50 protein-coding genes and 3 pseudogenes (2 of these 53 cut by a window edge) are annotated in these 55,365 nt (G+C 66.4%); 16 read left to right on the plus strand and 37 right to left on the minus strand.

Annotation, left to right across the window (positions count from 1 at the left end; genetic code table 11):
• Positions 1–427: the 3' portion of a nitroreductase family protein gene (locus IB232_RS01555; RefSeq protein ID WP_192396807.1), read on the plus strand. 311 nt of this gene lie to the left of the window's left edge; 427 of the gene's 738 nt are visible here — the last part of the coding sequence; the start codon falls outside the window, past its left edge; it ends in the stop codon at positions 425–427.
• Between the two features lie 3 nt (positions 428–430).
• Here IB232_RS01555 and IB232_RS01560 read toward each other — a convergent pair whose 3' ends face one another.
• Entirely contained in the window at positions 431–1,126 is a 696-nt protein-coding gene (locus IB232_RS01560; protein WP_192396808.1) for a class I SAM-dependent methyltransferase, read from the minus strand.
• A 151-nt stretch (positions 1,127–1,277) separates the two neighbouring features.
• On the opposite strand from IB232_RS01560, the gene IB232_RS01565 reads away from it, so the two are divergent.
• Positions 1,278–1,871, plus strand: a complete 594-nt coding sequence (locus tag IB232_RS01565) for a TetR/AcrR family transcriptional regulator (RefSeq protein ID WP_225592076.1) — start codon at positions 1,278–1,280, stop codon at positions 1,869–1,871.
• Positions 1,872–1,930: 59 nt separating this feature from the next.
• A complete protein-coding gene (locus IB232_RS01570) occupies positions 1,931–3,034 on the plus strand; it encodes an NADH:flavin oxidoreductase (protein ID WP_192396809.1) in 1,104 nt (367 codons plus the stop codon).
• A gap of 64 nt (positions 3,035–3,098) precedes the next feature.
• Here IB232_RS01570 and IB232_RS01575 read toward each other — a convergent pair whose 3' ends face one another.
• A complete protein-coding gene (locus tag IB232_RS01575; RefSeq protein ID WP_192396810.1) occupies positions 3,099–4,241 on the minus strand; it encodes a glycosyltransferase family 4 protein in 1,143 nt (380 codons plus the stop codon).
• A 108-nt stretch (positions 4,242–4,349) separates the two neighbouring features.
• Here IB232_RS01575 and IB232_RS01580 point away from each other — a divergent pair, with 108 nt between their 5' ends.
• Positions 4,350–4,526: a hypothetical protein gene (locus IB232_RS01580; RefSeq protein WP_192396811.1), complete on the plus strand. Its 177-nt coding sequence runs from the start codon at positions 4,350–4,352 to the stop codon at positions 4,524–4,526.
• A 151-nt stretch (positions 4,527–4,677) separates the two neighbouring features.
• Here the strand turns inward: IB232_RS01580 and IB232_RS01585 are convergent, their stop codons facing one another.
• The 5 genes from IB232_RS01585 to IB232_RS01605 form a co-directional block, all read right to left on the minus strand.
• A complete protein-coding gene (locus IB232_RS01585) occupies positions 4,678–5,481 on the minus strand; it encodes an oxidoreductase (protein ID WP_192396812.1) in 804 nt (267 codons plus the stop codon).
• 32 nt (positions 5,482–5,513) lie between these two features.
• Positions 5,514–8,603, minus strand: coding sequence for an efflux RND transporter permease subunit (locus IB232_RS01590; RefSeq protein WP_192396813.1), 3,090 nt, complete (start codon positions 8,601–8,603; stop codon positions 5,514–5,516).
• Entirely contained in the window at positions 8,600–9,715 is a 1,116-nt protein-coding gene (locus tag IB232_RS01595) for an efflux RND transporter periplasmic adaptor subunit (RefSeq protein ID WP_192396814.1), read from the minus strand. Before IB232_RS01595 ends, IB232_RS01590 begins: the two co-directional genes overlap by 4 nt.
• 73 nt (positions 9,716–9,788) lie before the next feature.
• Positions 9,789–10,406 (minus strand): TetR/AcrR family transcriptional regulator, encoded by a 618-nt coding sequence (locus tag IB232_RS01600; RefSeq protein ID WP_192396815.1) that lies wholly within the window; start codon positions 10,404–10,406, stop codon positions 9,789–9,791.
• A 516-nt stretch (positions 10,407–10,922) separates the two neighbouring features.
• Positions 10,923–11,573: a TetR/AcrR family transcriptional regulator gene (locus tag IB232_RS01605; protein ID WP_192396816.1), complete on the minus strand. Its 651-nt coding sequence runs from the start codon at positions 11,571–11,573 to the stop codon at positions 10,923–10,925.
• Between the two features lie 111 nt (positions 11,574–11,684).
• Here IB232_RS01605 and IB232_RS01610 point away from each other — a divergent pair, with 111 nt between their 5' ends.
• The gene (locus IB232_RS01610) at positions 11,685–12,578 is read left to right on the plus strand and encodes an NAD(P)/FAD-dependent oxidoreductase (protein WP_192396817.1); all 894 of its coding nucleotides are present in this window, start codon (positions 11,685–11,687) and stop codon (positions 12,576–12,578) included.
• A 20-nt stretch (positions 12,579–12,598) separates the two neighbouring features.
• The gene (locus IB232_RS01615) at positions 12,599–13,072 is read left to right on the plus strand and encodes a methyltransferase family protein (RefSeq protein ID WP_192396818.1); all 474 of its coding nucleotides are present in this window, start codon (positions 12,599–12,601) and stop codon (positions 13,070–13,072) included.
• A gap of 162 nt (positions 13,073–13,234) precedes the next feature.
• Here IB232_RS01615 and IB232_RS01620 read toward each other — a convergent pair whose 3' ends face one another.
• The 3 genes from IB232_RS01620 to IB232_RS01630 are packed head-to-tail and all read right to left on the minus strand — an operon-like array spanning position 13,235 to position 17,360.
• Positions 13,235–13,762, minus strand: coding sequence for a hypothetical protein (locus IB232_RS01620; protein ID WP_192396819.1), 528 nt, complete (start codon positions 13,760–13,762; stop codon positions 13,235–13,237).
• Positions 13,759–15,738 (minus strand): alkyl/aryl-sulfatase, encoded by a 1,980-nt coding sequence (locus IB232_RS01625; RefSeq protein ID WP_192396820.1) that lies wholly within the window; start codon positions 15,736–15,738, stop codon positions 13,759–13,761. Before IB232_RS01625 ends, IB232_RS01620 begins: the two co-directional genes overlap by 4 nt.
• A gap of 38 nt (positions 15,739–15,776) precedes the next feature.
• Entirely contained in the window at positions 15,777–17,360 is a 1,584-nt protein-coding gene (locus tag IB232_RS01630) for a GMC family oxidoreductase (RefSeq protein WP_192396821.1), read from the minus strand.
• A gap of 95 nt (positions 17,361–17,455) precedes the next feature.
• On the opposite strand from IB232_RS01630, the gene IB232_RS01635 reads away from it, so the two are divergent.
• Complete coding sequence (locus IB232_RS01635) at positions 17,456–18,466, plus strand: AraC family transcriptional regulator (protein WP_192396822.1); 1,011 nt, start codon at positions 17,456–17,458, stop codon at positions 18,464–18,466.
• On the opposite strand, the pseudogene IB232_RS23845 reads toward IB232_RS01635, so the two are convergent.
• From IB232_RS23845 to IB232_RS01665, 7 genes and pseudogenes are all read right to left on the minus strand, one after another.
• Positions 18,463–18,651: pseudogene (locus IB232_RS23845) on the minus strand (response regulator transcription factor); the annotation flags it as partial. The gene IB232_RS01635 and the pseudogene IB232_RS23845 sit on opposite strands and share 4 nt — an antisense overlap.
• Before the next feature lie 159 nt (positions 18,652–18,810).
• A pseudogene (locus IB232_RS01640) lies at positions 18,811–21,012 on the minus strand (helix-turn-helix transcriptional regulator); the annotation flags it as partial.
• 96 nt (positions 21,013–21,108) lie between these two features.
• Positions 21,109–22,476 (minus strand): DUF1329 domain-containing protein, encoded by a 1,368-nt coding sequence (locus IB232_RS01645; RefSeq protein ID WP_192397255.1) that lies wholly within the window; start codon positions 22,474–22,476, stop codon positions 21,109–21,111.
• A gap of 32 nt (positions 22,477–22,508) precedes the next feature.
• Positions 22,509–24,413, minus strand: coding sequence for a DUF1302 domain-containing protein (locus IB232_RS01650; protein WP_192396824.1), 1,905 nt, complete (start codon positions 24,411–24,413; stop codon positions 22,509–22,511).
• Positions 24,414–24,643: 230 nt separating this feature from the next.
• Positions 24,644–24,931 carry a DUF1652 domain-containing protein gene (locus IB232_RS01655; protein WP_192396825.1) on the minus strand — a complete coding sequence of 96 codons (288 nt, stop codon included), beginning with the start codon at positions 24,929–24,931 and terminating at the stop codon, positions 24,644–24,646.
• Positions 24,932–25,156: 225 nt separating this feature from the next.
• On the minus strand, positions 25,157–25,906 hold the full coding sequence (gene cysZ, locus IB232_RS01660) for a sulfate transporter CysZ (protein WP_192396826.1): 750 nt from the start codon (positions 25,904–25,906) through the stop codon (positions 25,157–25,159).
• 33 nt (positions 25,907–25,939) lie between these two features.
• Positions 25,940–27,913: a diguanylate cyclase domain-containing protein gene (locus tag IB232_RS01665; protein WP_192396827.1), complete on the minus strand. Its 1,974-nt coding sequence runs from the start codon at positions 27,911–27,913 to the stop codon at positions 25,940–25,942.
• A gap of 214 nt (positions 27,914–28,127) precedes the next feature.
• Here IB232_RS01665 and trxB point away from each other — a divergent pair, with 214 nt between their 5' ends.
• A complete protein-coding gene (trxB, locus tag IB232_RS01670) occupies positions 28,128–29,075 on the plus strand; it encodes a thioredoxin-disulfide reductase (protein ID WP_192396828.1) in 948 nt (315 codons plus the stop codon).
• A gap of 670 nt (positions 29,076–29,745) precedes the next feature.
• Here the strand turns inward: trxB and IB232_RS23850 are convergent.
• From IB232_RS23850 to IB232_RS01730, 12 genes and pseudogenes are all read right to left on the minus strand, one after another.
• Positions 29,746–30,570 (minus strand): annotated as a pseudogene (locus tag IB232_RS23850) (DUF4034 domain-containing protein); the annotation flags it as partial.
• Positions 30,571–30,823: 253 nt separating this feature from the next.
• Positions 30,824–31,423 carry a cytochrome c3 family protein gene (locus tag IB232_RS01680; RefSeq protein WP_192396830.1) on the minus strand — a complete coding sequence of 200 codons (600 nt, stop codon included), beginning with the start codon at positions 31,421–31,423 and terminating at the stop codon, positions 30,824–30,826.
• Positions 31,424–31,432: 9 nt separating this feature from the next.
• Positions 31,433–31,921 (minus strand): nitrate reductase cytochrome c-type subunit, encoded by a 489-nt coding sequence (locus IB232_RS01685; RefSeq protein WP_192396831.1) that lies wholly within the window; start codon positions 31,919–31,921, stop codon positions 31,433–31,435.
• Between the two features lie 10 nt (positions 31,922–31,931).
• Entirely contained in the window at positions 31,932–34,436 is a 2,505-nt protein-coding gene (gene napA / locus IB232_RS01690) for a nitrate reductase catalytic subunit NapA (protein ID WP_192396832.1), read from the minus strand.
• A 24-nt stretch (positions 34,437–34,460) separates the two neighbouring features.
• Positions 34,461–34,727 carry a chaperone NapD gene (locus tag IB232_RS01695; protein WP_192396833.1) on the minus strand — a complete coding sequence of 89 codons (267 nt, stop codon included), beginning with the start codon at positions 34,725–34,727 and terminating at the stop codon, positions 34,461–34,463.
• A 39-nt stretch (positions 34,728–34,766) separates the two neighbouring features.
• The gene (napE, locus tag IB232_RS01700; RefSeq protein WP_192396834.1) at positions 34,767–34,934 is read right to left on the minus strand and encodes a periplasmic nitrate reductase, NapE protein; all 168 of its coding nucleotides are present in this window, start codon (positions 34,932–34,934) and stop codon (positions 34,767–34,769) included.
• Positions 34,935–35,050: 116 nt separating this feature from the next.
• Complete coding sequence (locus tag IB232_RS01705; RefSeq protein WP_192396835.1) at positions 35,051–35,449, minus strand: hypothetical protein; 399 nt, start codon at positions 35,447–35,449, stop codon at positions 35,051–35,053.
• A gap of 166 nt (positions 35,450–35,615) precedes the next feature.
• Complete coding sequence (locus IB232_RS01710; protein ID WP_192396836.1) at positions 35,616–36,665, minus strand: alkene reductase; 1,050 nt, start codon at positions 36,663–36,665, stop codon at positions 35,616–35,618.
• A gap of 16 nt (positions 36,666–36,681) precedes the next feature.
• The gene (locus tag IB232_RS01715) at positions 36,682–37,851 is read right to left on the minus strand and encodes an MFS transporter (protein WP_192396837.1); all 1,170 of its coding nucleotides are present in this window, start codon (positions 37,849–37,851) and stop codon (positions 36,682–36,684) included.
• 59 nt (positions 37,852–37,910) lie between these two features.
• A complete protein-coding gene (locus IB232_RS01720; protein WP_192396838.1) occupies positions 37,911–38,216 on the minus strand; it encodes an ArsR/SmtB family transcription factor in 306 nt (101 codons plus the stop codon).
• Between the two features lie 145 nt (positions 38,217–38,361).
• Entirely contained in the window at positions 38,362–38,529 is a 168-nt protein-coding gene (locus tag IB232_RS01725) for a rubredoxin (protein ID WP_192396839.1), read from the minus strand.
• Positions 38,526–39,686: an alkane 1-monooxygenase gene (locus tag IB232_RS01730; RefSeq protein ID WP_192396840.1), complete on the minus strand. Its 1,161-nt coding sequence runs from the start codon at positions 39,684–39,686 to the stop codon at positions 38,526–38,528. The genes IB232_RS01725 and IB232_RS01730 overlap by 4 nt, the downstream gene beginning before the upstream one ends.
• 125 nt (positions 39,687–39,811) lie before the next feature.
• On the opposite strand from IB232_RS01730, the gene IB232_RS01735 reads away from it, so the two are divergent.
• The gene (locus tag IB232_RS01735) at positions 39,812–40,837 is read left to right on the plus strand and encodes an AraC family transcriptional regulator (RefSeq protein ID WP_192396841.1); all 1,026 of its coding nucleotides are present in this window, start codon (positions 39,812–39,814) and stop codon (positions 40,835–40,837) included.
• Positions 40,834–41,400: an ACP phosphodiesterase gene (locus IB232_RS01740; RefSeq protein ID WP_192396842.1), complete on the plus strand. Its 567-nt coding sequence runs from the start codon at positions 40,834–40,836 to the stop codon at positions 41,398–41,400. The genes IB232_RS01735 and IB232_RS01740 overlap by 4 nt, the downstream gene beginning before the upstream one ends.
• 126 nt (positions 41,401–41,526) lie before the next feature.
• Here the strand turns inward: IB232_RS01740 and IB232_RS01745 are convergent, their stop codons facing one another.
• On the minus strand, positions 41,527–42,297 hold the full coding sequence (locus IB232_RS01745) for a lysophospholipid acyltransferase family protein (protein WP_192396843.1): 771 nt from the start codon (positions 42,295–42,297) through the stop codon (positions 41,527–41,529).
• A gap of 173 nt (positions 42,298–42,470) precedes the next feature.
• Entirely contained in the window at positions 42,471–43,214 is a 744-nt protein-coding gene (gene olsB, locus IB232_RS01750; RefSeq protein WP_192396844.1) for an L-ornithine N(alpha)-acyltransferase, read from the minus strand.
• A gap of 137 nt (positions 43,215–43,351) precedes the next feature.
• Here olsB and IB232_RS01755 point away from each other — a divergent pair, with 137 nt between their 5' ends.
• The 6 genes from IB232_RS01755 (at position 43,352) to IB232_RS01780 (ending at position 48,626) form a co-directional block, all read left to right on the plus strand.
• Positions 43,352–44,230: an acyl-CoA dehydrogenase gene (locus IB232_RS01755; RefSeq protein WP_192396845.1), complete on the plus strand. Its 879-nt coding sequence runs from the start codon at positions 43,352–43,354 to the stop codon at positions 44,228–44,230.
• 227 nt (positions 44,231–44,457) lie between these two features.
• Entirely contained in the window at positions 44,458–45,243 is a 786-nt protein-coding gene (locus tag IB232_RS01760) for an MBL fold metallo-hydrolase (protein WP_192396846.1), read from the plus strand.
• An 89-nt stretch (positions 45,244–45,332) separates the two neighbouring features.
• Positions 45,333–46,442 (plus strand): serine hydrolase domain-containing protein, encoded by a 1,110-nt coding sequence (locus tag IB232_RS01765; RefSeq protein ID WP_192396847.1) that lies wholly within the window; start codon positions 45,333–45,335, stop codon positions 46,440–46,442.
• Entirely contained in the window at positions 46,439–46,768 is a 330-nt protein-coding gene (locus IB232_RS01770) for an amidase (protein ID WP_192396848.1), read from the plus strand. Before IB232_RS01765 ends, IB232_RS01770 begins: the two co-directional genes overlap by 4 nt.
• Before the next feature lie 116 nt (positions 46,769–46,884).
• Positions 46,885–47,472, plus strand: coding sequence for a YceI family protein (locus IB232_RS01775; protein ID WP_192396849.1), 588 nt, complete (start codon positions 46,885–46,887; stop codon positions 47,470–47,472).
• Positions 47,469–48,626 (plus strand): phospholipase D-like domain-containing protein, encoded by a 1,158-nt coding sequence (locus IB232_RS01780; protein ID WP_192396850.1) that lies wholly within the window; start codon positions 47,469–47,471, stop codon positions 48,624–48,626. Before IB232_RS01775 ends, IB232_RS01780 begins: the two co-directional genes overlap by 4 nt.
• On the opposite strand, the gene pdeM is transcribed toward IB232_RS01780, so the two are convergent.
• The 6 genes from pdeM to trhA form a co-directional block, all read right to left on the minus strand.
• Positions 48,601–49,281, minus strand: coding sequence for a ligase-associated DNA damage response endonuclease PdeM (gene pdeM / locus IB232_RS01785; protein ID WP_192396851.1), 681 nt, complete (start codon positions 49,279–49,281; stop codon positions 48,601–48,603). The two genes, IB232_RS01780 and pdeM, sit on opposite strands and share 26 nt — an antisense overlap.
• A gap of 36 nt (positions 49,282–49,317) precedes the next feature.
• Positions 49,318–51,900, minus strand: a complete 2,583-nt coding sequence (locus IB232_RS01790; protein WP_192396852.1) for a ligase-associated DNA damage response DEXH box helicase — start codon at positions 51,898–51,900, stop codon at positions 49,318–49,320.
• Positions 51,897–53,621 carry an ATP-dependent DNA ligase gene (locus IB232_RS01795; protein WP_192396853.1) on the minus strand — a complete coding sequence of 575 codons (1,725 nt, stop codon included), beginning with the start codon at positions 53,619–53,621 and terminating at the stop codon, positions 51,897–51,899. The genes IB232_RS01790 and IB232_RS01795 overlap by 4 nt, the downstream gene beginning before the upstream one ends.
• Positions 53,618–54,643: a ligase-associated DNA damage response exonuclease gene (locus IB232_RS01800; RefSeq protein ID WP_192396854.1), complete on the minus strand. Its 1,026-nt coding sequence runs from the start codon at positions 54,641–54,643 to the stop codon at positions 53,618–53,620. Before IB232_RS01800 ends, IB232_RS01795 begins: the two co-directional genes overlap by 4 nt.
• A gap of 153 nt (positions 54,644–54,796) precedes the next feature.
• Positions 54,797–55,219 (minus strand): YgaP-like transmembrane domain, encoded by a 423-nt coding sequence (locus IB232_RS01805; RefSeq protein WP_192396855.1) that lies wholly within the window; start codon positions 55,217–55,219, stop codon positions 54,797–54,799.
• Positions 55,220–55,295: 76 nt separating this feature from the next.
• Positions 55,296–55,365: the final stretch of a PAQR family membrane homeostasis protein TrhA gene (gene trhA, locus IB232_RS01810; RefSeq protein ID WP_192396856.1), read on the minus strand. Its footprint extends 548 nt past the window's final position; 70 of the gene's 618 nt are visible here — the last part of the coding sequence; its start codon lies beyond the right edge, outside the window — the gene reads right to left on this strand; it ends in the stop codon at positions 55,296–55,298.

The raw sequence follows: 55,365 nt of genomic DNA on the forward strand, positions 1-55,365 counted from the left end.
CAACGTGGTCGAGTACTGGCCGGAGCTCGAGGTGCCCCAGCGCATTCGCAGCTTCTACGCCAAGACTGCGCCGTTCCAGTACAACCAGGGTCCGCTGGGCCTGCTTGGCCTGTTCAAGCGCCAGCTGGTGCGCCTGGCGGCGCTGCGCAAGCCGCTGATGCGCAAGCCCAACAGCCACGCCGACATGCGCATCTGGGCGGTGAAGTCGACCGCGCTGGCGGCGGAAAACCTGATGCTGGCCTTCCAGAGCCACGGCTACGCCAGCTGCCCGATGGAAGGCTTCGACGAGGTGCGCCTACGCAAGGTGCTGGATATCCCGCGCCAGGCCATCCCGATCATGCTGCTGGCGGTGGGGCGGCAGGGAGAGAAAGGCGTGTACAACCCGCGCCTGCGCTTTCCCCTGGAGCAGCACGTCACCTGGCTCTAAGGCTCAGGCGCGCCACGATAGCCACGCGTGGATCAGCCCGGCCTGGAAGAACGGCACTGGCAAGGCGAAGCCGCCGGCGGCGATGATCGCGGCGGTGCGCTGCGGCGACAGCACCCCGACATCCCTGGCGTAGGTCTGACGCATGCGCGCCATGGCTTCTGGCGAGACCTCGGCGGCCACCATCATGTTCATCCAGGCGGTCAGCAGCACCTCGTATTCGGCCGAGTTCACATCGGCGGCCAGGTCGGAGCTGGCCAGCAGGCCGCCCGGCCTGAGGCGCTCGGCGATCTCGGCGAAGAAGGCGGAGCGCGCCTGCGGCTTGAGAATGAACTGGGAGACCAGGAAGCAGGTGGCCGCGTCATGCGCCTCGGACTCCGGTAGCGACTCCAGATAGCCTTGGTGGAAGTTGCAACGGGAGACGAAGCCTTCCTGCTCCGCCCGTTGCCGGCAGACCGCGAGCATCGCCGCCGAAGGCTCCACCGCTGTGAAACGCCAGTTCGGATTCTGCGAGGCCAGATGGGCCATCTCCGTGCCGGTTCCTACCCCGACACAGAGGATGCGTGCATCGGCCGGCAACCCGGCGAACAGCGAGTCGAGCAGCAGATGCAGGCAGTGGCGGATCGGCGCCGTCTTCGCCCACTGGCTGTCGTAGCTGGCGGCCTGCTGCTGGAAGATTTCCGTGACCTCGTCGCGATGCATGCGCTGTTCCTCAAGTGGTTCGGGTTCTGTATCAGCCTACCTTGCGTGTCAAGAGGGGCGGCCGGCGAGGGCGCGGGCCAGCTTCTTGGTCACAATCACCGAAATCAATAGTGCTGGGCGGAGCGAGACGACCGGTCATATTCTCGCCGCCATGAACAATACAGTCCGACTCGACAAGCGTGACCTGATCCTGGCCAAGGGCTCGGAGGTGATGACGCGCCGTGGCTACCACGGTACCGGTGTGATGGAGATCGTCCAGGCCGCCGGCATCCCCAAGGGCAGCTTCTATCACTACTTCGCCAGCAAGGAAGACTTCGCCCTGCAGGCGCTGGAGTTCGTCTACGGACCACGCCTGGCGCGCTACACCGAGGCGCTGAGCAACCCGGCGCTGAGCCCGCGGGCACGCATCGTCGGCTATTACACCGAGCTGCTGGCGCATTTCAGCCGCCAGGAGCAACCCGAATACCATTGCTTCATCGGCAGCCTGAGCTTCGAGATGAGCGAAGTGCTGCCGGCCATCGGCGCCGAGGTCGAGCGCATCCAGCAGGCCTCGGTGGAGATCCTGCAGGGCTGCCTGGAGCAGGCACGCGCCGCCGGCGAGCTGGCGGCCGATGAGGATTGCGACAACCTGGCGACCTTTATCGCCAACGCCTGGCAGGGCGTGCTGGCCCGCCTCAAGGTCGGCCGCAGCCTGCAACCGCTGGAAGCCTTCATTCACCGTCTGGAGCTGCTGCTGCGGCCCTGACCGTTTTTTTGCCCATTGACGAGACGACCGGTCAGCTGGCCGGCCCCAAGGAGTACCCCATGACCGTTAAAGCCCTGTTCGAGCCCTTCCGCCTGGGAAACCTGGAACTCCCGACCCGCGTGGTGATGGCACCGATGACCCGTTCTTTCTCGCCGGGTGGCGTGCCCAATGCCAAGGTGGTCGAGTACTACCGTCGTCGCGCCGCTGGCGGCGTCGGCCTGATCGTCACCGAGGGCACCACCGTCGGCCACAAGGCCTCCAACGGCTACCCGCACGTGCCGCGCTTCTACGGTGAAGACGCCCTGGCCGGCTGGAAGCAGGTGGTGGATGCCGTGCACGCCGAAGGCGGCAAGATCGTTCCGCAGCTGTGGCACGTGGGTAACGTGCGCAAGGCCGGCACCGAGCCGGACGCCAGCGTGCCGGGCTTTGGCCCGAGCGAGAAGGTCAAGGAAGGCAATGTCGTGGTCCACGGCATGACCAAGCAGGACATCGCCGAGGTGATCGCCGCCTTCGCCCAGGCCGCCCTGGATGCCAAGACCATCGGCATGGACGGCGTGGAGATCCACGGCGCCCACGGTTATCTGATCGACCAGTTCTTCTGGGAAGGCAGCAACAAGCGCACCGACGAATACGGTGGCGACCTGGCCCAGCGTTCGCGCTTTGCCATCGAGCTGATCCAGGCTGTGCGCGCCGCCGTCGGCCCGGACTTCCCGATCATCTTCCGCTTCTCCCAGTGGAAGCAGCAGGACTACACCGCACGCCTGGTGCAGAGCGCCGAGGAGCTGGGTGCTTTCCTCAAGCCGCTGAGCGACGCCGGTGTGGACATCTTCCACTGCTCGACCCGCCGCTTCTGGGAGCCGGAGTTCGAAGGCTCCGACCTCAACCTGGCCGGCTGGACCCGCCAGCTCACCGGCAAGCCGACCATCACCGTGGGCAGCGTCGGCCTGGACGGCGAGTTCCTGCAGTTCATGGTCAACACCGACAAGGTGGCCGAGCCGGCCAGCCTGGAAAACCTGCTGGAGCGTCTGAACAAGCAGGAGTTCGACCTGGTAGCCGTAGGCCGTGCCCTGCTGGTCGACCCGGACTGGGCCGTGAAGGTACGCGACAACCGCGAACAGGACATCCTGCCGTTCAGCCGCGATGCGCTGAAACAGCTGGTCTGATCACCCGCTTTACCCCCGGTCCGCCTTGGCGGACCGCTTCCAGCCCCGGTACACCGGGGCTTTTTTATGCCTGCCTGGCCTGCAGCAGGTGTTCCTCGAACTGCTCGACGATGGCCGGCCAGCCCTGCTTGCCGGCGTGCTGGCGAGCGTTCAGGCGTACCCGGCGGAACATCTCGCCGTCCTCCAGCAGCCAGCGTGCAGTCTCGATGAAAGCCTGCTCGTCGCCCGGCGTGGCGAGGGCGCCGTTGTGCCCGTGGCGGATGTGCTGGGCGGCTGCCGCCTGGTCGAAAGCCACTACTGCCAGGCCCGAGGCCAGGGCTTCCAGCACCACGTTGCCAAAGGTCTCGGACAGGCTGGGGAAGAGGAACAGGTCGCCACTGGCATAGTGTTCGGCCAGCGCATCGCCACGCTGTACACCGCAGAACAGTGCATCCGGCAGCTGCTCCTGCAGTTGTGCACGCAGTGGGCCGTCGCCCACCAGCACCAGGCGCAGGCGCCGTTGCGGCAGGCTGCGCTGCAATGCGCGGAAGGCGCGGACCAGCAGCTGCAGGTTCTTCTCCGCGGCCAGGCGGCCAACGTGAACTACCGCGATCTCGTCCTCGCCCATGCCCCAGGTGGCGCGCAGCTCGCTCGAGCGGCGCGCCGGATGGAACAGCTGGCCGTCGACGCCGCGTGCCAACAGCTCCAGACGCTCGAAACCACGGCGCTGCAATTCCAGGCGCTGGCTGGGGCTGGGCACCAGAGTCACGCGCGAGCGATTGTGGAACCAGCGCAGGTAGCCGGTCAGCAAGCGGGTCAGCAGGCTGAAGCCGTAGAGGTCGCTGTACTGCTGGAAATTAGTGTGGAAGCCGCTGACCACCGGAATGCCCAGGCGCCGCGCGGCGCGTAAAGCGGACAATCCCAACGGACCTTCGGTGGCGATATACAGCACATCTGGACGGTTGCGCTTCCAGCGTCGCAGCAGCTTGTGCAACGAGGAGTGACCCCACTGCAGCCCGGCATAACCGGGCAACGGCCAGCCGCGGGTCAGCAGCAGTTCCTCGTCGCTACGGTTCGGCTCGTCGGCCTGGCGCGGGCGCACCAGCTGCAGCCGATGGCCGCGCTCGCGCAGGCCCTGGCACAAACGGCCGAGGGTGTTGGCCACGCCGTTGACTTCGGGCGGGAAGGTCTCGCTGACCAGGGCGATATGCAGGCTTGTGACATTCATGGCACCAGTCTGGTGGGGCCGCATGTAGCGCCAGTGACACTGCGATGACGGCTGCGTGACGGCGCCCGGTAACTATGCTGCAGGTGGACAAGGAGCGAGCAACTGCCTGTGCGCCGCGCGCTGCGGGTGCTTCTAGAGGAAGAGGGGAATTGGCTGATCGGTGAGTGCACCTACCTGCAGGCAGTCAAGGGCATGTGCGTTTCCCCGGAAGCGGCTTTACCGCTGATCCGCACCGTGCAGGTCGAGGAACTGGGCGACAAGAACGGCAAGGAGCTGCGCCTCTAGCAGTCCTTCGTTAGCGTCACCTTCCGGCCATAAGCGGCCAATCATCGCATCACCGATAGCTAACCAAGTCTTACCTCTCCTTTTGCTACGGGAGTGCATGAATACCCCGGATCCCCATAAGCAGGTACTGCCCTACGTCCATTGATGGGGGTTAGCCGATGCCGAAGGTCTTGCGCAAACCCGCATCGACCGGGCCCATCGGCATGAAGCGGCGCAGCTTTCTCAGCAAAGTGGCTTCGCCCTTGGGCGTACGCCGCATTTTCCAGGCCCCCAGAGCGGCCTCGACAATGGTCGCGGCGACCCCATCGGGCAGAGGCGCCTTCTGCACGTTCTTCTGAATGGCCTGGGAAACGATGCTGCGCTCGCTGGCGTAGGCCGCAATCCTGGCGGTCGTCTCGGGCGCATTGATGTCCAGGTTGGTCCTGGTGAAGGACGGTTCGACCAGCGTGACGCGGATGCCGAACCTGCGCACCTCGTGATCCAGTGTCTCGGATAGCCCCTCCACGGCATGCTTGGAGGCCGAATAGAGCCCCATATAGGGCGCGGGGAGAAAGCCCAGCACTGAGCTGACGTTGACGATGCGCCCGGCGCCCTGCTCGCGCATATGCGGCAGTACCGCCTGGGTGGTGCGCAGGATGCCCAGGACGTTGGTGTCGAACAGCGCCTGGGCCTCGGCGATCGAGGTTTCCTCCGTCGCGCCGAGCAGGGTCACTCCCGCGCTGTTGACCAGCACATCGATGCGTTCGGCCCGGGCGATGATCGCCTGGATTCCCTGCCTGACCGAGGCGTCGTCACGGACATCCATCTCGACCAGCTCGACACCGGGTATCGGCTGCGTCGTTGCCGGGTTGCGCACGGTGCCGAATACCCGGCAACCGCGTTTGGCAAATTGCTCTGCGGCGGCGCGACCTATGCCCGACGACACGCCGGTCACGACAACGCTGGAGTTCGACATGGCAATTCCTCTCGATGAATGGGATGGGGGTTTCATGCAGGCTGCGCCTCCATGAGTGGCTCATGACTGACGGGGCGGATGCCGAACCAGATGGCATACATGGCCGGCAGGAACACCAGGGTTAGGACGGTGCCGGCGAAGGTGCCGCCGATCAGGGTGTAGGCGAGCGTGCCCCAGAACACGGAATGAGTGAGCGGGATGAACGCCAGGATCGCCGCCAGCGCGGTGAGGATCACCGGCCGGGCGCGCTGCACGGTGGCCTCGACCACCGCGCGGAACGGATCGAGGCCGGCCTGTTCGTTGTGGCGGATCTGCCCGATCAGGATCAGCGTGTTGCGCATCAGGATGCCCGACAGCGCGATTAAGCCGACCAGCGCGTTGATGCCGAACGGCTGCTGGAACAGGATCAGCGTGGGCACCACGCCGATCAGCCCCAGCGGGCTGGTCAGGAATACCATGACCATGGCGGAGATCGAACGCACCTGCAGGATGATGATGATCAGGGTGGCGGCCAGCATGATCGGGAACAGCGGCAGCATGGCCTTGCTCGCCTTGCCCGACTCCTCGATGGAGCCCGCCTGCGCGATGCGATAGCCGCTCGGCAGCTTCGCCATGATGGGTTGCAGCTGCTGGCTGATGGCCGTCGACACGTCCGGCGGCTGCAGGCCCTCGGCGATGTCGCCGCGCACGGTGATGGTCGGCACGCGGTCGCGCCAGCGCATGATCGGTTCCTCCATGCGCACCTCCACCTCGCCGACCTGCGACAAGGGGATGCGTTGCCCGTCGGCGCCGGCCAGGGTGAAGTCCATGACCCGGGACGGATCGAAGCGGATGTCCCCGGCCGCGCGGGCCATCACCTGCACCGTGCGGATGTCCTCGCGCACGGCGGTGATGGGCACGCCGCTGAGCAGGAACTGCAGTTGCTGGGCGACGGCACTGGAAGTCAGCCCCACGGCCTGCAGGCGATCCTGCTGCAGGCTGAAGTGCAGCGTGGGCACGCGGGTACCCCAGTCCGTGTTGACCGTGCGCATCAGCGGGCTGGCGTCCATCACCTGCTGCACCTCGGCGGCGATCTCGCGCAGCCTGTCCGGGTTCGGCCCGCTGATCCGGTAGGCGACCGGGTATGGCGAGTAGGGGCCGAACACCAGCTGGGTGACCCGCACCTGCGCCTCGCTGGCCAGGCCCTCGGCGATCGCCTGGCGCAGCCGGTGCTTCAAGGCCTCGCGCTCGTCCTGGTTGTCGGTGCGCACGACTATCTTGGCGAACGAGGGATCGGGCAGTTCTGGCCCCATGGCCATGAAGAAACGCGGCGCGCCCTGGCCGATATAGGCGGTGACTATCCTGGCCTCTTCCTGCTGGGCCAGCCAGGCCTCGACCTTCTCCGCGGCGGCGCTGGTCTGGGCGATGGAAGTGCCGTAGGGCATCTGCACCTCGACCAGCACCTCGGGGCGGTCGGAGATGGGGAAAAACTGCTTCTTGACCAGGCTCATGCCGAGTATCGCCGCGACGAAAAGGCCGACCACCGAGCCGGCGACCAGCCACTTGCGGGCGATGACGCGGCCCAGCAGCTGACGAAAACGGTTGTAGCGCGGGGTGTCGTAGATCGCGTCGTGGCCGCCTTCGACCTTCTTGAGGTCAGGTAGCAGCTTGACGCCGAAGTAGGGGGTGAACACCACCGCGACCAGCCAGGAGGCGATCAACGCGATGCCGACGATCCAGAACATGTTGCTGGTGTATTCGCCGGCGGTGGAACGGGCGAAGCCATTGGGCATGAAGCCAACGGCGGTGACCAGGGTGCCGGAGAGCATCGGCGCAGCGGTGTGGCTCCAGGCATAGGCGGAGGCCTGTACGCGGCTGTAGCCTTCCTCCATCTTCACCACCATCATCTCGATGGCGATGATGGCGTCGTCCACCAGCAGCCCCAGCGCCAGGATCAGCGAGCCCAGGGTGATGCGGTCGAAGTTCTTGCCGGTCGCCGCCATCACCACGAAAACCATCGCCAGCGTCAGCGGCACGGCCACCGCGACCACCACACCCACCCGCCAGCCCATGCTGACAAAGCTCACCAGCATGACCACCAGCAGCGCGACGAAGAACTTGACCATGAACTCGTCGACCGAAGCGCTGATGTTGACGGCCTGATCGGTAACCTTGGTCAGGCTCATGCCCAGCGGCAGCTCGGCGTTGATCGCACCCACCTCGTCGCCCAGAGCCTTGCCCAGGTCGAGGCCGTTCCAGCCCTCGCGCATGACGATGCCCAGCAGCAGGGCCGGCTCGCCACCGTTGCGGATCAGGAAGGTCGCCGGGTCTTCGTAGCCGCGGGTTACCCTGGCGACATCCGACAGCTTCAGCGTGCGGCCCTGCGCCACCACCGGGGTGTCGCGGATCTTCTGCAACTCATCGAAGGCGCCGTCCAGGCGCAGGAATACCTGCGGCCCCCGGGTTTCCACGGAACCGGCCGGGGTCAGGGCGTTCTGCCCGTTGAGCGCGGCGAACACCTCCTGCGGGCCGATGCCCAGGGTGGCCAGGCGCTCGTGGGAGAACTCGACGAAGATGCGCTCGGCCTGCTCGCCGATGATGTTGACCTTCTTCACCCCCGGCACGTGCAGCAGCCGTTGGCGCAGCGTCTCGGCGTCGCGCACCAGCAGGCGCTGCGGCTCGCCCTTGGCCTTGAGCGCGAACAGGGCGAAGGTGACGTCGGAGTATTCGTCGTTGAGCAGCGGGCCGATCACGCCTGCAGGAAGCGTCTTCGCCTCGTCGCCGATCTTCTTGCGCGCCTGGTAGAACTGCTCCGGTACTTCAGCAGGCGGCGTGGTGTCGAGCAGGCTCAAGGTTGTGAAGGCCAGGCCGGGCCTGGTGTAGGTCTCGCTGCGGTCGTACCAGCGCAGTTCCTGCAGGCGCTTGTCGAGCTTCTCGGCTACCTGGTCCTGCATCTCCTGGGCCGTGGCCCCGGGCCAGGCGGTCACTATGGTCATCACCTTGACGGTGAAGGCCGGGTCTTCCGCCCGCCCCAGCTTGAAGAAGGCGATAAGCCCGGCCAGCGTGATCAGGCAGACCAGGAACAGGGTGATCGAGCGCTCGCGTACGGCGAGTGCCGACAGGTTGAAACGACCTTCGCTCATCGCCGGCCTTCCTCGACTGCCGCGACGGCAGGCTGGTCGGCCACCCGCACTTGCTGACCTTCGCGCAGCAGGTGTGCGCCCAGCGCGACGACCGGCTCGCCTGGCTGGAGCGGGCCGGTGATGCGTGCGTGTTCGTCATCCAGGTGCTGCACCACGACCGGCAGCCAGGATACCTGCGCCGGTTCGCCCCGAATGATCCACACTCCCGGGCCCTTGCCAGCGTCGTACAGCGCACCGATTGGCACCTGCAGGTCGCCCGACCCATGCGCCTGGCCATTGGCGATCTGCAAGGTGATGGTGGTGCCCAGCGGCGCGTTGGCCAGTTCGCCATCCAGTACGTAGCGCGCCTCGAAGGTACGGGTCAGGCGGTCGGCGACGTCCGAGAGCTGGCGCAGGTGGGTCGCAACGCTGATGTCGTCCTTGCCGAAGAGCGTGGCCTGGGCGCTGGAGCCGACGGCGGGGCGCAGGGTTTCCGGCAGCTGCACAACGGCTTCCCGGGGGCCGGCATGCGCCAGCCGCACCACGGGCTGGCCGGCACCGACCACCTGGCCGGGTTCGGCCAGCGTTTCCATGACGATGCCGTCGGCATCGGCCAGCAGCTCGGCATAGCGCGTCGCATTGCGCGCGACCTCGGCCTGGGCCTCGGCCGCACTGAGCTGCGCCCGGGCCGTATCCGCCGCCGCCTTGTACTGATCGTAGGCAGACGCCGATACCGCGCCGGTGCCGCGCAAGGCTCGGTAGCGCGCCTCGTCGTCGATGGCCTGCTGCGCCCGCGCTCGCGCGGCGGCGACCGCTTCGCGCTGCGCATGGGCGGCGAGCTTCAGGTCGACGGGGTCGAGGCGCAGCAGCACCTGGCCGCGCCTGACCGACTGGCCGGTATCCACCAGCCGCTCCAGGACCTTGCCGGATACACGAAAGCCCAGGTCGCTCTGGACCTTGGCCGCGACTATGCCAGTGAATGAACGTGGTGCGGGGGCCGCCGACCGGGTAATGGCGACCCGCACCAGCGGCGCCTCAGTGCGTGGATCGGATGGCGCTTGATCGCCGCAGGCGACCAGCGCAAACGGCACCATGCCGATGAGAGTGGACAGAAGGAGGCTGCGGCGAGACATGAGGAACCCATCGCGAAGTCATAGGGAGCCTCATTTTGTATCCAGTGACTAATTTAGTCAATCGTCACAATTGTCATGGCGACAGGCTGCGCAGTATCAGGCTGGACAGCAGAAGCGGTGCCTCGTCGGTGTAATCGAGGCCGTGCTGCAGGAGCAATGGGTTGAGATAGGGGCGCATGACCAGGTGGATTGCCATGGCCGCCTCATCCAGCGGGGTCTTGCGCTCGAAGTCGCCGCTCTGCCGGCCTTGCTGCAGGATGTCCAGGATTAGCTCCCGAATGCGCCCTTCATAGTCGCGCGCCGCCTGCCAGCGTTCGGTGGCCGCCGAGGCGGCAATTTCGTAGAGCTTGCGATCCTGAAAGAACAGTCGCAGGCTCGATTCCACCAGCGCCTTGAAGATGCGTCGCAGCTTCTCCGGCGGGTGCTCGACCGCAGCGACGGCGGCCCTGACCTCGGCCTCGATCTGGCTCAGGCAATTGGCGCAGATGGCCTCGCCGATGGCCTGCTTGGACTCGAAGAACTTGTAGATATAGGCCTTGGAAAACCCGATGGCCTTGGCCAGATCGGAGACCGTGGTCTTTTCGTAGCCATAGCGGCTGAAGTGCTCGGTAGCCGCGACCACGATCTGATCACGTACCTCGTGATCCACCGGGCCGCGAGCTGTCACTTTGGGGGAGGGGGTCTTGTTCATGGGGCATAGCCTACAGAGCGGTTGAGATATGAACAATAAGTGACCAATATGGATTTTAGTCACGATTCATCCTATCCCCAGCCTTCTCGGAAGAATATGCCCGGCCCCTCATCGTACTGATCGGCGCCAGTCCCGTGGCAAGCTGCTCGGCCAGCCCCCCCCAATACCCGTCCCGATCTTGCCGTGAGCTGGGCTGCAGCGTTCGCTCAGGACCGTTACGACGGCAAGATATCTGCGGAAGTGGGATATGTGATTCGCCTCTAACGGGTGAGGAAGATAGCGACAGCATTGAGTTGTTATCGATCGATGTTCGATAGCAAACAGCGGTTGCTTCTGGCCGATTCTGGCCAGAGATAGCAGCTTGAAGGAGTCTACGAATCTATGGTCGCTTCAGGCTACGATGCTGAGCACTTGCGCCGGTACTGCGACAGTTAATCGGACGCAGCCTGTGATTCCGCTGAGGACCCTGAAGCGCAAACCCAAGCCTGGCCAAGCTGCCCCGGAGCAATTAAATGCTCATCCACCCGCGTGGTCGCTGCGACCGTGCGCGGCGACGAACATGGCTACGGCTGACCGGCAATAGGATTCGATTTCGTTTTCGTCCTCTGCTCTCGCCTGATCGAAGCGGGCGATCATCAGTAGATCGGACCCTTTGAAGAGCGCGGCAAACAAGCGGGCGGCTTGGAGGGGATCGGGCACGTTGAGAAGCGCCTTCGCGTGAAGTTGGCGCAACAGGGCCTCGATGCCCGCGATGACATGGACGGCGCCGGCTTCGTAGTGGAGCTTGCTCAGGGAGTTTTGACTCGCTTTATCGGCCATGACCATGGCTTCGATACTGCTGACGTCTGGTCTCAACAGCGTGCGCAGAAGTGACGTGCCCACCGCCATAAGTTGGTCTTCGACCGAACCTTCGGCACCTTCAAGCAGGGCCTGTGGTGCAAACGACTGCTGGCAGCCGGCCGCGATGGCTGCACTGAACAGCGCCTCCTTGTTCTCGAAGCGCCTATAGATGCTGAGCTTGGATATCTTCGCCCGCTGGGCGACCTTGTCCAACGTCGTCGCTTGAAAACCCAATTCCACAAAAAGCTCGCTCGCGGCGTCGAGTATCGTTTGGGCAAGCGCCTCGTTGGTGGGCCGGCCGCGCCGACCCTGTATGGCTTCGGTCATGATATTGGTACTTTACAGTATCTTAATTTAAGATATACGATACCATTCAGTATCTTAAATTTGCAATCCAAAGGCTAGGTTACAACCTGCCCTCCAGCGGAGACCATCACCATGAATGACGTCATCATCATCGGCGGAAGTTTTGCTGGTCTCGCCGCCGCTTTGCAGCTCGGCCGTGCCCGCCGCAAAGTCATCGTTCTCGATACCAGCCGGCCGCGTAACCGCTTTGCCGGCCATTCGCATGGTCTGCTCGGTCACGATCACACGCCGCCGCTGGACATCCTGGCCGCGGCGCGGCAGCAGTTGGCGCGCTATCCAACGGTCAGGCTGGTAAATGCCCGGGCGGAGAAAATTTCTGGCGTAATCGACGATTTCAGCGTTGTCACTGACGATCACGACAGCCTAAGGGCCCGCCGCGTGATCCTGAGCTATGGTGTCGCCGACCAGATGCCTGATGTTCCAGGCTTTGCCGAGAGCTGGGGCACGTCCATCGTCCCCTGCCCCTATTGCGACGGCTTTGAATCCGCCGGCCTGCATTGGGGCCTCGTGTGGTCCGGCCCGCAATCGCACAACCAGGTCAGGCTGTTCCTCGATTGGACCGACAGGTTGACTGTCTTTGCCGATGGTCACGACATTGCGCCTGATATCGAGGCCGATCTGGCGCACCGCAACATACCTGTCGTCGACGGGCGGATCGTCGAGATCGCCCATCACCAGGGGCATATCGCTACCGTCAATCTCGACACTGGCTCCACCGTCGCGGTCGACATCCTGTTTGCTCACCCGCGCAACAAGCCGTCCGCAAACCTGCATGAATCGCTGGGCCTTGCCACGATGGATACGCCCACCGGCGTCCTCCTCAAGGTCGACGAACGCCGCCAAACCAGCACACCCGGCATCTACGCCGCCGGCGATCTCACCACGCCCATATTGCCTTCGGTCACCCAGGCATCAGCGCAGGGCGCGATGGCAGGTATTTTCGCCCAGCAGTCGATGCTGGCTTGAGCGCATAGATAGGAGATGACATGGCCGTCGAACCGGACAGCGCTGGGGTGCGCTTCCCTCCGCCCTTCATCTATCTGGGAGCGCTGCTGTTGGGGCTGGCGGCGGATTGGTTCCTCGCCCTGAGCAACTTCGGCATCGACCGGTGGTTGCTGGTCGCGACGGGTGCGCTGCTGTTCGCTGCCGGCGCGGCGACGATGCCTGCGGCGGTGGGGCTGTTCCGGCGCCTGGGCACCCACGTTCCGCCGTCGCGACCAACGACCCTCATCGCAACGACCGGCCCTTATCGGTGGACCCGCAATCCCATGTATCTCGGCATGGCGCTTGTCTATGCCGGCATTGCGGTTGGCTTCGACGGACCGATAGCCCTCGCTTTGCTTCCGTTGGTGCTGATGGTGATCCAGAGGCAGGTGATCGCTCGCGAGGAGCGCTATCTCGAAGCGAAGTTCGGCGACGACTACCGCCGCTACAAGGCCGAGGTTCGCCGCTGGCTCTGACTATATCCGCAGCTTCCGCCTGCGGGATCTTCTGATAACCAACACCGACTTTCTTGCCGCGGCTACTGAATGGGCTCTGATTTCGTAGATAACCAAGGGCCGCTTCTGGCCGGAAACAGACCTTCACCTACTTCCCCACTAGCGGACAGTCGGCAGGGCAGGTCAGGGATAAGCTGCCTGCCAGCGTGCTGTCAGGCTCTCAGCCTGCACAGGCGTTGCATCCATACGAATCAGTCCCAGCTGCAGCGCCTGCTCGGTGCTCAGGCGGCCCTTCTGCAGGGCCAGCAGCGTGCCTTCGCCGGTGATCAGTACCGCGTCGCCAAGCGCAGGGCCTGGCAGGTGCGGGGTGAGTTTCAGCTGCTCGCCGTCTGCCGTGAAACGCGCCCATAGGCCGGACTCCACCAGTAGCAGGCTGAAGCTGTCGGCCCGTGCTTGGGCGGCGAGGGTATTGCGCAGCTTGCCGAGCATGTTCAGGGCGCGGCGCATGCCGAAGCCGCCGGGCAGCGGCCCGGGTCTGGCCAGCGCCTTGTCCTGGTAGGCCTGGTGCAGGGCCAGGGCCACGTCCAGCGAACCGGGGTGGGCCTGGGTCAGGTCCATGGCCATGCCGTCGTAGCCGCAGGCGCGGCTCGCCGGGCTGGTGCCGGCGAGCAGCAGTGCCAGCGTCCCGGCGACTATCGACGAGGCTCTCATGGGGTGGCGATGTTGAACCAGAAGTCGAACTTGTCGAGCAGGCCCATGAACTCGCCGAAGGCCTGCGGGCGGCCGTCGAACTTAAGTTCGCCGGAGGCGACCTTCTGCTCCAGTGTGGCGTTGCCCAGCTGGATGTCTTCCAGGGTGGTCTTGTTCATGGTCAGGCCGACGTCGGCGTTGGCGTTCAGCTTCGGCTCGTAGGTCAGCACGCCATTTTCCACGGTCAACGCGTAGTCCTTGCCGAGGTCGCTGAAGCGGTAGTTGAGCACCAGCTTCTTGCCCGCGGCGCGCTCGCCGTTGAGGCGCACGGCCAAGTAGTCGAAGAGCATCTCCGGGGTCATGGCGCGGATCACGTCCGGGCTGGCGGTAACGGTGCCGCCACCCTGCGGCAGGCCATTGCGCAGCTCGAAGGCACCCTGCAGATACATCGAGCGCCAAGGGCCGGATTCGGCCTGGTAGCCCAACTGCTCGAAGGTATCGGCCAGCAGGTTTTTCGCCGCCGCGTTGTCCGGCTCGGCGAACACCACGTGCTTGGTCGCCTCGGCCACCCAGCGGTACTCGCCCTTGGCGAAGTCGGCCTTGGCCTTCTCCAGCACGGCAGCGGAGCCGCCCATGTATTCGACGTATTTCTTCGCCGCCGCTTGCGGTGGAAGCTTGTCGAGGTTGGCCGGGTTGGCGTCGTACCAGCCCAGGTAGCGCTGGTAGATGGCCTTGGCGTTGAACTTGAGGGTGCCGTACACGCCGCGCCCCGGCCAGAAGGATTCCAGCTCCGGTGGCAGCTTGATGGTCTCGGCGATTTCCTCGGCGTTGAGGCCCTGGTTCATCAGGCGCACGGACTGGTCGTGGATGTACTTGTAGATGGCGCGCTGCTTCTTCAGGTAGTCGACGATCTGCGGCTGGCCCCACAGCGGCCAGTGGTGGCTCTGGAACTTGACCACGCTCTTGTCGCCGTACAGGGCGATGGCCTCGCCGATGTACTTGGACCACTGCAGCGCATCGCGCACCTGCGCGCCGCGCGGGGTGAGCACGTTGTGCATGTTGTTGGTGGTGTTCTCGGCCATCCACAGGGCCTTGGTGGCCGGGAAGTAGGTGTGCATCTCCACCGGCGCCTCGGTGCCCGGGGTCATCTGGAACACCATCTGCACGCCATCGACGGTCAGCTCCTGGCCGGTCTTCTCGACCTCCTCGGTGGGCTGGATCAGGGTGGCGGTGCCGGTGGACACGGTCATGCCCATGCCGGCGTTGACGCCGCCCTGGGCATTGCGCGGCAGCATGGCGCCGAACTGGTACACGGCGCGACGGGCCATGGCATTGCCGGCGATCACGTTCTCGCTCACCGCATGGTCGGTAAAGCCCTTGGGCGCGATGATGCGCACCTTGCCGGCCTTGACGTCGGCCTCGTCGACTATGCCGCGCACGCCACCGAAGTGGTCGAGGTGCGAGTGGCTGTAGATCACCGCAACCACTGGCTTCTGGCCCAGGTTGGCGCTGACCAGCTCATAGGCGGCCTTGGCGGTTTCCGCGCTGATCAGCGGGTCGAATACGATCCAGCCGGTCTTGCCTTCGACGAAGGTGATGTTGGAAACGTCGTAGCCGCGCACCTGGTAGATGCCTTCGGTGACGCGGAACAGGCCGTATTCCATGCTCAGCTGGGCGTGGCGCCACAGGCTGGGGTTGACGCTGACCGGCGCCGGTTTGTCTGCGGCGATGTACTGCTTGTAGCTTTCCAGGTCCCACACCACCTTGCCGGTGGCATCCTTGATGGTCAGGGTCTCCGGCTTGGCGATGAAACCGCGCTGGGCGTTCTCGAAGTCCTGCTTGTCGGCGAACGGCAACTGGTTCAGCACGGCCTGGTTGGCCGCTGTGGTCGCGGCGCTGGCGGGCTGGGTCGGGACAGGGCTGGCCTGGGCGGTGGCGCTGGCGAGCAGCGCGCTGGTCAGGCCGGCGGCGCAGAGCCGCTGTAGGGAACGACGCATTGGATGAGTCCTCTTGTTGTTGTCGGGTGGGGAGTGGATCAGCCCTGGGCGATCCACTCGGCGGCGCGCTCGGCGACCATGATCGAGGGGGCGTTGGTGTTGCCGCCGACCAGCGTCGGCATCACCGAGGCGTCGACCACGCGCAGGCCGGCGATGCCGTGTACGCGCAGCTGGCTGTCCACCACCGCGGCTTCGTCAGTGCCCATCTTGCAGGTGCCGATCGGGTGGTAGATGGAGTCGGTGCGGCGGCGTAGCAGCTCGATCAGTTGCTCGTCGCTGTCGAGGCCGGCGCTGAACACATCACGCAGGCCGAAACGCGCCATGGGCGCCTGGGCGACGATCTCGCGGGCCATGCGATAGCCCTTGAGCAGGGTCTGCACATCGTCGTCGTGACCGAGGAAGTTCGGGTCGATGCGCGGCGCGGCGGCCGGGTCGGCCGACTGCAGGCCGACGCTGCCGATGCTCTTGGGGCGCAGCACGCAGACGTGGCAGCTGAATCCATGCCCCCAGTGTAGTTTGCGGTTGTGGTCGTCGAGCAGGCTGACCACCGAATGCAGCTGCACGTCCGGGCGCGTCAGGGCCGCGTCGGTCTTGAGGAAGCCGCCGGCCTCGGCGAAGTTGCTCGCCAGCGGGCCGCGTTTGCGCGCCATGTACTGGGCCAGCGCGGAACCCATCTTCAGGCTGCCGCCCAGCGAGTAGCCGAGCAGCGAGTTGTCGCTGCTCTTGTAGCCGAGAATCACGTCCGGATGGTCCTGCAGGTTCTGCCCGACGCCCGGTAGCTCGTGCTGCACGGCGATGCCGTGGGGCTTGAGGTCGGCCTCGGCACCGATGCCGGAGAGCATCAGCAGTTGCGGGCTGCCGAAGGCGCCGGCGCTGAGCAGCACTTCCTTGCGTGCCTTCAGCGCGGTCGAGCGGCCCTTGTGGCGCACTTGCACGCCGGTGGCCTGCTTGCCCTGCAGCAGGATGCGCTCGGCATGCGCACCGGTGAGCACGGTGAGGTTCTTGCGCTGCTCACGAATCGGCTTGAGGAAGGCGGTGGCGGTGCTCCAGCGGCGGCCGTCGCGGATGGTCACGTCGTACTGGCCGACACCTTCCTGCTCGGCGCCGTTGAAGTCGGCGTTGTAGCGGTGGCCGGCTTTTTGTCCGGCTTCTACGAAGGCATGGCTGGCGGCGTGGGCCTCGATCTGGCCGACGTACAGCTCGCCTTCGCCGCCATGGAATTCGCTGGCGCCCAGGTGGTGCATCTGGCTCTTACGGAAGTACGGCAGCACATCCTTGAACGACCAGCCATCGTTGCCCAGGTTGGCCCAGTCGTCGTAGTCGCTGTGGTGGCCGCGGATGTAGATCATGCCGTTGATCGAGCTGCTGCCGCCGAGTGCTTTGCCGCGTGGCTGGTAGCCGATGCGGCCGCCCAGGCCGGGCTGCGGCACGGTGTTGAAGGCCCAGTTGACGTGGCGGGTCGGCAGGATGGCGGCCACCCCGGCTGGTGCATGGATCAGCGGCGACCAGTCCTGCGGGCCGGCTTCGAGCAGGCACACGGAAACGGCGGGGTCGGCACTCAGGCGGTTGGCCAGGACGCAGCCGGCCGAACCGGCACCAATGATGATGTAGTCGAATTCCATGAGGGGCTCCGAAGCGATGGAGTGGTGTTCGGATTCTTGGTGGAACCGACGAGCTAAGATTGATCTTTGACGACTGATATTTGATTCTTGGCGACATGGAACCCTTTATCAGAACCACCTCCTTCGGCGGCTTTCGCGAGCTGGTCAGCCAGTTGGGCCACGACCCGCTGCCTTTTCTGGAACGCTTTCGCGTGCGCCCGGAACTGCTCGACGACGAGGATGCGCGGGTGCCGTTCCGCTCGCTGGTGGGGCTGCTGGAGACGGTGGCCGACGAGCTGCACTGCCCGGACTTCGGCCTGCGCATGGCCGAGTACCAGCACCTCAGCGTGCTCGGCCCGATTGCGCTGATCGCCTGCAACTCGGCCAGCGTCGGCCAGGCCCTGGCGGAGATCGTGCGCTTCATCGGCTACCACAGCTCCGGCATCCAGCTCGATCTCGACCTCAGCGAGCCGCGGGCGCCGTGCCTGGTCATCGAGCTGCGCCTGCCGGGGCCGCAGAGGCAGATGGCGGAACTGGCCATGGGCGTGGCGCATAACACCATGAAGCTGCTCTGCGGCCCGACCTTCAGCGCCCAGGTGGTGCTGCTGTCCGGCGGCAGCCCACTGCCCCAGGCGCGCTACCGGCGCTATTTCGCCAGCGAGGTGTACCTGGGCCAGGCGCGCAACGCGCTGGTGATCAGCGAGCGCCAGCTGGGTCAACGCATCGAGCGGCAGGACCCGGCCCTGCACCGCACCTTGGTGCAGTACCTCAGCCATATCCACTTGCAGGGCTCTTCCGATCTGCTGGAGCAGGTGCGCCGTCTGGTGCTGCGCCTGTTGCCGACCCAGCAGTGCCGCCTGCCGCTGATCGCCGAGCAGCTCGGCCTGCACGAGCGCAGCCTGCAGCGCCAGCTGGCCGAGCTGGGGCACCGGTTCGACGAATTGGTCGAGGGAATTCGCCGCGAGCGCGCCGATTTCTACCTGGCCGAGCGCGACATCCCCATGTCGCAGATCGCCGGCATGCTCGGCTACAGCGAGCAGAGCGTGTTTAATCGCGGTTGCCGGCGCTGGTTCGGCATGACGCCGGGCGAGCGCCGCCGCCTGCTGCTGGAGCAGCGCCGCGGCTAGCCAGCCAGGCCCAGCTCCTTGGCCCGCGCCACCGCCTGGGTGCGACGCTCAACGCCGAGCTTGAAGTTGATGCGCTGGGCGTGGGTCTTCACCGTGTGCAGGGAGATGAACAGGCTCTCGGCGATCTGTTGGTTGGAGTAGCCCTGGGCGATCAGCTTGAGCACGTCCAGCTCGCGGCGGCTGAGCAGGGCGCTCGGCGCGCCGTCGTCGGTGCCGGCGCTTTCGGCGATCCAGCGCATCATCGCCGGGTTGCGCTGGGCGAAGGCGCGCTCGACGCTGGCCAGGCCCATCTGCCGGGCCAGCGCCAGCGCATCGAGCAGGGCCTGTCGAGCCTGGTTCTGCTTGTTGCTGGCGTGCAGGCCCTCGGCCAGGCTGAAACCTATCTCGCAGGCCAGCGGCCGGCGGCCCTCGGTCAGGGCCTGTTTGAGCAGGGCTTGCAGGCTTTCCAGGGCTTCGCCCAGTTGCTCGCCGGCCAGTTGCGCATGGGCCAGCGCCAGCTGAAGGCGCAGGTTGAGTTCCGGCGCGCCGAATGGCGGCAGCTTGGGCGCCTCGGCCAACAGGCTACGCAGGGCCTTTTCGGCTTGGGCGTGGCGCCCCTGGCCGAGCCACAGGCGCGCCTTGATCAGCACCAGCAGGCCCTGGTACAGGTGCGTGCTGATGTGGCTGTACTGCATCAGCCGTTCGGCATCGGCGATGCGGGCGAAGGCGTCGGCGATGTCGCCGTGCAGGGCGCTGAGTTCGGCCAGGCCCAGGTGGCCCCAGACGGCGGCCGGATCAGAGCACACCTGGCATTCCTGCAGGCCAGAGGTGAAGGCGGTTTCGGCCTCCTGGTAGCGCCCGCGTTGCAGCAGCAGGCTGGCGCGCAACAGCTGGGTGCGGCCGCGCATCGGGCTGGCTTCGCTGCCCCAGGCGCCGGTGAGTTCGGTGTACAGGCGGCTGAGCAGGGTTTCCGCACGCAGCAGCTCGCCGCGGATATCCAGCAGCTTGGCGTGTTCCAGGGCCAGCAGGCTCTCGAAGGCCAGGCTGCCATGCTCGCGGGCCTCCTTGATGGCCACCCGGTTGAGCTCCTGGGCCTGGTCGAAATGGCCCTCGGCCAGCGCCTGCTCGACCTGCAGCAGGTAGCACAGCAGGCGCTGGCTCCAGGAGCGCTCGGGCAACTCGACGATGGCCTCGGCCACCAGCGGCCGTGCCCCCTCGGCGTCGCCGCGGTGGAACGCCAGCTTGCCGGCCACGGCCTTCCACTGGGCGATCAGCTCTTGCTGGCGCAGCGCATTGGTCTGCGGCAGGAAGCGTCCCAGCGCAGCCAGGTATTCCTCGCCTTCTTCCAGCCGGCCGCTGAGCAGCAGGGCCCAGGCGTTGAGCAGCGCTAGGCGCGGAGTGCTGCTGAGCAGGGTCGCCGGCAGTTCGCGGCGCCACTCCAGCAGCAGGGCCAGGTCGCGCCCCTGTAGCAGGCGATCCTGGGTGTAGCGTTGCATCAGGCTGGCCGCCACCTCCGGCTGGCCGGCCTTGAGCGCGTATTCCAGCGCCGGGGTGATCTGCTCGCGGCTGACGTACCACTGGCAGGCCTTGCGGAACAGGGCCTTGGCCATGCTGCTCGGCAGCTGGCCGGCCAGGGTCGGCGCCAGCGCCGGCTGTATGCGCAGCAGGCGGCCGTCCTGGTCCACCGCCTCGATGAACAGGCCGCACTCGCACAGCTGTTTCAGCAGCTGTGCGCCTTCGCCGACGCCGAGCAGCTGTTCGCACAGCTCGTGATCGAAGGAGGGGAACTGGGCCAGGGTGTAGAGGGCCAGCTGCCAGTCGCCGGGCAGCTCGTCCAGCACTTCGCGCTTGAGGTAGTCCAGCAGCAGGCCGCCACCGTCGGTCGGCAGCGCCTGGCCGGGCTTGCTGCCGAGCAGGCGCAGGCGCAGGCCGGCGCACCAGCCCTGGGTCTGCTCCAGCAGTTCCAGTACGGCGGGGCGCAGCCAGTGGTGGCCGGCACGCTGCAGCAGCTCGGTCAGCTCGTTCTCGGCGAACGCCAGCTCGCGGCTGCCCAGCTCGAACAGGTCGCCGTCCAGCAGCAGGCGCGCCAGTTGCAGCTGCGGCCGGCGTCGGCTGGCGATCCACCAGCAGACCTGGGGTGGGGTGGCGAGCAGCAGGCTGTTGAGGGTTTGGTCCAGCGTTGCGTCGGGGCTGCGCGGGTAATCGTCGAGCAGCAGCCACAGCGGTTGCTGTAGCTGGTACAGGTGTTCTTCGATGGCCTCCAGGCTGGCCTCGACCAGGCCGAGTGCGCTGCTCAGGCGACGCAGCAGATCGGTGGCGCCGAGAGGGCGGCCGCGCAGATCGAGGTGAATGAACTGGATGTCGCTCGGTCGCTGGCGCATGCATTCGCCGAGCAGCACGCTCTTGCCGCTGCCGGCCGGGGCGCAGAGCAGGCGCAGGCGGCAGTCGGCCTGCAGCAGCGCGTCACGCAGGCGCGGGCGCGGCAAGTGGCCGGGGGGCAGGCGGGGCAGGTCGGCCTGGGACAACGTGGCCATGGGTTCGCTCGAATACGGGTTGGCGTAATTCATCCTTGCAGAGCCTGACGTGAGTGCGCAAATGCGCGGGCATAAAAAAAGCGGCCCGGATGGGCCGCCAAATCACGGAGTTGCGTGGTGTTGCCGTGGTCAGCGCACGCCGGCCTGGCGCAGGGCTGCCGGGGTGTAGCTGGAGGCGGTGGCCTTGGCGCCGAACTCGATGCCCTGTTTCTCCTCGTTCTTCAGGCCGAGTACCGAGTAGCGGCCGGAGATCAGGTCATACAGGGTCTCGGCGGTATAGCCGGGCACCTGCTTGTGGTAGTACTGCTGGATATGGCCCTCGCCGACGCGCCACAGCTGGCCGCGACCGTCGTAGTGATCGACCAGCGCCAGCTGCCAGCTGTCCTCGTCGAAGTACATGTGGCGGGTGGCGTAGATGTGGCGCTCGCCCGGCTTGACCTTGGCCACCACTTCCCACACGCGGTGCAGCTCGTAGCGGGTCAGGTCCTGGTTGATATGGCCGGCCTTGAGGATGTCCTTATACTTCAGGCTCGGCGAATCCAGCTTGTAGCTGTTGTAGGGGATGTACATCTCCTTCTTGCCGACCAGCTCCCAGGTGTAGCGGTCCGGGGCGCCGTTGAACATGTCGTAGTTGTCCGAGGTGGCCAGGCCGTCGGCGGCGGTGGCCGGGCCGTCGTAGGCTACCTGCGGAGCGCGGCGCACGCGGCGCTGACCGGCGTTGTAGAGCCAGGCCATGCGCGGTTCCTTGACCTGGTCGATGGTCTCGTGGACCAGCAGCACGTTGCCGGCCAGGCGCGCCGGGGCGGTCACGTTCTGGATGAAGTAGAACAGGATGTTGTCGGCCTTGCCCTTGTCCAGGTCCGGCAGGTCGCTGGGGTAGGACACTTCGTCGGAGAACTGGACCATGGTGAAGGCGCCGTTGGCCTGGGGCTGTACGCGGGTCATGTAGCGCTTGACGTTGCCGCCGCGGTAACGGGTGCTGTGGTTCCACACCACTTCCACGCCGCTTTTGGGCAGCGGGAAAGCGTAGTAGCGGCTGTCGCCGAAGCCGGAAAGGCCGTTGCCGCCGTCGATGCCGTCGGTATTCAGCGCACTGGTCTTGGCCGCGGCGTAGATGTTGTCCGGCAGGGCGGCGCTGCGGTGGCTCGGGTACACCGGGATCTTGTAGGTCTCGGGGTAGCGCTTGAACATCGCCAGCTGGCCGGCGGACAGCTTGTCCTTGTATTGCTCGGCGTTGGCCGAGGTGATGGTGAACAGCGGCTGCTCGCTGGCGAACGGGTCGGCGAGGAAGCCCTTGGCGTCCACTGCGGCGGCATTGGTGGGCAGGCCACCGGTCCACTCGGGGATGCTGCCATCGGCGTTGCCGGCCTTCTCGGCGCCGACCGGGGTCAGGCTGGTGCCCAGCTTGGCGGCTTCGTCCGGGGAGACCTTGGCCATCACGCTGGTGGCCAGCAGCGACAGCGCCAGGGCGCCGGTGTGTAGAAGGGTACGTTTCATCATGTGTTTACCTTTCTTGTTCTGTAGGGGGCTCAGAAGCTCATGCCGACGCTGAAGGCCAGGAAGTCGCGGTCGATCGAGGTGTTGTAGTCACCGCCGAAGAAGTCGGTGTAGGAGAGGCTGGCGGTGTAGGTGTTCTGGTACTCGGCATCCAGGCCCAGGCTGACCGCCTTGCTGCCTTCGGTGAACAGGCCGTTGGGGCCGTAACCGTCGACGTCATGGGACCAGGCGATGCTCGGTTTCAGGTTGATACCGGCGATCACGTCGTTGTAGTCCCAGATGGCGCGCATGCGGTAACCCCAGGAAGTGCTGGTACCGAAGCCGTCGTCTTCGCAGTACTTGCTGACGTTTTCCGGCGAGGCACCGGCCGCCGCACCATTGTTCAGGGTGCCCTTGTTGAGGGCCTCGCAGGCGGAGGACATGCCGGCGCCGAACAGCGGGCCTGCGGTGTTGGGACGATCGCCCGACAGCTCGCCCGGGCCGAAGATCGGATCGCGGCCGTAGCGCGCCTCGGAAGTCTTCTCCAGGCCGCCGACATGAGCCACACCGATTTCGCCCACCAGGGTGAAGCGCTCGGCGCCCATGACCTGATCGAAGAAGTGGGTGAAGGTGGTCTGGAACTGGGTGATCTCCTTGCGGCGATAACCGGTGGTGTCCTGACCCGGCACGCCCTGCAGCACGGAGACGTTGCTGAAGCCGGCCAGGGGCGTCAGTCCGGAGTAGAGGATGTCGGTGGTGTTCAGCTGCACCGGTGCGTTGGGCCGGTAGCTGACCTCACCCTGCCAGGCGGTGCCGGTGGGCAGGGTGGTGGAGAAGCTCAGGCCGTACAGGCGGATGTCTTCCGGGTATTCCAGGAAGTAGCTGGCGCTGGCGGCTGCGGCGACGGCGCGCAGGCCGGGGACCGGCACGGCGCCCACGGCGTCGTAGGTGGCCTGGTCGGCGGCGGCGATGCTGAAGAACGGCGCGCGGCTGTGGTAGTTCATGAAGTAGGCGCCGAACTCGGTATCCAGCGGCTCGAAGAAGTAGCGCAGCGCTGCGCCCCACTGACCGTCGTCGCGGGCGTCGCGATCACCGGCGCGGCGTACCAGCACGCCTTCCTCGTTGGCATCGACGTTGAACGCGGAGAGCAGCGGCAGGCCGGCGGCGATCACCGAATTCGGTGCCAGCACGCGCAGGTTCTCGTCGCAACCGTCGGCGATGATGTCCACCTGGGCGAAGTAGGTGCCGCAGTTGTCCACCACGGTCTGATCCCACTCCAGCTGGTAGAAGGCCTCGGCCGAGAGGTTCTCGGTCAGGCTCTGCGAGACGTAGAACATGTTGACCGGGATCAGGCCTTCCTTGAGCTCGGCACCGGGGCGGCGGAAGGCGGAGACGTCGACCGGGTTGATCGAGTTGATGCTGTTCTGGATGAAGGTGCTCTCGCCCCAGCTCACCACCTGCTTGCCCAAGCGCACCGAGCCCGGTTCATCGGCGATGCTGTAGTTGTGGTAGACGAAGGCGTCGAGCAGCTGGGCGCCGGAGGATTGCGCGCCTTCCTTGCGGTTGGAGTCGTCGATGTCCTTGAACAGGCGCTGCTCGTCCTTCAGCTCGAAGTCGTACCAGTACTTGCCGCGTACGAAGACGCCGGTGTCGCCGTACTTGAGTTCGAGGTCGTGGATGCCCTTGAAGATCTTCGAGAAGGTCTCGCCCTTCTTGAAGTTCTGCCGGCTGTCGTCGGTGGTCTGTGCCAGACCGTCGCCGCCGTTGTTGGCGCCGATCAGGTCGCGGTCGGCACCGCGCATGGACCAGCTGGCCCCGACGGACAGGGAGGAGTCGAGCTGACCCTCGATCTCGCCGATGTTGAAGCTCACGGCCTGCGCGCCGCCCGAGAGACCCAGTGCGATTGCAGCCGCCAGTGTGTGCGGCCGGAAGCTCGCGCGCCTTGTTGTTGTAGTCATGCGCTACCCCTGTGTGGTGGTTGATCGGCGGCCAAGCTAATCAATCGGCGCGGGGCGGGTAACGGATGAAGGAGTGATCTTCCGACTCACTCTTAGTAGTGAGAGCACACGTGGCAGGCGCTGGCGGCGGCGTGAGGCACAAACGAAAAGGCCGGTGCGGAAGGGCCGCACCGGCCGGTAACACTTTCGTCAGGGGCTGAGCGGGCGCGTAGCGTGCCCGGCTCGGCGGATCAGCGGTGCAGCAGGTCGGGGCGGTATGCGGTCGGGCTGGCGTCGCTGCCGTCTGCGGCCAGCTCGTAGTCGAAGCAGACATCGCTAACCAACTGGCTGATCCGCTCGGCATCACCCAGGTTGCCGATATCGATACCGACCACCGTGAGCTCCACGTTGTCCGAACCTTCGGCCAGGATCTGGATCGTCATAAAGCGGCCATCCGGGATGCTGCACACACAGCGAAGCGGGAGGAAGGCGTTCTCGACATTCCTGCAAAGCTCTACATTGGTCAGCGACTGTCCCATCTATTGGCCTCCTGGCGTTGGTGCAGCGTGGTGTACAGAGCCTGACCATAGCAGTTGGGTATCTGCGGTGCTGCCCCTTTCATCGGTAAAATATCGAGATAGAGCGGTCCGGCACAATTTTGCGTACTGGCGAGTGGCCATTGGCTCGCGCACGATGCCCGTCCAGCAAGGGAGGTGAGCAACGCCAGGGGCGAGCGGCTGGCCAGAAAACTTGCCAGCCCTGCTTTAACGGACTGCCGGTACCGCCTCGCCGCGTTCGCGTACCCAGAACAGCGTGGCTCCGGCGACGGCAGAGGGCATCACCAGGATGTTGACGAAGGGGATCAGCAGCGCCAGGTACACCGTGCCGCCGAAGCCCAGGCTCTGCCAGCGCTTCTCGCGCAGCCAGGCGAGCATGTCGTCCCAGCTGACCTTGTTGTTGTCGCAGGGGTAGTCGATGTACTGCACCGCCATCATCCAGATGCCGAACAGTATCCACAGCGGCGCGGCCACCAGGTTGAGCACCGGCACGAAGGTGAGGATCAGCAGCGGGATGGCGCGCGGCAGGAAGTACGCCAGCTTGCGCATTTCGCGGCCGATGGTGCGCGGCATCATGGCCATCAGCTCGGCCCAGCTGAAGGGTGGGAAGTCGTCGCGGCCGCGCAGCACCACTTCCACCTTCTCGGCGAGGAAGCCGTTGAAGGGCGCGGCGATGATGTTGGCCAGCAGGGTGAAGGTGAAGAACATGATCACCAGCACCAGCACAAAGAACAGCGGGGTGAGCACGTAGGTGAGGAAGCTCAGCCAGTCCGGCAGGTTGGGCATCAGGCTGTCCATCCAGACGCCGAACTGCTGCATGGCCAGCACGATCAGGCCGATGAACAGCAGGGTATTGACGGCCAGCGGCAACAGCACGAACAGACGCAGGCCGGGGCTGAGGACCAGTTTCAGGCCTTCGCCCAAGTATTGCGGGCCGGAGAGGGCGGGATTGGGCATGGCGAGCTCCGCGAGAATGGAATCGCGCCGACCTTAACCACTTTGCCGGGAGGAGGAAAGCAGCCGCGGGTGATACAGACAGGCGCGGTTGCGTTCGCGCTTGGCCTCGTACATGGCACTGTCGGCGGCCTTGACCAGGCCTTCCGGGTCGCCGGCGTGATCCGGATAGAGGGCGATGCCGATACTCGGCGTAACAAAATCGATCAGTTGCCCGTCGAGGCGGGCCGGGCTCTGCAAGACCTCGAGGATGCGCCCGGCCAGCTTGTAAGCGGCCTCGACATTGCCGCCGGGCATCAGCAGGGTGAACTCGTCGCCGCCCAGGCGGTAGATCCGGTCCGGCTGGCGCATGGTGCCGCGCATGCGCTCGGCGATGCTCACCAGCAACGCATCGCCGATATCGTGGCCGAAGCGGTCGTTGACCTCCTTGAAGCGGTCCAGGTCCAGATACAGCAGGGCCAGGCGGCTGTCGCTGCGCTGGGCCTGCTCCAGGGCCTGCTTGAGGTGTTCGGTGAAGGCCTTGCGATTGCCCAGGCCGGTCAGCGGGTCGCGGTAGGCCATGTCCAGCAGCTGGTTCTGGTAGGCCACCTGGTCGCTGATGTCGCGCAGGATGCCGCGATAACCCGCGAGATTTCCCTGGCTGTCGCTGATCAGGGAGAAGCGCGTCTCGTAGTAGCCCTGGCTGCCGTCGTGGCGGCGCAGCGGCGCGGCGAAGCGGATGTTCTCGCCACTCGCCAGGGCGCGACTGAACAGCTGGCGGGCGCGCTCGACGTCCTCGTTCTCCAGTACCGTCTCGAATGATTTTTCCAGCAGCGCCTCCTCGGGGTAGCCGAGCATGCTGCACAGGGCGCGGTTGACCGCAACTATCCGGCCCTTGGGATTCAGCTCGAAGTAGCCGTCCTGGATGGCGTCGAGTATCTCGCGGTCGCGGGCTTCGCTCTGCTCCAGGCGTTCGAGCATGCGATTGACCTCCTGGGCCAGTTGACCCAGCTCGTCGCCGCCGCGATCCCCGATGCGCTGATGGGCCGATTCCGGGCCGATGGCGGCGATCTCCCGATTCATCCGCAGCACCCGGCGCAGGATGCCGAAGTCCAGGCCCAGGTAGATCAGCAGCCAGGCCACCAGGCCGACGGCGGTGGCCTGGGCGAGGAAGATGGCGATGGCCTTGTGCCCCTCCTGATAGAGGCGGCGCTCGCGGGTCAGCTCCATGCGCAGCTGTGGCTCGCCCAGGCTGTTGCGGAACAGCAGGTCCAGCTGCTGGCGGTCCTCGTCGAGCACCCGACGCGGGCTGATCTCGATCTGGTTGAGGTTGGTGTTGCCCAACATGGGCAGCACGCGCCAGCCATCGTTATGCCCCATGGGCGGCAGCAGGCGAAGGGAGCCGTTGACCTGGGTCTGCAGCAGCTCGGCGCGCTCACCGTCGATGAAGTGCCCGGCTACCAGGGTGCCCAGGCTCGGCAGCGTGTCCTGGTTGTTGCTGATGCCGCCCATGGCCAGCACCAGCGGTACGCCCTGGATCACCACGATCTGCCCGCGCAGGTCCTCGCGGTTGTCCGGATGGCGCAGGCGCTTGATCTGCTCGAGGATCGCATTGCGTAGCGCCCCATGGCTGCGCGGCCGCTCCTCGCCCAGGGTGAGCATGTCCGGCAGGTCCGGCGGTAGCCACTGCTCGGCGTAGACCTTGTCCTCCAGGTCGAGCAGCAGCATGAAGTCGAAATTGATCTGGCGCAGCGCTTCCGGGTCCATGTTGCGGCGCGTGAAGTCCGGGCGTTGACCGAGCATGAATTCGTAGGTGTCGTCCCACTTGGCGTAGCTGAGCACCAGGTCCAGGTTGCGCTTGAGGTTGTTGTCGAGCAGCGCCTGCAGGCGCTTGGCCTCGGCATCGAGCAGGGCTGCGTCCTGGCGGTCGAAGCGGCTGAGGATCAGGCTCTGCGACAGCAGATAGGCGAAGCCCAGCGCGAGTAGCAGCAGCGGGGCGAACAGCCAGAACAGACGTTTGCGCAGAGTCATGCCGGGCAGCCTGGATGAGGGTGAACCGAGTATAGCCAAGGGGGCGGTTGCCTCTGGCGCATAGCCTCGGCCTATTGACCGCATTGAGAATGGGCATTTTCCCCGATGGCGCCGCCTGGGTAGCCTTGCCAGCAATCGCCCTTACCGGGGCCGTGCCCATCTCAAGCCTTCCCCAAGTGCTGCGGGCCGGTCCCTTTTTCTTCAGGAGTTGGCCATGTCCGCTACCCGCCACGCCCGTGTGATCATTCTCGGTTCAGGCCCCGCCGGCTACAGCGCCGCGGTGTACGCCGCGCGCGCCAACCTCAAGCCGCTGCTGATCACCGGCATCCAGGCTGGTGGCCAACTGACCACCACCACTGAAGTCGACAACTGGCCCGGCGACCCTCACGGTCTCACCGGTCCGGCGCTGATGCAGCGCATGCAGGAGCACGCCGAGCGCTTCGAGACCGAGATCGTCTTCGACCACATCAATGCCGTGGACCTGGCCGGCAAGCCCTTCACCCTGATCGGCGACAGCGCCACCTACACCGCCGACGCGCTGATCATCGCCACCGGCGCCAGCGCTCGCTACCTGGGCCTGCCGTCGGAGGAGGCGTTCATGGGCCGCGGCGTATCCGCCTGCGCCACCTGCGACGGCTTTTTCTACCGCAACCGCGAAGTGGCGGTGGTCGGCGGCGGCAACACCGCCGTGGAAGAGGCGCTGTACCTGGCCAATATCGCCAGCAAGGTGACCCTGGTGCACCGCCGCGAGACCTTCCGCGCCGAGAAGATCCTGCAGGACAAGCTGCGCGCGCGCATCGCCGAGGGCAAGATCGAGCTGCGCCTGAACGCCGCGGTGGATGAGGTACTGGGCGACGCCAGCGGTGTAACCAGCGTGCGCCTGCGGCACAACGACGGCGCGAGCAGCGAGCTGCGTGTCGATGGCCTGTTCGTCGCCATCGGCCACACGCCGAACACTGGACTGTTCGACGGTCAGCTAGCGCTGAAGGACGGCTACCTGGTGGTCAACGGCGGGCGCGACGGCAATGCCACCGCGACCAGCATCCCCGGCGTGTTCGCCGCCGGCGACGTGGCCGACTCGGTGTACCGCCAAGCCATCACCTCGGCCGGCGCCGGCTGCATGGCGGCACTGGATGTGGAGCGCTATCTCGACTCGATCTGAGTCGTGTCTGGCCATGAAAAAGCCCCGCCATGCGGGGCTTTTTCATGTGTGCTGGGTACAGGAGTCAGCCGCTGCGGCTTTCCTCTGCAGACCATTGGCGGCAGCGCTCGAACAGTCCTTCCTCCTGCCACACATTGGCCAATGGAGCATCTTGAATACGTGAGATAAGGCTTCTGGTCTTATTCACGTCGCCCGCCAGGCAGGAAAAATAGGCGAAGTTGTTGATGTTCCACTGATCGGGGTACTGAGCCAAGACATCGTTGATGGCGTCGCTCATCTTTCCCCAGGTTACCGCCGACTCGGTAAACAGCCGGCTGCCATAGTAACGCTGCGATGCGTACCAATAGACCCTCGCATACATGCCGCGGCCATCCTTTTCCGCGGTGTAGGTAATCGCCCTGTTGGCAAAGTCCTCGATCTGCTTATCACCACCGCGCCAGCGAGGCGAGTGATAGTCGAATGCCACGAAGTACATCTGGTAGTAGTACGGGAATTTGCTAAATCCTTCTTTCTCCAGTGCCAGGAACTTCTCTTCTTCCCAGTTGTGCGCTGTGGCGACCAGGAACATGGCCTCGTACCAACGAGGGTCGCTCGAGGCGAAGCTCTTGCTTTCCTCTAGCACCTTCTGGGCACGTTCGATGTAGTGGTTGAAGAGCCAGTTTTTCAGGAAGTCTGCTTTGGAGTTGTCGGAGCGATATTGCCAGGCGTGCTGGATAAGAAATTTGGCGTAGGTGACCTGGGCTGCTGCAGAGTCCGGTCGAGCCTCGATCCAGGCCTTGGCTTTCTCTTCAAGGCCATCCCAGGATTGGTCCTCGTAGGCTCGGCGGTTTGCGAAACCCATGATGCCGGTGTCGAACAGCGTCAAATACCAGAGGCCGCTAGACGTACGGCGAGCATTCTCCAGGTAGTCCTTGGCGTCCTTGTCCAGTGCGTCAAATTCATCATATTCGAACAACATGGCCGATTTGGATTCCAGGGACTCACGCAGCTCCAGTTCTGAGAGTTCGCTGGGGCTAGTTTCAGTCCAAGAGCCAAACAAGTCGTCGCGGGAGTGGGTGTAGATGGTGCCACCGTCATTGGTGCCCAGAGTGATTACGGCCCAGTACTTGTTTTGCTTGTCTCTAGGCGCATCCAGCGCGCTACTGAGCGGTTTGTCGATGCGCAGGCTTTCATTAGGCGCCAGGATCTTGTTGACCATGACTGGAGTGCCTGTTTTGACAATGTCCCAAGCACCATCGGGTTTGCGATAGGCAAAGTCGAGCCTTATGTAGTCGACCCACTTCTTGGTTTGATGCTTGGGATTGTTCTTGATGGTGAGGCTGGTGGTGCGGATTTCCAGTCGCTCATCGCTTTGCGAAGCTTGCCCCGCCGCGTCCAGTTGGAAGGCCCACTGCTCTGGGGACTGCTCGAAGGAGAACTCAAGTTGCTCGGCATGCAGGTACGAGTTGCTCAAGGCGAGAAGAAAAGCGGCGGCTGAGGCCAAGATTCCTTTCATGACTACTGAATTCCTAGGGTAGTTTGCCGCGTTATCCTACCTGTTCTCTAGAGATAGCCAAACCGCTTGATCAGCTTTCAGGTATTCGGCAGCTGCGATCGGAATTTGCATCCTGCGGGAGCCAGCGGTAAGCGTCTTTATCAGGGTGCCGCTGCATGGCGGCGCTGGATGTGGAGCGTTATCTCGACTCGATCTGAGCACGCTCAGTCCATGAAAAAGCCCCGCGATGCGGGGCTTTTTCGTTCCTGCCGGCTCACTCCCAGCCTTTCACCCCGCTCATGTCCGGCAGGTGGTGGGCGATGCCCTTGTGGCAGTCGATGCAGGTGGCGTCGCCGGAAGCGAGCGCGGTGGAGTGCATCTGCCGTGCCCGTTGGCCCTGGCGGGTGAAGTCCATGAACTCGAAGTTGTGGCAGTTGCGGCATTCCAGCGAGTCGTTGGCCTTGAGCCGGGCCCATTCGTGCTCGGCCAGCTCGCGCCTGTGTTCGAGGAACTTGTCGCGGGTGTTGATGGTGCCGAAGATCTTGCCCCATACCTCCTTGGAGGCCTGCATCTTGCGCGCGATCTTGTCGGTCCACTGGTGTGGCACGTGGCAGTCCGGGCAGGTGGCGCGCACGCCGGAGCGGTTGGTGTAGTGGATGGTGTCCTTCAGCTCCACGTACACGTTGTCGCGCATCTCGTGGCAGGAAATGCAGAAGGCCTCGGTGTTGGTGGCTTCCAGGGCGGTGTTGAAGCCGCCCCAGAAGACGATGCCGGCGATGAAGCCGGACAGGGTCAGGAAGCCCAGGCTGTAGTGCACGCTGGGTTTGCGCAGGACATGCCAGTAGCCCAGCAGCCAGGCGATCAATGCTTTCATATCGCCTCCTCAGGGCTTGTCGGCGGTGCCCGCGGCTTTGCGCTGGAGCAACTGGTCGATATTCTCGAAGTCGTTTCCGACCAGGGGTTGCACCTCCTTCTGCGCCACGTGGCACTGGGTGCAGAAGTAGCGGCGTGGCGCCACGGCCGCCAGGGGCTGGCCGTCGCGGTCCATGTAGTGGGTGATGCTGATCATCGGCGCCTGGGTGCGCTCGCTGCTGGCCCGGCTGTGACAGGTCAGGCACTTGTTGCTGTTGGTGTCGATCAGATAGCCGCGAATGCTGTGCGGAATGGTCGGCGGCTGCTCGGGATAGTTGCGCTCGCGGCGCAGGTCCTTGTTCTCGTCGTTGGGCAGTACCGGGGTTGGCAGCTCCTCGGCGATGGTGCCGCCGGGGCGACGACCGTCCGGCGCCGGGGCGTTGAGCGGGTAGGCGAGGTCCTCGGCCAGCAGCGGCAGGCTGCACAACACGGCCAGGAGCGCGATGGTCATGCGTTTCATGGCTGTCTCCTCAGGCCAGGCTGATCAGTTCGATGCGCACCGCGCACTTCTTGTAGTCGGTCTGCTTGGAAATCGGGTCGGTGGCGTCCAGGGTGACCTTGTTGATCAGCTTGTTGGCATCGAAGAAGGGTACGAACACCAGGCCCTGCGGCGGCTTGTTGCGCCCGCGGGTCTCGACCCTGGCACGCATCTCGCCGCGCCGGCTGATCACCTTCACCTCGCTGCCGCGGCGCAGCTTGAGCTGCTGGGCGTCGTCGGGGTGCATGTAGACCAGGGCGTCGGGCACCGCCTTGTACAGCTCGGGCACCCGCGCGGTCATGCTGCCGGTGTGCCAGTGTTCGAGCACTCGGCCGGTGCTCAGCCAGAACGGGAAGTCCTTGTCCGGCGCCTCGGCTGGCGGCTCGTAGGGCAGGGCGAAGATGATCGCCTTCTTGTCGGGGTAGCCGTAGAACTGCACGCCGCTGCCCTTGGCCACGTAGGGGTCGTGGCCCTCGCGGTAGCGCCAGCGGGTTTCCTGGCCTTCCACCACCGGCCAACGCAGGCCGCGAGCCTCGTGGTAGGCGTCGAACGGCGCCAGGTCATGTCCGTGGCCACGGCCGAAGGCGGCGTACTCCTCGAACAGGCCCTTCTGGATATAGAAGCCGAAGGCCTCGGCCTCGGCGTTGGCGTAGCCCTTGGCTATCTCGTCATTGGCGTAGGCGTCGACCTGGCCGTTCTTGTACAGCACCTCGAACAGGGTCTTGCCCTTCAGTTCAGGGGCCTTGGCCAGCAGTTCGGCCGGCCACACCTCGTCGGTGGTGAAGCGCTTGGAGAACTCCACCAGCTGCCACAGGTCGGAGCGCGCCTGGCCCGGCGCCTTGACCAACTGATGCCAGAACTGGGTACGCCGCTCGGCGTTGCCGTAGGCGCCTTCCTTCTCCACCCACATGGCGCTGGGCAGGATCAGGTCGGCGGCCTGGGCCGAGACGGTGGGGTAGACGTCCGAGACGATCACGAAGTTGTCCGGGTTGCGCCAGCCCGGCAACACCTCGCCCATGATGTTGGGCCCGGCCTGCATGTTGTTGCTGACCTGGGTCCAGTACACGTTGAGCACGCCGTCCTTGAGCATGCGGCTCTGCTGCACGGCGTGGAAACCGGGCTTCTCCTGGATGGTGCCGGCCGGCAGCTTCCAGATCTTCTCGGCGGTAGCGCGGTGTTTCGGGTTGGCCACCAGCATGTCGGCAGGCAGGCGATGGGAGAAGGTGCCGACCTCGCGGGCGGTGCCGCAGGCCGAAGGCTGGCCGGTGAGGGAGAAGGGGCTGTTGCCCGGCTCGCTGATCTTCCCGGTGAGCAGGTGGATGTTGTAGATCAGGTTGTTGGCCCACACCCCGCGGGTGTGCTGGTTGAAACCCATGGTCCAGAACGACATGACCTTGCGCTTGGGGTCGGCGTACATCTCGGCCAGCTTCTGCAGGCGTTCGGCGCTGACCCCGGACTCCTCGGCCGCGCGCTCCAGGCTGTAGGGTTTGACGTACTCGGCGAACTGCTCGAAGGAGATGTCGGTCCAGGTGTTGGCCTTGTCGGCGTTCTTCGCCTTCTGCTCCAGCGGGTCGGTGGGGCGCAGGCCGTAGCCGATGTCCTCGGCGCCGTGGGCGAACTTCACGTGCTTGCCGATGAAGTCCTTGTTCACCGCGCCGCTCTGGATGATGTGGTTGGCGATGTAGTTGAGGATGATCAGGTCGGTCTGTGGCTTGAACACCATGGGGATGTCGGCCAGGTCGAAGCTGCGGTGCTCGAAGGTGGACAGTACGGCGACCTTGACCTGCGGCGCGCTGAGCCGGCGGTCGGTAACGCGCGACCACAGTACCGGGTGCATCTCGGCCATGTTCGAGCCCCACAGCACGAAGGTGTCGGTGGCCTCGATGTCGTCGTAGCAGCCCATCGGCTCGTCCATGCCGAAGGTGCGCATGAAGCCCATCACCGCCGAGGCCATGCAGTGGCGTGCGTTGGGGTCGATGTTGTTGGAGCGGAAGCCGGCCTTCATCAGCTTGTTGGCCGCGTAGCCTTCCCACACCGTCCACTGGCCGGAGCCGAACATACCGACCGATTCCGGGCCTTTGGCCTTGATCGAGGCCTTGAACTTCTCGGCCATGATGTCGAAGGCCTGGTCCCAGGTGATGGCCTGGAATTCGCCCTGCTTGTCGTACTTGCCGTCCTTCATGCGCAGCAGCGGCTCGGTCAGGCGGTCGCTGCCGTACATGATCTTCGACAGGAAGTAGCCCTTCACGCAGTTGATGCCGCGGTTGACCTCGGCCTTGATGTCGCCATGGGTAGCGACCACCTTGCCGTCACGGGTGGCGACCATCACGCTGCAGCCGGTGCCGCAGAAGCGGCAGGGCGCCTTGTTCCAGTCCAGGCGGGTCATGTCCGCCTCGGTGACCAGGTTGCTGGCGCTGCTGAAGATCGGCAGGCCGACGGCGGCCGCGGCGATGGCGGCGGCGTTGGCCTTGGCGAATTCACGTCTGCTCAGTTTCATCAGGCATCTCCGATGCTGTGCCCTTCACGGATGGGCGGGCGAGTCCTGTTCTTCGAGGACTTCGTGGTAGACCAATACTGCGTTGAGCACGCCTGGCAGGTTCTGGATGGCGTCGAGGATGGCGAGAATCTGTGCCTCGTCCTCCGCTTCGAGCACGACGACCAACTTGCCCTGGGGACTTTCCTGATGCAGTTCGAGGCCGGGCAGCTGGCGCAGGTTGGCCTTCACCGCCGCCAACAGGGCGGGTTGGGTATGTACGATCAGGCTGGCGATCTGAATGCTGTCTGGCACTGCCTGGACTCCGGGGCGCGTTGATCTCTGGGGGGAGCGCTACACGGGAGGGCCGGGCGGGCCGGCGAACAGCTGGTACATCCAGACGAGGAAGCCGTAGCCGCCAACGACGGCCACGGAGAGGAGGGGGAACAGGCAAACCACAAGGAACAGGAACAACCGGGTTTCCTTGCCTTTGCTGTCGTCAGACTTGATTTCGGCGGTCATGGCGACGCATCTCCTTCTACGACAGCATCAGCCTAGACCAAGAAGCTGAAATGGCACTACTCAATGTGCGGCTATTGCGCTGCGACTTATCGTCCCGGCCGGGGTGCGCGCAAGGGCTAGCTGCCCAGCAGGTCGTGGGAGTCGAGCAGGCGGTAGGCGATTTCCGGTTGGCGTTCCAGGCCGCGGCGGATGGCGGCGGGAATCGCCTGGCGGGTCTTGCGGCACAGGCCCGGCAGCGGACCGATGGTGATGGCGATTCCGCGCATGCTGCGTACTTCATTGAGGCCCGGCACCACTTCCACACGAATGCCGAGCTGTTCGTACATGCGCTGCTGCATGTGCCGCAGGTCGTCCAGGCTCTTGAGGTTCTCCAGGCGCTCCAGCAGGCGCTGCTCCTCGTTGCGGGTCAGCAGCAGGATGCGCACGTCGCTGCCGGGGCTGTCCAGCAGCCGCTCGCGCTCGCAGTCGCAGGCGCCGGGTGGGCAGGGTTGGCGGAGCTGGGGTGGGGATGACATGGGTGTCGATCATAGCCAGCCGGCTTCATGCTTGCCCAGCGGGCATGCCAACCTCCCGTCGGCCTCCGCGACCGATCCTCAGGTGGCACGGCGCCACCGCGCGGTTTCAATCCGCCCATGAAAAAGCCCCGTCTGAGCGGGGCTTGGTGCATCCGTGACGATGCGCTTACAGGCGTGGGTAGTCGATATAGCCGACCGGGCCCTGGGCATAGAACAGCTCCGGGCGTGCCTCGTTGAGCGGGGCATCCTTGGCCAGGCGCTCGACCAGATCCGGGTTGGCGATATAGGGCACGCCGAAGGCCACGGCGTCGGCCTTGCCATCTGCCAGCCAGGCGTTGGCCTGATCCTTGGTGAAGCGCTCGTTGGCGATGACCAGGCCGCCGAACTGCTCCTTGATGAAGGGCGTCAGGCTGTCCTCGTCCTCACGCTCGCGGGTGCAGATAAAGGCCACGCCACGCTTGCCCAGCTCGCGAGCCACATAGCCGAAGGTCTCGCGCGGACTGTCGTCGCCCATGTCATGCAGGTCGCGGCGCGGCGACAGGTGCACGCCGACGCGATCGGCGCCCCACACCGAGATCGCGGCGTCGGTGACTTCCAGCAGCAGGCGCGCGCGGTTTTCGATGGAGCCGCCGTACTGGTCGCTGCGCTGGTTGGTGCTGCTCTGCAGGAACTGGTCGAGCAGGTAGCCGTTGGCGCCGTGGATCTCCACGCCGTCGAAGCCGGCGGCCTTAGCGTTCTCGGCGCCGTGGCGGTAGGACTCGACGATGTCGGCGATTTCCTCGGTTTCCAGGGCGCGCGGGGTCTCGAAGCCCTTCATTGGGCGCACCAGGCTGACGTGGCCGGCCGGCGCTATGGCGCTAGGGGCGACCGGCAGTTCGCCGTTCAGGTAGATGGGGTCGGAAATGCGGCCGACGTGCCACAGCTGCAGGAAGATGCGCCCGCCGTTGGCGTGCACGGCGCGGGTGATGTTGTGCCAGCCGCGTACCTGATCCTCCGACCAGATGCCGGGGGTGTCCGGGTAGCCCACGCCCATCGGCGTCACCGAGGTGGCCTCGCTGAGGATCAGGCCGGCCGAGGCGCGCTGCACGTAGTACTCGGCCATCAGCGCGTTGGGCACGCGGCCTTCGTCGGCGCGGCAGCGGGTCAGCGGGGCCATGATGATGCGGTTGGGCAGCTCCAGGCTGCCGAGCTTGATGGGGTCGAACAGGGTAGTCATGGTGCAGCCTCCAGGCTTAGTCGAGCAGAGCTTCGGCCTGGCTTGCGCCAGTTCCGAAGGAGAAAGTGAGCAGGGCGGCGACCAGCGCCAGCGCGGCCAGCACGGCGGCGGCCAGCGGTACGCTGGTCAGCCCCAGGCCCTGGCTGATGACCAGGCCGCCGACCCAGGCGCCGAGGGCGTTGCCCAGGTTGAAGGCGCCGATGTTGAGGGTGGCCACCAGGTTGGGTGCGGCCTTGCCGAAGTTCATCACGTTGACTTGTAGGGCCGGCACAGCAGCGAAGGCGGCCATGGCCCAGAGCAGCAGATTGATCTCCAGCGGGATCAGCAGCGGGCTGGTCCAGCGCACCAGGGTGGAGAACAGGGCCAGGGTCAGCAGGATGGCGGCCAGCGCCTTGGCCAGGTTCCAGTCGGCCAGACGCCCACCGATCAGGTTGCCGAGGGTCAGGCCCACGCCGATCAGCAGCAGGGTCCAGGTGATGCCACGCGGCGACACGCCGGTGACTTCGCCGAGCAGCGGGGCGATGTAGGTGAACAGGGCGAACACGGCGGCGGCGAACAGCACGGTGGTGCTCAGCGCCAGCCACAGCCCGGCACCGCGCATGGCTTTCAGCTCGCCACGCAGGTCAGCCGGCTGCTGTTCGCGATTGCTCGGCAGTACGCGCCACAGGCCGATGAAGGCGATCACCCCAATCAGGGTCACCGCCCAGAAGGTCGAGCGCCAGCCAGCGTATTGGCCGAGCGCGGTGCCCAGCGGCACGCCGAGCACGTTGGCCAGGGTCAGGCCGGTGAACATCAGGGCCACGGCCGAGGCCTTGCGGTTCTCCGGTACCAGGCTGGCGGCGACCACCGAGCCGATGCCGAAGAAGGCGCCGTGGCAGAGCGCGGTGACCACCCGGGCGACCATCAGCAGTTCGTAGTCGGCGGCGGTGGCGCAGAGCAGGTTGCCCAGCACGAAGATGCCCATCAGTGCCAACAGGGCCAGCTTGCGTGGCCAGTTGGCGGTGACCAGGGCCATGAACGGCGCACCCAGCGCCACGCCCAGGGCATAGCCGGTGACCAGCCAGCCGGCGCCGGGGATGGACACGCCGAGGTCGGCTGCCACCTCGGGCAGCAGGCCCATGATGACGAATTCCGTGGTGCCGATGGCAAACGCGGACAGAGCGAGGACGAGAAGCGGTAACGGCATGGGGCCGGCTCCTGGAAGATCGGTTGGGAAGAGGTGGCCTGCTGCGGGCAGGCATCCGCTCAGAGCTGGGCGTCGAGGTTCTTGAGGAAGGCCTGGATGGCCTCCTCGTTACGCTTGAAGAAACTCCACTGGCCGACCTTGCGACAGGTCACCAGACCGGCACGCTGCAGGGTCGCCAGGTGCACCGACACGCTCGACTGGGACAGGCCGCAACGCTCGAACTTGCCGGCGCAGACGCCGAGCTCCAGCGGGTGGTCCTGGTCGGCGAAATGCTTCTCCGGCTCCTTGAGCCATTGCAGGATCTCGCGGCGGACCGGATGGGCCAGGGCCTTGATGATTTCGTCGATGTCGATGGATTCGGTCATGCTGCTACGGTCGCGTATCGGGTTGAGACGAACTATATATCGGGTTGATCCGATATGTAGATCGTTTGTGCCGATACTGACTATCAGTGCAGCTGATGGGATGAGGTGGAGCCATCAATGGATGGCTCCTTTTCGGTGACGAGCGTCAGTCCTCCAGCGCCTCGAACTCGTCCTTCATCCGGATGGCGCAGTCCGGGCAGGCGAAGTCGTCTGGCAGTTCTTCCCAGGGTGTGCCCGGCGGGTAGCCATGGTGCGGCTCGCCCCTGGCCTCGTCGTAGCAGTAGCCGCACTCGGGGCAGCGGTGGCGGCTCATGCGCTTTGCTCGTGGAGGCCGTAGCGGCGCATCAGGCGCTCGCGCTGGCCGGGCTGGAAGTTGATCCGCGCCGCATCGCCGTGCACGGCAGTGATCAGCCGTGGATTCATCACCTGGAACCACAGCGGCGGCACGTAGGCCACCAGGTACATGCCGAAGTAGCCGCTGGGCAGGCGCGGCAGGTCGGGGAAGTTGCGCAGCGACTGGTAGCGCCGCGTCGGGTGGGCGTGGTGATCGGAATGTCGTTGTAGGTGGAACAGCGCCCAGTTGGAGAACAGGTGGTTGCTGTTCCACGAATGATGCGGCTGGCAGATCTCGTAGCGGCCGCTGTCCAGCTTGCGGCGCAGCAGGCCGTAGTGCTCCAGGTAGTTGGCCGAGGTCAGCTGGAAGGCGCCCCACACGGCGGTCAGCAGCAGGTACGGCAGGATCGCCAGGCCGAACGCCAGGGTCAGTCCGCCGTACAGTGCCAGGCTGGCCAGCGCCGGCTGCAGCACCTCGTTGTCCAGGCTCCAGGTGCGCTTGCCGCAGCGCGCCAGGCGCTCCTTCTCCAGCTGCCAGGCGCGACGGAAGCCGCCGGGCATCTCGCGCAGGACGAAGCGGTAGATCGACTCGCCCATGCGCGACGAGGCCGGGTCCACCGGGGTGGCCACGTCGCGGTGGTGGCCACGGTTGTGCTCGATGTAGAAGTGCCCGTAGCAGGCCACGGCTAGCGCCAGCTTGCCCAGCCAGCGTTCCAGCGCGCTCTTCTTGTGGCCCATCTCATGGCCGAGGTTGATGGCGAAGCCGAGACCGCCACCGGTGCTGATGATCATCGCCAGCACGCCGTACCAGGCCAGCGGCTGGGTGGCGACGAAGGCGGTGGTGGCGATGAAGGCCGCCCACATCACCGGCACCAGCAGGTAGGTGATCCAGCGGTAGTAGGGGTCGGCCTCCAGCGCCGGCACTTCGGACTCTGGCGGATTGCTCGGGTCTTCGCCGATCAGCGCATCGAGCAGCGGCACGCCGAAGTAGAAGAACACCGGCGGCAGCCAGAGCCAGGCGTCGTGCGGCGCTACCAGCAGATACAGCGCGGGACCGATCAGGCCCAGGCAGGGGACGAGCAGCGACAGCAGCCACAACGGGCGTTTACTGTCACGGTAGGGCAGGGTGGTTTGCATTTTTATTCTCTCCACGGTTCTTCGACCTGGGTCCAGCATGCGCTGGCGCGGCCAGTGGCATAACCGTTGAGCTGGGCAGAAAATCGTCATATGGTGACAGTCCACTCCGCGCGCGGACCGCCGCCATGGACCCGAATCTCGCCCCGCTGCAACCCTGCCTGCACCCCATCTACGCCCGCCTGCTGTGCGCGGCGTTGCGCCAGCGTGGCTTCGGCGAAGCCGAGATCCTGCACGGCACCGGGCTGGACTGGGCGCACCTGCACCGCGACAACCGCCCACTCAACTTCGCCCAGGTGCAGCGCCTGATCCGTCGCGGCATCCAGCTCACCGACTGCCCGTGGCTGGGCCTGGAAGTCGGCTGCGCCATGCCGGTGTCGGCCCACGGCCCGGTGGGCTACGCGGCCGCCCTGTGCCCGGACCTGCGCGGCGTGCTGGCGGTGCTGGAGCGCTTCAGCGTGCTACGCCTGTCCAGCCTGCGTCTCGGTGGCGAGATCGAAGGCGAGCGTTACCGCATCTGCGTCGAGGAGCTGTTCGATCTGGGTAACGTGCGCGAGCACATCTTCACCAGCCTGGCCGGCGTCTGCCTGCGCCTGCTGGAGGCAGTATGCGGCGTGTTGCCGGACGACTGCCTGGCATTCAGCTTCCCCTTTGCCGAGCCGCCCTGGTCGGCGCGCTATCGCGAGCTACTCGGCCCCGGCGTCAGCTTCGGCGCCGAGCGCTTCAGTGTCAGCCTGCCGCTGGAGTGGCTGGACCGCCCCAGCCTGAGCGCCGATCCCCAGGCCGCGCGCATCGCGCTGCGTGATTGCGAGCACCAGCTGCAGGGCGCCAGCCCCGGCGGCGACTGGACCAGCCGGGTGCAGCTGCGCCTGGTGGCCTGCGATGGCAGCTACCCGACGCTGGAGCAACTGGCGGACGAATTTCACCTGTCCGAACGCACGCTGATCCGCCGCCTGCGCGACGAGGGCGTGCACTACCAGCAACTGCTCGACGAGGTGCGCCAGGAGCTGGCCTGCTGGCTGCTGGAGAGCACGCCGCTAAGCGTGGAGGCGGTGGCCGAGCGCCTGGGCTATCGCGACACCAGCAACTTCAGTCGCACCTTCCGCCGCTGGCTGGGCATGACGCCCAACGCCTGGCGCAAGGGGGCGGCGTGAACTATCTGGCCCACCTGCACCTAGGCGGCGACGCCCCGCAGCAGCTGCTCGGCAGCCTGTACGGCGACTTCGTCAAAGGGCCGCTGGCAGGGCGTTTTCCGGCCGGCATCGAGGCCGGTATTCAGCTGCACCGACGCATCGATGCCTTCACCGATCGCCACCCACTGGTCGAGCAGGCCCGAGCGCGCTTTCCCACCGAGCGGCGGCGCACCTCGGGGATTCTGCTCGACCTGTTCTTCGACCATTGCCTGGCTCGCGACTGGGCCGAGTTCGCCAGCGAGCCGCTGGCGCAGTTCACCGGCCGCGTTTACCGGGTGCTGGCCGCGCAGCCCGAGTTGCCGGAGCGCCTGGCCTATATCGCCCCGCGCATGGCCGCTCAGGACTGGCTGGGCAGCTACAGGGATTTCGCCGTGCTGGAGCAGGTGCTGCTGGGCATGAGTCGCCGCCTGTCACGGCCGCAGATGCTGGATGGTGCCATGGGCGAACTGGAGCGGCTGTACGAGCCGCTCAGCGACGACTTTCGCGAGTTCTATCCGCAGTTGCAGGTGTTCGCCAGATCCTAGGGTGGATGGCGCTCTGTTCATCCACCATCACACCGCCCGGTGGATCGGTGAAGCGTGATCCACCCTACCTGACAGGTTGGTGCGGGACGTTAGGGTGTACTCGCTGCAGGCATACAGCGCATGCCATCAGGCCGCCTGCGACTGCTCCTGCGGTTCGCCAAACAACGCCACCTGCACCGCCCGTTGCGCCTGGCGCGCCAGCACGTTGCGTTCCTGGCCGGCGCTGGCAATGGGCGCGAGCAGCTGGATCTGCACTTTGGCGCGATCTGCCGCGAACAGGCGCAGCAGGTGCGAGGGCAGGTCGTCGTCGCCGATAAAGGGAGCGACCAAGTCGGTCTCGCCGTCGCGCAGGTAACGGATCGCCACCGGTTGCAGCGGTGTGCCGGTGTCGATGGCGCTAGTCAGCAGGCGGCCGTGGAAGGTGCGTATCTGCTGGCCGTCGGTGGTGGTGCCTTCGGGGAAGATCAGCAACTGGCGCCCGGCGCTCAGGTGGCGATGCAACTGGCGGGCGAGCAGGGCGCTGTCCCCAGAACCACGACGGATAAACAGGGTGCCGGCCTTGTGCGCCAGCCAGCCGGCCAGCGGCCAGGTGCGCACCTCGGCCTTGGACAGGAACGACAGCGGCAGCAGCTGACCGAGCAGCGGGATATCGGTCCACGACACATGGTTGCTCAGCCACAGATGCGGACCCTGCGGCAGTTCGCCCTGCACCTCGACCTCGAATGGCAGGGCGTGGCTCAGGCGGCGCATGAACCAGGCGGTGAGGCGCTGGCGCAGGCCCATCAGATCGCCGCGGCGTACACGCTCGGCCAGGGCAACACCGCTGGCCAGCAGCATGCCGAGCAGCAACACGGCGGCCAGACGGATGAGACGCAGGTAGAGGCGGAGTTTGATCATCGTGGCACTCGGACGCTGACGGAAGGACTGCCAGAACCTGTTTCGGGTCTTTTGAGCTAGAGCTAGGCAAGGCGAAATTGGGCGAGGACGCGGAGTTTACGAAGTGTAAATGAGCAGTCCGAGCCCGATTTCAACGCAGCATGGCCGACGATCAAGAGATCCGGGACAGGTTCTCAGACGGCAGCTTTGAAGTGACGTGCATAGCGCGGGCACAGCTCGTCGCGCTTGAGCAGGATGAACACGTCGGCGACCTGGAAGTCCTGGTCCCAGCACGGCTCGCCGCACACCTTGGCGCCCAGGCGCATGTAGGCCTTGAGCAGCGGCGGCATCTCGGCGATGACGTTGCCCGGCAGGTCCATGGCCGGCAGCGGGTTGCGAGGCTCGGCGCGCAGGTGTTCGGTGCACAGGTGGCGTTCGCGCAGGCGCTGCATGATCGCCTGGGCCTGGATGCCGCCGTCCTGCATGGGGATGCTGGCGCAACCCATCAGGTAGCGATAGCCGCCTTCGTTGAGCACTTCGGCCAGCTCGCTCCACAGCACGGCGATGGTGCCGCCGTTGCGGTAGGCCGGGTCGACGCAGGTGCGGCCGATCTCCAGCACCGGGCCTTGGAGGTGGGCCAGGCCGTGCAGGCTGAACTCTTCTTCGCTGTAGTAACGCCCCAGGCTGGCGGCGGCCTGGTGGTCGAGCAGGCGAGTGGTGGCCACAAGCTTGCCGCTGTTCAGGTCGCGCACGCCGATGTGGCTGCAGTGCGGGTCGTAGTCATCCATGTCGAGGCCCAGCTCGGCGCCCTTCAGCTTGGCATCGAACTCGCGGCTGAACACGGCGTAGCGCAGGGTCTGGGCTTCGCGCAGCGCATCCGGGCCGATCAAACGTTCGGCTTGCAGGCGGCGTTCGGCAGTTCGGGCGATCTGGGTCATCGATTAGCCTCCGTGAGCCAGCCTGCGATGGGTTGCGGCCGGTCGATGTTGTTGGGCAAGCTCAGGCTAGGAAGACCCGGTGTCACCTCCATGAAGATTCGGTGATGCTTGTGTGACAGACGACGAGGACTTATGTGATGCCCTGGCAACCCCTGCTGGAAACCCGTGACCGCCTGAGCGCGAGCAACCTGGAGGACTGGTACGCCGCGCTGCTGGAGCGTGTCGGCGATGGCGCTCCGTTCGCCCTGGCCGTGCTCGGCGGGCGCCTGGCGGCTACCCCTGGCCTGGCGTTTCTCGCCGGCTACCAGGGCGCACTGCGCGCCTTGTGGCCGGCGGCGCCGCTGAGCCTTGGTGCGCTGTGCGTGACCGAGAACCGCAGCACCCGTCCGGCGGACCTGCAGACGCGTCTGAGCGGCCTGCACCTGACCGGGCGCAAGGACTTCGTCACCGCCGCCGATGCCGCCGACTGGCTGCTGGTGGCGGCGCGGGTGGAAGAAGAGGGCGCACCGCGCCTGGCCGTGGGCGTGGTGCGCAGCGGCGCGCCGGGTGCGCGGATCGAGCCGCTGCCGGCGCTGCCGCTGATGCCGGACATCGGCCACGCTCGCCTGCATCTGGACAACACCCTCTGCGAACTGCTGCCGGGCGATGGCTGGGACAGCTACGTGAAACCCTTCCGCAGCATCGAGGACCTGCACGTGCTGGCCGCTCTGAGCGCCTGGCTATATGGCGTCGGTCGCGACAGCCAGTGGCCGCAGGACCTGCCCCTGCGTCTGCTGGCGCTGCTCGGCGGCTGCGCCGAAGTGGCGCGGCACAACCCCAGCGATCCGGTCACCCACGTGCTGCTGGCCGGGCTGTTCGCCCAGTTCAAGGCGCTGCGCCCGGAGTTGGACGCCGCCATCGCCGCCGGCCCGCATGAGTGGGCGGCGCTGTGGGCGCGCGACTGCAACCTGCTCGAAGTGGCGCGCACGGCCCGCGAGAAGCGTTTGGAAAAAGCCCTGACAGCACTGCAGTTGTAGGGTGGATCGCGCCTCACCGATCCACCGCGCGGGGTCATGGTGGATGAGCAGAGCGTCGTCCACCCTACGTGGCTGGTGTAGAACGCCACCTCTCTCCCCTCGGGAGAGGGGCCGGGGGTGAGGGTGCTACCGGCAACGGGGCTATTCCCCCTCCCGCTTGATCCAGATCAGTACGCCCCGCCGGCCCCGCGCCTAAGCTCGCCTCGCTCTGTTTTCCCGAGGTTTACATGCGTCGCGAGCCCATCGTGCTGTTCGATAACGGCACCCATCAATGCCTGATGTTCGATGACCTGGTCAGCGGCGAAGGTGTGCAGTCCAACCAGTTCCTCATCACCGACAGCGAGCAGTACCTGCTGCTCGATCCGGGCGGCGATCTGACCTACACCCCGCTTTCTCTGGAGCTGTCCAAGCACATCCCGGTGCAGGCGCTGACCTATATCTTCGCCTCGCACCAGGACCCGGACATCATCGCCTCCCTGGACAAATGGCTGCTGCACACCCGCGCGCGGGTGATCTGCTCCAAGCTGTGGGCGCGCTTCCTGCCGCACCTCACCGCCAACTACCTGGCCCTGAGCCACGGCATCTGCACCTACGACCGCATCATCGCCCTGCCGGACCGTGGCCAGGCGATTCCGCTGGGCCAGTGCAACCTCAAGGCGGTGCCCGCGCACTTCCTGCATTCGGTGGGCAACTTCCAGCTGTACGACCCGGTAAGCCGAATTCTCTTCTCCGGCGACATGGGCGCCTCGATGGTCGACGACGCCAGCCCGGTGCGCGACTTCGCCGCGCACATCCCCCACATGGCCGGCTTCCACCGCCGCTACATGGCCAGCAACAAGGCCTGCCGTTTTTGGGCGCAGATGGTGCGCGAGATGGACGTGGCGATGATCGTGCCGCAGCACGGCCGGCCCTTTGTCGGTGCGCAGATGATCAATGCCTTCCTCGACTGGATCGAACAGCTGGAATGCGGTCTTGACCTGATGACGCAGCAGGACTATCGACTGCCGGACTGATTCGTCTCGCGCTCTGGCGCGATAGGCGCTGTTTTCCTTCACCGTCGCCGTGCTAGCGTCGGCTCCTCCCAAATTTGCGAGCGAGCCCGATGCCCCTTGCCCTGTTGCGTCGCACCGCCCTGGCCGGCTGCCTGCTGGCCGCCGGCCCCCTGGCCGCGGAAACCTGGCCGGCCGAGGACTGGAGCAGCCAGCCGGCTGCCGCCAGCCCGGCCATCCAGGCCCTGGACGACTATGCCTTCCCCAACCGCGATGAAGCGGCCCGCACTGGCGTGCGCAGCGACGCACTGCTGGTGATCAAGGACGGCGTGATCGTCTACGAACGCTACGCCGCGCCGACTACCCAGCAGACCCCGCACCTGACCTGGTCGATCAGCAAGAGCCTGTTCGCCAGCGTGCTCGGCACCGCCTACGGCGAGGGCCGCTTCAAGCTCGACGATGCGGTGGCCAAGCACTACCCGCCGTTCAGCGCGCATCCCGACGTGAAGATGGGCCACCTGCTCAACTGGGCCTCCGGCCTGGCCTGGCAGGAGGACTACGAATACGCGCCGCTGAAGTCGTCGGTGGTGGCCATGCTCTACACCCGTGGCCGCGGCGACATGGCCGCGTTCACCGCCGAACACGGCCTGGACGCGGTGCCGGGCACGCGCTTCCGCTACTCCAGCGGCGACAGCAATGTGCTGGGTGCCAGCCTCAAGTCGATGGTCGGCGAGCAGGCCTACGCCGACTACCCCTGGACCGCGCTGTTCGAGCCGCTGGGCATCCGCTCGGCCGTGTGGGAGCGCGATGCCAGCGGTACCTTCGTCGCCTCGTCCTACGCCTACATGACCGCCCGCGATCTGGGCCGCGTCGGCCTGCTGATGCAGCGCGACGGCCGCTGGGGCGAGCGCCAGCTGCTGCCGCAGAGCTGGGTGGCGTTCAGCCGCACGCCGTTCGCCAACTACCGGCCCAACCCGGACAAGCCGCACGACGCGGTGCCCGGTGGCCAGTGGTGGCTGAACGTGGCGCTGGAGGGCAAGGCCAAGCCCTGGCCGGATGTGCCGGAAGCCACCTTCGCCGCCCTCGGCCATTGGGGTCAGGGGCTCTATGTGCTGCCGGCACAGAAGCTGGTGGTGGTGCGCTACGCCGACGACCGCGACGGCAGCTACAGCCATAACGAACTGCTCAAGCGGGTGCAGGCCGCCTTCGGAGAACAGCCATGATCCGCCGTCGTCCCTTCCTCTCCGCATTCTTCCTGCTGCTGGTCGGCCTGGCCCTGCTGGCCTGGGTCAACCGCGTGCACCTGGCTTCCTTCCCCGGCATCGTCGGCGCCTACTCGGCCAAGGAGTACTGCTCCTGCCGCTACGTCAGCGGCAACCCGGCCGATTACTGCGTCAGCTACGTCAAGCTGTACATGCCCCTGAGCGAGCTGCGCGACGACGTCGAGCGCAAGCGGGTGACCGCCCGCGGCCTGGGCAGTACGCAGACCGCCGCCTGGCTGGACCAGCGCCAGGGCTGCCGGCTGCAGGTCGAGGCCGATCCGCTCTGAGTACACCGGCCGCTGCCGGCTGCTCGGTGCTCTGCCACAGCTTGCAACGGCCCGGCGTTTGGCAAGGCCGCGTCGTCCCGCTATCGTTGCGCTCAAACCGCAACACAAGTGAGCCCATGGCCAAGCCCCTTCGCATCCTGACCGGCGCTTTTCTCGCCACTTGCCTGGCCCTGCCGGCGCAGGCCGCCTGGTACCTGGACAACGAGTCCTCGCGCCTGTCCTTCATCTCCACCAAGGCCGGCAACCTCTCCGAGGTGCATCGCTTCCTCACCCTGCACGGCAAGATCGACGACAAGGGCGCCGTGCGCCTGCGCGTCGAGATGGAGTCGGTGAGCACCGGCATCCCGGTCCGCGACGAACGCCTGCGCAACCTGCTGTTCGCCACCGAGGAATTTCCCGACGCGCACATCATGGCCCAGCTCAACCTGGCGCCGATCACCGACCTGGCTCCCGGTGCTCAGCTGGAGCTGAGCCTGCCGGTGCAGGTGGAGATTCGCGGACGCAAGCACGCCTACATGGCCGAGCTGCTGGCCACCCGCCTGGACGACCAACGCTTCCAGGTGGTGACCCTGGCGCCGCTGGTGCTGCATGCCGAGCACTTCGGCCTGGAGGAGGGCGTCGAGGCCCTGGCAAAGGTGGCCAGGCTATCCAATATCAGCCTGTCGGTACCGGTCGGCGCGGTGATGATTTTCACCTCGCGATGACAGGCGCCATCTTCCCCTGGAAATCCGGCAACCGCTTCGAACTGATGATCGACGGCCCGGCCTTCATGCCGGCCATGCTCGCCGACATCGCCTCGGCCCAGCAGCTGGTGCTGCTGGAGCTCTATCTGGTGGAAGACGGCCACTGCAGCGCAGCGTTGGTGGAGGCGCTGTGCGCCGCCGCCGGGCGCGGCGTGCGGGTGTACTGCCTGTTCGACGGCTTCGGCTGCCTGCGCTTCGGCCAGGCTTCGCGGGAGCGCCTCACCAGCTCTGGCATCCAGCTGCGCCAGTACAATCCGCTGCGCTGGCGGCGCGGCCTGCGCAACCTGTACCGCGATCACCGCAAGATGCTGGTGGTGGACGAGCGCTGCGTGTACGTCGGCGGCACCGGGGCCACCGACGAGTTCTGGAGCACCCAGGCCCAGGACGACTACTGGCACGAGGTCATGGTGCGTATCGAGGGGCCGCTGGTGGCGCACTGGCGCTCGTTATTCGAATACCAGTGGCTGGCCTGCGAGGGCCGCAGCCCGTGGCGTCCGGGCCAGGCGCCGGGGCTGGCCCATCTGCCGCCCTGCCCACCGGCCGGTCGCGGCATGGGGCGCGTGGCCTACGCCGACTCCAGCCAGCACCTGGACATCGTCCAGTCGCTGTTGCGCAGCATTGGCCACGCCAAGGGGCGGGTGTGGCTGGCCACGCCGTACTTCCTGCCCAGTCGCAAGGTGCGCCGCTTCCTGATCCGCGCTGCCGCTCGCGGCGTGGATGTGCGCCTGCTGCTGACCAGTCGCAACACCGACCATCCGCCGGTGCGCTTCGCCGGCCAGCGCTACTATCCGCGGCTGCTCAAGGCCGGGGTGCGCATCTTCGAATACCAGCCGCGCTTCCTGCACCTGAAGCTGGTGCTGGTGGACGACTGGGTCAGCGTCGGCTCGTGCAACTTCGATCACTGGAACCTGCGCTTCAACCTTGAAGCCAACCTGGAGGCTCTCGATCCGCAGCTGACCGCTGCCGCCGAGGACAGCTTCCTCGCCGACTTCGCGCTGAGCCGCGAAATCACCCTGGAAGACTGGCATCGCCGGCCGCTGTTCAAGCGCATCCAGCAGCGCCTATGGGGCTGGCTGGATCGCCTGGCGGTCAACCTGCTGGACCGTCGCCGCTAGCCAGCGGCCATACCCCGCCATCACCGACCGCATACAACCGCCGTCCCGGCTGCGGGGCGACCTGCATGCCGCCGGTGAAGGCGCCGAAGGCCGGCAGCAGGCAAACTCCGTCGTCCAGGCTGAAGCAGGGCAGGCGCAAGCGCTGCCGGCCGCGCCCGCGCAGCATGCATACCGGGTGCACGTGGCCGGCCAGTACATGGTGGCTCGGATGCGGGGCGGGCTCGTGCTGCAGGGCGAACGGGCCGAGCAGGTGCGGCTCGGCGACCACGCGGATATTCAGCGTCGCAGGCGGGTCGCCGGCGCTGCGGTCGTGGTTGCCGCGGATCAGCAGGATCGCCAGCTCGGCATTGCGCTCACGCCAGGCGTGCAGCGCCGCCAGGGTGGCCGGCGCATGGGATCCGCGCGCATGTAGGAAGTCGCCGAGGAAGATCAGCTGCTGGCACGGGTACTGCGCCAGCAGCGCATCCAGGCGCTGCAGGTTGTTGCTCGTGGTGCCCTGCGGCACCGGCTGGCCGAGGGCGCGGTAGGCCGCCGCCTTGCCGAAGTGGATATCGGCGATCAGCAACGCTTCGCCGCCCGGCCAGTACAGCGCCTTGTCGGCCAGCAGCCAGACTTCCTCGCCGGCGAGCTGCACGGCGAGAGCGGGCGTGGGCACGTGGGTAGGGTCGATGACGCGGCTCCTCCTGTTCGTTTAGCCGGTACGTTTCTTTACTCGCGGCAGCCCATTCTTGCTCTGCCGCGGTGTGCGCGCCCGCGGTCGTTCGCGCTCCACTTCGGGCGCGTTCTCGGCCTGGTAGGCGCCAGGCCCGGCGGCCTTCTCCAGGTCGGCGAGCAGGCGGGCGATGCGGTCGGCCAGCTTCTCCGAGCTGAGACTCTCGCGAAAGCGTTCCACCAGCAAGGGAAAGGCCAGCGGTGGCGGGCGTTTCACCTCGCGCAGGTCCAGGCGCAATTCCCGCAGGCGCTGTAGGGTGCGCTGCAGGTGCTGCACATCCAGCTCCTGGCGCAGCACTTCTTCCTGGGCCTGGGTCAGTAGCAGGTTGCCGGGGTCGTACTGCTGGAACACATCGAAGAACAGTCCGCTGGAGGCCTGCAGCTGTCGCGCGCTTTTTGCCGCGCCGGGGTAGCCGCCGAACACCAGCCCGGCGATACGGGCGATCTCGCGAAAGCGCCGCCGCGCCAGCTCGCCGGCGTTGAGGCTGGCGAGCACGTCGTGCAGCAGATCGTCGCCGCGCAGCAACTGGTTGTTCAGCCTGCGCGGCCAATCCACCGGGCTGGCGCAGAGCAGCTCCAGGCCGTAGTCGTTGACGGCGATGGAGAAGGTCGCCGGCTGCAACTGGCCGAGGCGCCAGGCCAGCAGGCTGGCCAGCCCCAGGTGCACGCTGCGCCCGGCGAAGGGGTAGAGGAACAGGTGCCAGCCCTCGCGCGAATGCAGGGTTTCCGCCAGCAGCGACTCGGAGGTAGGCAGCGCCGACCAGGCCTGCTGCACGTCCAGCAGCGGCCGCAGCAGCTGCATTTCCGGGCCGCGAAAGCGGCCCTGCGCCGCTTCGCCGAAGCGCGCCACCACGGCGTCGGCCAGTTCGCTGGAGAGCGGCATGCGCCCGCCATTCCAGCGTGGTACCGCGGCCTTGCGCGACGTGGCGCGATTGACGTAGGCGGTCATGTTCTCCACCCGCACCAATTCCAGCAGGCGCCCGGCGAAGAGGAAACAGTCGCCGGGGCGCAGGCGCGCGATGAAACCTTCCTCGACGCTGCCCAGCGAGCGGCCGCTGCCGCCCTTGGCCCAGAACTTCACGGCGATGCTGGCATCGCTGACGATGGTGCCCACGCTGATGCGGTGGCGCCTGGCCAGCGCCGCATTGGGCACGCGCCAGATGCCCTGTTCGTCGGGCTCGACACGCTGGTAGTCGGGGTAGGCGGTTAGCGAGTTGCCGCCGTGGCGGACGAAGGCCAGCGCCCACTGCCATTCCTCGTCGGTAAGCGTGCGATAGGCCCAGGCGCTGCGCACTTCCTCGCGCAGTTCGTCCGGTCGAAAGCCGCCGCCGAGGGCCATGCTGACCAGGTGCTGGACCAACACATCGAGGGGTTTGTCCGGCGATTGCCGGGCCTCGACGCGCCCGGCGGCGACCGCGTCCTGCACGGCGGCGGCTTCGATCAGCTCCAGCGCGTGGGTCGGCACCAGGCTGATGCGCGAGGGCAGCCCCGGTGCGTGGCCGGAGCGCCCGGCCCGTTGCAGCAGGCGCGCCACGCCCTTGGCCGAACCGATCTGCAGCACCCGTTCCACCGGCAGGAAGTCCACGCCCAGATCGAGGCTAGAGGTGCACACCACGGCTTTCAGCCGGCCTTCCTTGAGGCCCAGTTCGACCCAGTCGCGCACCTCGCGCGACAGCGAGCCGTGGTGCAGGGCGATCAACCCGGCCCAGTCCGGCCGTGCGTCGAGCAGCGCCTGGTACCAGATCTCCGCCTGCGAGCGGGTGTTGGTGAACAGCAGGCTGGTGCCGCTGGCTTCGACCTCCTCGACCACCTGCGGCAGCATGCGCAGGCCCAGGTGGCCGGCCCAGGGAAAGCGCTCGATGCCCGGCGGCAGCAAGGTGTCGATGCGCAGGCTCTTGTCCTGCTTGCCCTGCACCAGACGCCCCGGCGTGTCGCCGAGCAGCACCTGCAGCGCGTGCTGCTGATTGCCCAGGGTCGCCGACAGGCCCCAGACGATCAGCCCTGGGTTCCACCGGCGCAGCCGCGCCAGCGCCAGTTGCAGCTGCACGCCGCGCTTGTTGCCGAGCAGCTCGTGCCACTCGTCCACTACCAACATGCGCAGGCCGGCGAACTGCGCCTCGGCATCGCTGCGGGTGAGCAGCAGGGTCAGGCTTTCCGGAGTGGTGATCAGCGCACTGGGCAGCTTGCGGCCCTGGCGTGCACGTTCGCTGCTGCCCGTGTCGCCGGTGCGCAGGCCGACGCTCCAGGCGATGTTGAGGTCGTCCAGCGGTGCCTGCAGGGCGCGCTGGGTGTCGGCAGCCAGGGCGCGCATCGGGGTGATCCACAGCACGCCGAGCGGCGCGGCGGCGGGCTGGCGCTTGCGCGGCTGGCCGCTGGCGGTAGTGGCCGGCGTGGCCTTGGCGAAGCGCTCGAGCGCGGCCAGCCACACCGCGTAGGTCTTGCCCGAGCCGGTGGTGGCATGCAGCACGCCGGACTCGCCCTTGGCCACGGCCTGCCAGACTTCCTTCTGGAACGCGAAGGCCTTCCACCCGCGCTGGACGAACCAGGCGCCGGCCAGGCTCATTGCAACAGGTCCTGGAGGATGGCCAGTGTGTCGGCGTCCTCCACGCGCTTGTCCTGGCGCCAGCGCAGCATGCGCGGGAAGCGTACGGCGATGCCGCTCTTGTGGCGCTTGGACAGGGCGATGCCCTCGAAGCCCAGCTCGAAGACCAGGGTCGGGGTGACGCTGCGCACCGGGCCGAACTTCTCCACGGTGGTCTTGCGCACGATGGCGTCGACCTTGCGCATCTCCTCGTCGGTCAGCCCGGAATAGGCCTTGGCGAACGGCACCAGGCTGCGCTCGCTGGCATCCGGCGGGCCGTCCCACACGGCGAAGGTGTAGTCGCTGTAGAGACTGGCGCGCCGGCCGTGGCCGCGCTGGGCGTAGATCAGCACGGCGTCGACGCTAAATGGGTCGACCTTCCACTTCCACCACACGCCCATGTCCTTGGTCCGGCCCACGCCGTACAGGGCGTCGCGGGCCTTGAGCATCATCCCCTCGACGCCGAGGCGGCGCGACGCTTCGCGCTGCTCGGCCAGCGCCTGCCAGCTGTCGCCGTGCAGCAGCGGCGAGGGCATCAGCCGGGGGCTGGCGCAGGCGGCGATCACCTGTTCCAGCTGCGCGCGCCGCTCATGCTGCGGGCGGCTGCGCCAGTCGTGGCCCTGCCACTCCAGCAGGTCGTAGCCGAGCACGGCCACCGGCACCTCCTCAAGGATCTTCTTGCCCAGGGTCTTGCGCCCGATGCGCTGCTGCAGCAATGCGAAGGGCTGGATGCCGTAGCGTTCGACTGCATCTTCCACGTCCGCCTCCAGCTTTGCGCTGCCGACGTTCATCAGGCTGACCTGCTTGGCGTCGGGCGGCGGATGGCGCCAGACCACCAGCTCGCCGTCGATCACCGTGCCATCCGGCAGGCGCGCTGCCAGCTCGTCCAGCTCGGGGAAGCGTTCGCTGATCAGCTCCTCGCCGCGCGACCACAGCCACAGGCGGCCGTCGCGCTTGACCAGCTGGGCGCGGATGCCGTCCCACTTCCACTCCACCTGCCATGCCTCCACCGGGCCGAGGCTTTCCTCGAATTTCTCCACCGGCAGTTGCAGAGCGTGGGCGAGGAAGAACGGGTAGGGCTGGCCGCCGCGCTGGGCGTGCTCGTCGTCCGATTCGGCGGCGATCAGGCGGCGGTAGCTTTCGGCGCTGGGCCGGTGCGACAGGTCGGTGTAGCCGACCAGGCGCTGGGCCACGCGCTTGGCGTCGAGGTCGGCGAGGCTGGCCAGTGCGCGGGTCACCAGCAGCTTGGACACGCCGACGCGGAAGGCGCCGGTGATCAGCTTGATGCACACCATCAGCGCCTGGCGGTCGAGCTGGGCCCAGAATGCCGGCAGGCGCGCGGCCAGTTCTTCCGGCGGCAGGCCGCGCAGGGGCAGGAGTTTGTCCTCGACCCATACGGCCAGGCCTTCATCCGATTCATGGCTGGATTCGGGCAGCAGCAGGGCGATGGTCTCGGCCAGGTCGCCGACCGCCGAGTAGCTTTCCTCGAACAGCCACTCCGGCAGGTTGGCCGCCTGCATCGCCAGCTCGCGCAACTGTTTGGCCGGTACCAGCTGGCGCGGGCGTCCGCCGGCGAGGAAGTACACCGCCCAGGCGGCATCCTCGGCGCTGGCCGTGCGGAAGTAATCCTGCAACGCGGCGAGCTTGGCGTTGCTCGAGGTGGTGGCGTCGAGGCGCCCGTAGAGTTCGGCGAAGGCCTTCATGGGCTCGGCTCCGCTTCTGCGGCGGGCGCCGCTTCGTCTTCATCGCCGTATTCGGTGTCAAAGCCCTGGGCGTCCAGGCCCTGTTCGCGCAGGTAGCGCACCAGCACGCTGACCGAGCCGTGGGTGACGAACACCCGCTCGGCGCCGGTCTGCTCGATGGCCCACAGCAGGCCCGGCCAGTCGGCATGGTCGGAGAGCACGAAGCCGCGGTCCACACCGCGCCGTCGGCGCGTGCCGCGCAGCATCATCCAGCCGCTGGCGAAGGCGTCGCTGTAGTCGCCGAAGCGGCGCATCCAAGTGCTGCCGCCGGCCGAGGGCGGGGCGAGAATTAGCGCCTGGCGCAGCAGCGGGTCGCTCTTCTTGAAATCGCCAGCGTACAGGGTCGGCGGCAGGTGCACGCCGGCGTCGCGGTAGACCTGGTTGAGCGGCTCCATCGAGCCGTGGCCGAGGATCGGCCCGATGCTCGCATCGATGCCGTGGAGGATGCGCTGCGCCTTGCCGAAGGCGTAGCAGAACAGCACGCTGGCGCGGCCCGCGGCCTGATTCTGCCGCCACCAGTCATCGATGCCGGCGAAGATCTGCGCCTGCGGCTGCCAGCGGTAGATCGGCAGGCCGAAGGTCGATTCGGTGATGAAGGTATGGCAGCGCACCGGCTCGAATGGCGCGCAGGTGCCGTCCGGTTCGACCTTGTAGTCGCCGGACGCGACCCAGATCTCGCCGCGATGTTCCAGGCGCACCTGGGCCGAGCCGAGCACGTGGCCGGCGGGGTGCAGGCTCAGTGTCACGCCGTGGTGATCGAGGCGCTCACCGTAGTCGAGGGTCTGCAGGTTGATGTCGCCGCCCAGGCGCGTGCGCAGGATGCCGGCACCGGGCGCGGCGGCCAGGTAGTGGCGACTGCCGCCGCGGGCATGGTCGCCGTGGCCGTGGGTGATCACGGCGCGCTCGACCGGGCGCCAGGGGTCGATATAGAAATCGCCGGGCGGGCAGTAGAGGCCTTCGGGGCGGGCGATGACCAGGTCCATGAATGTCGATAGTCCTGCTGCGGGCGCGAGGCGCGTTGTCGGTTAAGACCGATGTGCAGGACAAAAGGTTAGGGTGGAATGCGCCGCTGCGCAGGGCGTGAACAGCGCCGTGCCCTCCATGGCCTGTGTGGCCAGGGAGGGCTCAGGTCGCTATCAGAAGTGGCCGCTCATGCGGTTGGCAGACGCGGGATCGACGGCGTAGCTGCCGCCGGGAATCTGCTGGGCATCGAACGCCTCGGCGGCGCGCGTGGGGCTGCGCAGGCTGGTGCCGTTGTGCTCGGCGGAGGCGTGGGCGAGCGTTGCGCTGAGCTGGCGTATGCGTGCGCGCAGGTGACGAATCTCGGCTTGCGGGTCGTTCAACAGACCCTTGAGATTGCAGTGCCCGGTGCCGCCGCGGGCCAGCAGCAGGCCGCCGAGGGTGAGCCCGGCCAGGCCGAGGATGCCGCCGCGATGCAGGCCGGCGCCGGTGAGGATGATGCCGGCGGCGGTGGACAAGGCCCGCTCGTGGTTGGAAATGTTCTGCCGCTGATAGGCGTGGTGTGCCGCGTGGCGCGACTGGGGATCGAATGCAACCATGGCGTTTCTCCAGGGAGAGTGTTCAGTAACCGACTGGGTGCACGCGGTGGTGTTCAGTTGCGACGATGAGTGGCGCTCAGACCACGTAGCGCAGGATGGCGATGAAGTGCAGCAGGCTGCCGGCCATGACGAACAGGTGCCAGATG

Source organism: Pseudomonas sp. PDM15 (assembly GCF_014851565.1).
In the GTDB taxonomy this organism is placed as follows: domain Bacteria; phylum Pseudomonadota; class Gammaproteobacteria; order Pseudomonadales; family Pseudomonadaceae; genus Aquipseudomonas.

Bases quoted from the DNA above. Each gene is read 5' to 3' on its own strand.
- IB232_RS01560 (WP_192396808.1), bottom strand. From the start codon at position 1,126: ATGCATCGCGACGAGGTCACGGAAATCTTCCAGCAGCAGGCCGCCAGC.
- IB232_RS01565 (WP_225592076.1), top strand. From the start codon at position 1,278: ATGAACAATACAGTCCGACTCGACAAGCGTGACCTGATCCTGGCCAAG.
- IB232_RS01570 (WP_192396809.1), top strand. From the start codon at position 1,931: ATGACCGTTAAAGCCCTGTTCGAGCCCTTCCGCCTGGGAAACCTGGAA.
- IB232_RS01575 (WP_192396810.1), bottom strand. From the start codon at position 4,241: ATGAATGTCACAAGCCTGCATATCGCCCTGGTCAGCGAGACCTTCCCG.
- IB232_RS01585 (WP_192396812.1), bottom strand. From the start codon at position 5,481: ATGTCGAACTCCAGCGTTGTCGTGACCGGCGTGTCGTCGGGCATAGGT.
- IB232_RS01590 (WP_192396813.1), bottom strand. From the start codon at position 8,603: ATGAGCGAAGGTCGTTTCAACCTGTCGGCACTCGCCGTACGCGAGCGC.
- IB232_RS01595 (WP_192396814.1), bottom strand. From the start codon at position 9,715: ATGTCTCGCCGCAGCCTCCTTCTGTCCACTCTCATCGGCATGGTGCCG.
- IB232_RS01600 (WP_192396815.1), bottom strand. From the start codon at position 10,406: ATGAACAAGACCCCCTCCCCCAAAGTGACAGCTCGCGGCCCGGTGGAT.
- IB232_RS01605 (WP_192396816.1), bottom strand. From the start codon at position 11,573: ATGACCGAAGCCATACAGGGTCGGCGCGGCCGGCCCACCAACGAGGCG.
- IB232_RS01610 (WP_192396817.1), top strand. From the start codon at position 11,685: ATGAATGACGTCATCATCATCGGCGGAAGTTTTGCTGGTCTCGCCGCC.
- IB232_RS01615 (WP_192396818.1), top strand. From the start codon at position 12,599: ATGGCCGTCGAACCGGACAGCGCTGGGGTGCGCTTCCCTCCGCCCTTC.
- IB232_RS01620 (WP_192396819.1), bottom strand. From the start codon at position 13,762: ATGAGAGCCTCGTCGATAGTCGCCGGGACGCTGGCACTGCTGCTCGCC.
- IB232_RS01625 (WP_192396820.1), bottom strand. From the start codon at position 15,738: ATGCGTCGTTCCCTACAGCGGCTCTGCGCCGCCGGCCTGACCAGCGCG.
- IB232_RS01630 (WP_192396821.1), bottom strand. From the start codon at position 17,360: ATGGAATTCGACTACATCATCATTGGTGCCGGTTCGGCCGGCTGCGTC.
- IB232_RS01635 (WP_192396822.1), top strand. From the start codon at position 17,456: ATGGAACCCTTTATCAGAACCACCTCCTTCGGCGGCTTTCGCGAGCTG.
- IB232_RS01645 (WP_192397255.1), bottom strand. From the start codon at position 22,476: ATGAAACGTACCCTTCTACACACCGGCGCCCTGGCGCTGTCGCTGCTG.
- IB232_RS01650 (WP_192396824.1), bottom strand. From the start codon at position 24,413: ATGACTACAACAACAAGGCGCGCGAGCTTCCGGCCGCACACACTGGCG.
- IB232_RS01655 (WP_192396825.1), bottom strand. From the start codon at position 24,931: ATGGGACAGTCGCTGACCAATGTAGAGCTTTGCAGGAATGTCGAGAAC.
- cysZ (WP_192396826.1), bottom strand. From the start codon at position 25,906: ATGCCCAATCCCGCCCTCTCCGGCCCGCAATACTTGGGCGAAGGCCTG.
- IB232_RS01665 (WP_192396827.1), bottom strand. From the start codon at position 27,913: ATGACTCTGCGCAAACGTCTGTTCTGGCTGTTCGCCCCGCTGCTGCTA.
- trxB (WP_192396828.1), top strand. From the start codon at position 28,128: ATGTCCGCTACCCGCCACGCCCGTGTGATCATTCTCGGTTCAGGCCCC.
- IB232_RS01680 (WP_192396830.1), bottom strand. From the start codon at position 31,423: ATGAAAGCATTGATCGCCTGGCTGCTGGGCTACTGGCATGTCCTGCGC.
- IB232_RS01685 (WP_192396831.1), bottom strand. From the start codon at position 31,921: ATGAAACGCATGACCATCGCGCTCCTGGCCGTGTTGTGCAGCCTGCCG.
- napA (WP_192396832.1), bottom strand. From the start codon at position 34,436: ATGAAACTGAGCAGACGTGAATTCGCCAAGGCCAACGCCGCCGCCATC.
- napE (WP_192396834.1), bottom strand. From the start codon at position 34,934: ATGACCGCCGAAATCAAGTCTGACGACAGCAAAGGCAAGGAAACCCGG.
- IB232_RS01705 (WP_192396835.1), bottom strand. From the start codon at position 35,449: ATGTCATCCCCACCCCAGCTCCGCCAACCCTGCCCACCCGGCGCCTGC.
- IB232_RS01710 (WP_192396836.1), bottom strand. From the start codon at position 36,665: ATGACTACCCTGTTCGACCCCATCAAGCTCGGCAGCCTGGAGCTGCCC.
- IB232_RS01715 (WP_192396837.1), bottom strand. From the start codon at position 37,851: ATGCCGTTACCGCTTCTCGTCCTCGCTCTGTCCGCGTTTGCCATCGGC.
- IB232_RS01720 (WP_192396838.1), bottom strand. From the start codon at position 38,216: ATGACCGAATCCATCGACATCGACGAAATCATCAAGGCCCTGGCCCAT.
- IB232_RS01725 (WP_192396839.1), bottom strand. From the start codon at position 38,529: ATGAGCCGCCACCGCTGCCCCGAGTGCGGCTACTGCTACGACGAGGCC.
- IB232_RS01730 (WP_192396840.1), bottom strand. From the start codon at position 39,686: ATGCAAACCACCCTGCCCTACCGTGACAGTAAACGCCCGTTGTGGCTG.
- IB232_RS01735 (WP_192396841.1), top strand. From the start codon at position 39,812: ATGGACCCGAATCTCGCCCCGCTGCAACCCTGCCTGCACCCCATCTAC.
- IB232_RS01745 (WP_192396843.1), bottom strand. From the start codon at position 42,297: ATGATCAAACTCCGCCTCTACCTGCGTCTCATCCGTCTGGCCGCCGTG.
- olsB (WP_192396844.1), bottom strand. From the start codon at position 43,214: ATGACCCAGATCGCCCGAACTGCCGAACGCCGCCTGCAAGCCGAACGT.
- IB232_RS01755 (WP_192396845.1), top strand. From the start codon at position 43,352: ATGCCCTGGCAACCCCTGCTGGAAACCCGTGACCGCCTGAGCGCGAGC.
- IB232_RS01760 (WP_192396846.1), top strand. From the start codon at position 44,458: ATGCGTCGCGAGCCCATCGTGCTGTTCGATAACGGCACCCATCAATGC.
- IB232_RS01765 (WP_192396847.1), top strand. From the start codon at position 45,333: ATGCCCCTTGCCCTGTTGCGTCGCACCGCCCTGGCCGGCTGCCTGCTG.
- IB232_RS01770 (WP_192396848.1), top strand. From the start codon at position 46,439: ATGATCCGCCGTCGTCCCTTCCTCTCCGCATTCTTCCTGCTGCTGGTC.
- IB232_RS01775 (WP_192396849.1), top strand. From the start codon at position 46,885: ATGGCCAAGCCCCTTCGCATCCTGACCGGCGCTTTTCTCGCCACTTGC.
- IB232_RS01780 (WP_192396850.1), top strand. From the start codon at position 47,469: ATGACAGGCGCCATCTTCCCCTGGAAATCCGGCAACCGCTTCGAACTG.
- IB232_RS01790 (WP_192396852.1), bottom strand. From the start codon at position 51,900: ATGAGCCTGGCCGGCGCCTGGTTCGTCCAGCGCGGGTGGAAGGCCTTC.
- IB232_RS01795 (WP_192396853.1), bottom strand. From the start codon at position 53,621: ATGAAGGCCTTCGCCGAACTCTACGGGCGCCTCGACGCCACCACCTCG.
- IB232_RS01800 (WP_192396854.1), bottom strand. From the start codon at position 54,643: ATGGACCTGGTCATCGCCCGCCCCGAAGGCCTCTACTGCCCGCCCGGC.
- IB232_RS01805 (WP_192396855.1), bottom strand. From the start codon at position 55,219: ATGGTTGCATTCGATCCCCAGTCGCGCCACGCGGCACACCACGCCTAT.